The organism is Shewanella sp. ISS20, from assembly GCF_056522965.1.
This window is the reverse complement of sequence record NZ_JAWRZK010000001.1, coordinates 1,325,935-1,383,605: the sequence shown is the minus strand read 5'-3', so window position 1 is coordinate 1,383,605 and position 57,671 is coordinate 1,325,935. Positions and strand designations below refer to the sequence as shown.

The 57,671-nt window shown below is 44.8% G+C and carries 46 protein-coding genes and 6 pseudogenes (2 of these 52 only partly in view); 31 read left to right on the top strand and 21 right to left on the bottom strand.

The window, feature by feature from the left end:
• A protein-coding gene (gene yfcC / locus AC1HDP_RS06290) for a putative basic amino acid antiporter YfcC (protein ID WP_479638079.1) crosses the window boundary here: on the top strand, positions 1-359 show its 3' end. The gene continues 1,180 nt to the left of window position 1, outside the view; the window shows 359 of its 1,539 coding nt (coding positions 1,181-1,539); its start codon lies beyond the left edge, outside the window; the stop codon is at positions 357-359.
• A 50-nt stretch (positions 360-409) separates the two neighbouring features.
• Here yfcC and AC1HDP_RS06285 read toward each other — a convergent pair.
• Positions 410-1,657: pseudogene (locus AC1HDP_RS06285) on the bottom strand (IS4 family transposase).
• Between the two features lie 130 nt (positions 1,658-1,787).
• Positions 1,788-2,750, bottom strand: coding sequence for a TDT family transporter (locus AC1HDP_RS06280; RefSeq protein WP_479638078.1), 963 nt, complete (start codon positions 2,748-2,750; stop codon positions 1,788-1,790).
• A gap of 199 nt (positions 2,751-2,949) precedes the next feature.
• Here AC1HDP_RS06280 and AC1HDP_RS06275 point away from each other — a divergent pair, with 199 nt between their 5' ends.
• Entirely contained in the window at positions 2,950-3,642 is a 693-nt protein-coding gene (locus AC1HDP_RS06275; protein WP_479638077.1) for a TetR/AcrR family transcriptional regulator, read from the top strand.
• 41 nt (positions 3,643-3,683) lie between these two features.
• Here AC1HDP_RS06275 and cysK read toward each other — a convergent pair whose 3' ends face one another.
• On the bottom strand, positions 3,684-4,652 hold the full coding sequence (gene cysK, locus AC1HDP_RS06270; RefSeq protein ID WP_479638076.1) for a cysteine synthase A: 969 nt from the start codon (positions 4,650-4,652) through the stop codon (positions 3,684-3,686).
• A gap of 218 nt (positions 4,653-4,870) precedes the next feature.
• Here cysK and AC1HDP_RS06265 point away from each other — a divergent pair, with 218 nt between their 5' ends.
• On the top strand, positions 4,871-6,022 hold the full coding sequence (locus AC1HDP_RS06265; protein WP_479638075.1) for a beta-ketoacyl-ACP synthase III: 1,152 nt from the start codon (positions 4,871-4,873) through the stop codon (positions 6,020-6,022).
• A gap of 78 nt (positions 6,023-6,100) precedes the next feature.
• Here the strand turns inward: AC1HDP_RS06265 and cysZ are convergent, their stop codons facing one another.
• Entirely contained in the window at positions 6,101-6,853 is a 753-nt protein-coding gene (gene cysZ / locus AC1HDP_RS06260; RefSeq protein WP_479639838.1) for a sulfate transporter CysZ, read from the bottom strand.
• A 193-nt stretch (positions 6,854-7,046) separates the two neighbouring features.
• On the opposite strand from cysZ, the gene smc reads away from it, so the two are divergent.
• The 6 genes from smc (at position 7,047) to AC1HDP_RS06230 (ending at position 16,640) form a co-directional block, all read left to right on the top strand.
• Positions 7,047-10,484: a chromosome segregation protein SMC gene (smc, locus tag AC1HDP_RS06255; protein ID WP_479638074.1), complete on the top strand. Its 3,438-nt coding sequence runs from the start codon at positions 7,047-7,049 to the stop codon at positions 10,482-10,484.
• A gap of 17 nt (positions 10,485-10,501) precedes the next feature.
• The gene (gene zipA / locus AC1HDP_RS06250) at positions 10,502-11,494 is read left to right on the top strand and encodes a cell division protein ZipA (protein ID WP_479638073.1); all 993 of its coding nucleotides are present in this window, start codon (positions 10,502-10,504) and stop codon (positions 11,492-11,494) included.
• A 61-nt stretch (positions 11,495-11,555) separates the two neighbouring features.
• Positions 11,556-13,571, top strand: coding sequence for an NAD-dependent DNA ligase LigA (gene ligA, locus AC1HDP_RS06245; RefSeq protein ID WP_479638072.1), 2,016 nt, complete (start codon positions 11,556-11,558; stop codon positions 13,569-13,571).
• A 146-nt stretch (positions 13,572-13,717) separates the two neighbouring features.
• Positions 13,718-14,194 carry a DUF2919 family protein gene (locus AC1HDP_RS06240; RefSeq protein ID WP_479638071.1) on the top strand — a complete coding sequence of 159 codons (477 nt, stop codon included), beginning with the start codon at positions 13,718-13,720 and terminating at the stop codon, positions 14,192-14,194.
• A gap of 239 nt (positions 14,195-14,433) precedes the next feature.
• Positions 14,434-15,642, top strand: a complete 1,209-nt coding sequence (locus AC1HDP_RS06235; RefSeq protein ID WP_479638070.1) for an HD-GYP domain-containing protein — start codon at positions 14,434-14,436, stop codon at positions 15,640-15,642.
• A gap of 170 nt (positions 15,643-15,812) precedes the next feature.
• On the top strand, positions 15,813-16,640 hold the full coding sequence (locus tag AC1HDP_RS06230; RefSeq protein WP_479638069.1) for an SDR family oxidoreductase: 828 nt from the start codon (positions 15,813-15,815) through the stop codon (positions 16,638-16,640).
• Positions 16,641-16,692: 52 nt separating this feature from the next.
• Here the strand turns inward: AC1HDP_RS06230 and AC1HDP_RS06225 are convergent, their stop codons facing one another.
• Complete coding sequence (locus AC1HDP_RS06225) at positions 16,693-17,517, bottom strand: tRNA (adenine(22)-N(1))-methyltransferase (RefSeq protein ID WP_479638068.1); 825 nt, start codon at positions 17,515-17,517, stop codon at positions 16,693-16,695.
• Positions 17,518-17,740: 223 nt separating this feature from the next.
• On the opposite strand from AC1HDP_RS06225, the gene AC1HDP_RS06220 reads away from it, so the two are divergent.
• Together AC1HDP_RS06220 and AC1HDP_RS06215 are read left to right on the top strand one after the other, a co-directional pair.
• A complete protein-coding gene (locus AC1HDP_RS06220) occupies positions 17,741-18,172 on the top strand; it encodes an MAPEG family protein (protein ID WP_479638067.1) in 432 nt (143 codons plus the stop codon).
• Between the two features lie 141 nt (positions 18,173-18,313).
• Positions 18,314-19,161 (top strand): annotated as a pseudogene (locus tag AC1HDP_RS06215) (isopenicillin N synthase family dioxygenase).
• Between the two features lie 106 nt (positions 19,162-19,267).
• On the opposite strand, the gene AC1HDP_RS06210 reads toward AC1HDP_RS06215, so the two are convergent.
• Complete coding sequence (locus AC1HDP_RS06210; RefSeq protein WP_479638066.1) at positions 19,268-20,443, bottom strand: sugar transporter; 1,176 nt, start codon at positions 20,441-20,443, stop codon at positions 19,268-19,270.
• A gap of 125 nt (positions 20,444-20,568) precedes the next feature.
• Here AC1HDP_RS06210 and AC1HDP_RS06205 point away from each other — a divergent pair, with 125 nt between their 5' ends.
• Positions 20,569-20,958 carry a hypothetical protein gene (locus AC1HDP_RS06205; protein ID WP_479638065.1) on the top strand — a complete coding sequence of 130 codons (390 nt, stop codon included), beginning with the start codon at positions 20,569-20,571 and terminating at the stop codon, positions 20,956-20,958.
• A 237-nt stretch (positions 20,959-21,195) separates the two neighbouring features.
• On the opposite strand, the gene AC1HDP_RS06200 is transcribed toward AC1HDP_RS06205, so the two are convergent.
• Positions 21,196-22,473: an NCS2 family permease gene (locus AC1HDP_RS06200; protein WP_479638064.1), complete on the bottom strand. Its 1,278-nt coding sequence runs from the start codon at positions 22,471-22,473 to the stop codon at positions 21,196-21,198.
• An 844-nt stretch (positions 22,474-23,317) separates the two neighbouring features.
• On the opposite strand from AC1HDP_RS06200, the gene cspE reads away from it, so the two are divergent.
• Together cspE and AC1HDP_RS06190 are read left to right on the top strand one after the other, a co-directional pair.
• Positions 23,318-23,527, top strand: a complete 210-nt coding sequence (gene cspE / locus AC1HDP_RS06195; protein WP_012156476.1) for a transcription antiterminator/RNA stability regulator CspE — start codon at positions 23,318-23,320, stop codon at positions 23,525-23,527.
• A 376-nt stretch (positions 23,528-23,903) separates the two neighbouring features.
• On the top strand, positions 23,904-24,113 hold the full coding sequence (locus tag AC1HDP_RS06190) for a hypothetical protein (RefSeq protein ID WP_479638063.1): 210 nt from the start codon (positions 23,904-23,906) through the stop codon (positions 24,111-24,113).
• Between the two features lie 179 nt (positions 24,114-24,292).
• Here the strand turns inward: AC1HDP_RS06190 and AC1HDP_RS06185 are convergent, their stop codons facing one another.
• On the bottom strand, positions 24,293-26,026 hold the full coding sequence (locus tag AC1HDP_RS06185) for a methyl-accepting chemotaxis protein (protein WP_479639837.1): 1,734 nt from the start codon (positions 26,024-26,026) through the stop codon (positions 24,293-24,295).
• 245 nt (positions 26,027-26,271) lie between these two features.
• Between AC1HDP_RS06185 and AC1HDP_RS06180 the strand changes: the two are divergent.
• Positions 26,272-26,471: pseudogene (locus tag AC1HDP_RS06180) on the top strand (IS5/IS1182 family transposase); the annotation flags it as partial.
• 108 nt (positions 26,472-26,579) lie between these two features.
• On the opposite strand, the gene AC1HDP_RS06175 reads toward AC1HDP_RS06180, so the two are convergent.
• Entirely contained in the window at positions 26,580-28,514 is a 1,935-nt protein-coding gene (locus AC1HDP_RS06175; RefSeq protein WP_479638062.1) for a B12-binding domain-containing radical SAM protein, read from the bottom strand.
• A 227-nt stretch (positions 28,515-28,741) separates the two neighbouring features.
• Positions 28,742-29,683 (bottom strand): annotated as a pseudogene (locus tag AC1HDP_RS06170) (IS30 family transposase).
• A 634-nt stretch (positions 29,684-30,317) separates the two neighbouring features.
• Between AC1HDP_RS06170 and AC1HDP_RS06165 the strand changes: the two are divergent.
• The 6 genes from AC1HDP_RS06165 to AC1HDP_RS06140 all read left to right on the top strand — a co-directional run bounded on the left by AC1HDP_RS06165 (position 30,318) and on the right by AC1HDP_RS06140 (position 35,745).
• The gene (locus tag AC1HDP_RS06165) at positions 30,318-30,779 is read left to right on the top strand and encodes a hypothetical protein (protein ID WP_479638061.1); all 462 of its coding nucleotides are present in this window, start codon (positions 30,318-30,320) and stop codon (positions 30,777-30,779) included.
• A 22-nt stretch (positions 30,780-30,801) separates the two neighbouring features.
• Positions 30,802-31,617 (top strand): GGDEF domain-containing protein, encoded by an 816-nt coding sequence (locus AC1HDP_RS06160; RefSeq protein ID WP_479638060.1) that lies wholly within the window; start codon positions 30,802-30,804, stop codon positions 31,615-31,617.
• 366 nt (positions 31,618-31,983) lie between these two features.
• Entirely contained in the window at positions 31,984-32,847 is an 864-nt protein-coding gene (locus AC1HDP_RS06155) for an amidohydrolase family protein (RefSeq protein ID WP_479638059.1), read from the top strand.
• Positions 32,810-33,070 carry a hypothetical protein gene (locus AC1HDP_RS06150; RefSeq protein WP_479638058.1) on the top strand — a complete coding sequence of 87 codons (261 nt, stop codon included), beginning with the start codon at positions 32,810-32,812 and terminating at the stop codon, positions 33,068-33,070. Before AC1HDP_RS06155 ends, AC1HDP_RS06150 begins: the two co-directional genes overlap by 38 nt.
• Positions 33,040-33,666 (top strand): amidohydrolase family protein, encoded by a 627-nt coding sequence (locus AC1HDP_RS06145; RefSeq protein ID WP_479638057.1) that lies wholly within the window; start codon positions 33,040-33,042, stop codon positions 33,664-33,666. The genes AC1HDP_RS06150 and AC1HDP_RS06145 overlap by 31 nt, the downstream gene beginning before the upstream one ends.
• Positions 33,667-34,209: 543 nt before the next feature.
• Positions 34,210-35,745, top strand: a complete 1,536-nt coding sequence (locus AC1HDP_RS06140; protein ID WP_479638056.1) for a helicase HerA-like domain-containing protein — start codon at positions 34,210-34,212, stop codon at positions 35,743-35,745.
• A 193-nt stretch (positions 35,746-35,938) separates the two neighbouring features.
• Here the strand turns inward: AC1HDP_RS06140 and AC1HDP_RS06135 are convergent, their stop codons facing one another.
• The 5 genes from AC1HDP_RS06135 to AC1HDP_RS06115 all read right to left on the bottom strand — a co-directional run bounded on the left by AC1HDP_RS06135 (position 35,939) and on the right by AC1HDP_RS06115 (position 42,328).
• Positions 35,939-37,210 (bottom strand): NupC/NupG family nucleoside CNT transporter, encoded by a 1,272-nt coding sequence (locus AC1HDP_RS06135; RefSeq protein ID WP_479638055.1) that lies wholly within the window; start codon positions 37,208-37,210, stop codon positions 35,939-35,941.
• A 140-nt stretch (positions 37,211-37,350) separates the two neighbouring features.
• Positions 37,351-38,133, bottom strand: coding sequence for a 5'-methylthioadenosine/S-adenosylhomocysteine nucleosidase (locus AC1HDP_RS06130; protein WP_479638054.1), 783 nt, complete (start codon positions 38,131-38,133; stop codon positions 37,351-37,353).
• A gap of 663 nt (positions 38,134-38,796) precedes the next feature.
• Positions 38,797-40,449: an HAL/PAL/TAL family ammonia-lyase gene (locus AC1HDP_RS06125; RefSeq protein WP_479638053.1), complete on the bottom strand. Its 1,653-nt coding sequence runs from the start codon at positions 40,447-40,449 to the stop codon at positions 38,797-38,799.
• Between the two features lie 26 nt (positions 40,450-40,475).
• Complete coding sequence (locus AC1HDP_RS06120) at positions 40,476-40,826, bottom strand: cytochrome c3 family protein (RefSeq protein WP_479638052.1); 351 nt, start codon at positions 40,824-40,826, stop codon at positions 40,476-40,478.
• Complete coding sequence (locus AC1HDP_RS06115) at positions 40,826-42,328, bottom strand: flavocytochrome c (protein ID WP_479638051.1); 1,503 nt, start codon at positions 42,326-42,328, stop codon at positions 40,826-40,828. Before AC1HDP_RS06115 ends, AC1HDP_RS06120 begins: the two co-directional genes overlap by 1 nt.
• A 258-nt stretch (positions 42,329-42,586) precedes the next feature.
• On the opposite strand from AC1HDP_RS06115, the gene AC1HDP_RS06110 reads away from it, so the two are divergent.
• Positions 42,587-43,429: a LysR family transcriptional regulator gene (locus AC1HDP_RS06110; protein WP_479638050.1), complete on the top strand. Its 843-nt coding sequence runs from the start codon at positions 42,587-42,589 to the stop codon at positions 43,427-43,429.
• A gap of 177 nt (positions 43,430-43,606) precedes the next feature.
• Here AC1HDP_RS06110 and AC1HDP_RS06105 read toward each other — a convergent pair whose 3' ends face one another.
• The 5 genes from AC1HDP_RS06105 to AC1HDP_RS06085 form a co-directional block, all read right to left on the bottom strand.
• Positions 43,607-43,879, bottom strand: a complete 273-nt coding sequence (locus AC1HDP_RS06105) for a DNA polymerase III subunit epsilon (protein ID WP_479638049.1) — start codon at positions 43,877-43,879, stop codon at positions 43,607-43,609.
• Between the two features lie 231 nt (positions 43,880-44,110).
• Positions 44,111-45,139 (bottom strand): DUF2955 domain-containing protein, encoded by a 1,029-nt coding sequence (locus AC1HDP_RS06100; protein WP_479638048.1) that lies wholly within the window; start codon positions 45,137-45,139, stop codon positions 44,111-44,113.
• A gap of 372 nt (positions 45,140-45,511) precedes the next feature.
• Positions 45,512-46,570 carry an HlyD family secretion protein gene (locus AC1HDP_RS06095; protein WP_479638047.1) on the bottom strand — a complete coding sequence of 353 codons (1,059 nt, stop codon included), beginning with the start codon at positions 46,568-46,570 and terminating at the stop codon, positions 45,512-45,514.
• A 7-nt stretch (positions 46,571-46,577) separates the two neighbouring features.
• The gene (gene slyA / locus AC1HDP_RS06090) at positions 46,578-47,054 is read right to left on the bottom strand and encodes a transcriptional regulator SlyA (RefSeq protein ID WP_479638046.1); all 477 of its coding nucleotides are present in this window, start codon (positions 47,052-47,054) and stop codon (positions 46,578-46,580) included.
• A 574-nt stretch (positions 47,055-47,628) separates the two neighbouring features.
• The gene (locus tag AC1HDP_RS06085) at positions 47,629-47,889 is read right to left on the bottom strand and encodes a hypothetical protein (RefSeq protein ID WP_479638045.1); all 261 of its coding nucleotides are present in this window, start codon (positions 47,887-47,889) and stop codon (positions 47,629-47,631) included.
• 74 nt (positions 47,890-47,963) lie between these two features.
• Between AC1HDP_RS06085 and AC1HDP_RS06080 the strand changes: the two genes are divergently transcribed.
• From AC1HDP_RS06080 to AC1HDP_RS06060, 5 genes and pseudogenes are all read left to right on the top strand, one after another.
• Positions 47,964-49,123 (top strand): IS3 family transposase gene (locus AC1HDP_RS06080; protein WP_479638044.1). Its coding sequence is split into 2 segments (ribosomal slippage): positions 47,964-48,213 and positions 48,213-49,123, totalling 1,161 coding nucleotides; the frame shifts between segments, so codons are not numbered across the junction.
• 276 nt (positions 49,124-49,399) lie between these two features.
• Positions 49,400-49,858, top strand: a complete 459-nt coding sequence (locus tag AC1HDP_RS06075; protein ID WP_479638043.1) for a methyltransferase — start codon at positions 49,400-49,402, stop codon at positions 49,856-49,858.
• Entirely contained in the window at positions 49,851-50,513 is a 663-nt protein-coding gene (locus AC1HDP_RS06070) for a hypothetical protein (protein ID WP_479638042.1), read from the top strand. Before AC1HDP_RS06075 ends, AC1HDP_RS06070 begins: the two co-directional genes overlap by 8 nt.
• A 123-nt stretch (positions 50,514-50,636) precedes the next feature.
• Positions 50,637-50,799, top strand: a pseudogene (locus tag AC1HDP_RS06065) (transposase); the annotation flags it as partial.
• A gap of 105 nt (positions 50,800-50,904) precedes the next feature.
• Positions 50,905-51,189 carry a hypothetical protein gene (locus AC1HDP_RS06060; RefSeq protein WP_479638041.1) on the top strand — a complete coding sequence of 95 codons (285 nt, stop codon included), beginning with the start codon at positions 50,905-50,907 and terminating at the stop codon, positions 51,187-51,189.
• Between the two features lie 839 nt (positions 51,190-52,028).
• On the opposite strand, the pseudogene AC1HDP_RS06055 reads toward AC1HDP_RS06060, so the two are convergent.
• A pseudogene (locus AC1HDP_RS06055) lies at positions 52,029-53,178 on the bottom strand (alpha/beta hydrolase family protein); the annotation flags it as partial.
• A gap of 412 nt (positions 53,179-53,590) precedes the next feature.
• On the opposite strand from AC1HDP_RS06055, the gene AC1HDP_RS06050 reads away from it, so the two are divergent.
• The 4 genes from AC1HDP_RS06050 to AC1HDP_RS06035 all read left to right on the top strand — a co-directional run.
• Positions 53,591-53,857 (top strand): DUF4212 domain-containing protein, encoded by a 267-nt coding sequence (locus AC1HDP_RS06050; protein ID WP_479638040.1) that lies wholly within the window; start codon positions 53,591-53,593, stop codon positions 53,855-53,857.
• A gap of 10 nt (positions 53,858-53,867) precedes the next feature.
• A complete protein-coding gene (locus AC1HDP_RS06045; RefSeq protein ID WP_479638039.1) occupies positions 53,868-55,586 on the top strand; it encodes a sodium:solute symporter family protein in 1,719 nt (572 codons plus the stop codon).
• 147 nt (positions 55,587-55,733) lie between these two features.
• Positions 55,734-57,587: a DUF294 nucleotidyltransferase-like domain-containing protein gene (locus AC1HDP_RS06040; protein WP_479638038.1), complete on the top strand. Its 1,854-nt coding sequence runs from the start codon at positions 55,734-55,736 to the stop codon at positions 57,585-57,587.
• A gap of 1 nt (position 57,588) precedes the next feature.
• Positions 57,589-57,671, top strand: the 5' portion of a protein-coding gene (locus AC1HDP_RS06035) for a 3'-5' exonuclease (RefSeq protein ID WP_479638037.1). It continues 628 nt past the right edge of the window; 83 of the gene's 711 nt are visible here — the first part of the coding sequence; its start codon is at positions 57,589-57,591; its stop codon lies beyond the right edge, outside the window.

Genomic DNA, 57,671 nt, shown 5'->3' with positions numbered 1-57,671 from the left:
CTGGCTCAGCTATTGGCCAGCTACCTGATGCGTTATCGGCTTGGTTTATGTTGTTATTCCAATCGGCCTTTAATTTCTTTGTGACTTCAGGTTCTGGTCAAGCGGCACTCACTATGCCTTTGATGGCGCCACTTGCCGACCTTGTAGGCGTTAGCCGTCAAGTGTCAGTATTAGCGTTTCAATTGGGTGATGGTTTTACCAATATTTTAGTTCCAACCTCAGCATCCTTAATGGCAACGTTAGGTGTGTGCCGTGTTGATTGGGGTGATTGGCTTAAGTTCATTTGGCGCTTTATGTTGGCCTTATTAGTGCTTTCAAGCGTGACAGTAGTATTTGGTCACTATATTGGTTTTGCTTAACTAGCGGCAAAACCAATAAATAAAAACACAGCGCAATTGCGTAATGCCGTTCACTTAGTGTGAACGGCATTTTTCTTAGGCTTAATGGGATACTTGTTTTTACTCATTTTTAACGCACGTGGATAGGCTCTATCCCGTTTCCCATCAAGCTTGAACTGCCTCGCATTACGCACTATGTCCAAGACATCTCTCGGGACATTCCCTGGCGTTTGAGATGACAGCTGAGTCAGTTTTAAAATGATATAACTCGACGCATCTCTAAAGCTTAATTGGTTCGGATGTAACGACGGTAAGCTTTTAGCCATCAACACCATCTTGTATCTGATGAGGTTATAGGCCAACAGTACCCCCCACAATTCTTGGATAACCAGCTCTGGCAATTGACTGCGTAACGTAAAGCGACTCTCCAGCAGATGTTGCTTCATCTCCCGATAGCCCACTGCTATCTCCCATCGATGGGCATATAAATCCACTATCTCGGCCCCCGGATAACGTAAGGGGTCAGTTAATGAGGTCAAAATGGAAACCAACTTACCTTTTACCGTCTTCGTCAGTAAGCGAGCTTCAATATTGTCAGGCAATAGGCCACTTCTTTCTGGCTTGAGCTGTGGTGGTTAACTGCACCAGTTGGTCGTGTTTTCCTACAGAGCGTACCACTTCATATTGTGTGCCTTTCTTCAACGGCAGCAGCCAGTGACTGTTAGGTTGAGCCTGTTGCCAGGCGTGCAAAAGCCCCAAGGAATAGAAGCCTCTGTCAAACAGAGTCAGGCTGTTATTGGGTATGCTGGATATCAGTTCGGCGGCTAAATTCATTTCACTGACAGCAACAGAATCAAAGGCACTGTTCAATACCAAGTGGCTGCTTGATTGTTTTGCTCACTATCAGGTGTTCGCCACACGACACCATCGACACCGTAGAGGTTGAGTCCACACCAATGAGGATGCTCTGCTCTCTCATGCCAGGTCTTGGCACTTCGCTTAAACACATCCTGAACAACGTCAGAGCCTAGCCGCTTACGCGCTTGCGTGACAGCGCTGCGAGCCACGTAATCCACTTCTTGAGGTAAGACGATAGCAAGCTTATTGATGAGAGAGCGGACGGACTCGCCTCTGAACAGAGCCATACCAATCACCGCCCAAATCATGGCATCCATAGGTAACTTACGTCGCCGTAAACTGGCAACACCATGTGAATCAAGGCACGACTGAATTAAATCAGGCTCAAGCACATAGGCCAGACAGGTGAATTCGGTATGGCGATTGATATGGGTACGCGCCAAAGCGTCTGAAAGTTGCATAAAAAAATCCGATGACATGGGGTCATCGGATTTTGATCCTTTCAGTGAGATCGTCAAGCAATCTGTCTTAACTGATCGGCATTAGGCAATATGCGCTGTTTTTTATGGAAAATGAAGGAATGTCATTCATTTAAAGCGCATGATCATTCTTAGGGAAATAATGCATGACGTATCTTAGCGCGACATAACTTACCACAGCGGTCGCTATCACTAGCTCAATCACAGCCAAGAAATGCACTGTATGGCTAAGTGGTAGCATAGCATCAAAGTTGGCTAACCAAGCAGAGGTCTTAAATAAGGCCGTGGCGCCAATCACCATAGGGAAAGTAAAAGCTGCGTAACCTGGGCTAAAAGGCAATTTCATTAAGTGGAAAAAGGCCAGATAAATAACGCCAGTCATCAGCAAGGCAATACTAAGCAGTAGGCCGACAATGGCAATTGATGGCTGACTAGTAATAGTTAAGTAACCGGCTAACGACAGACTGGCTGGCGCGGCTAAAATCGCGATAGTAGGCTTGGCTGCATCGGCAATAGGAGTACCAAAAATCAAACGATACAGCATGATAGGCAGCATCACTAAGTAACACAGCATACCAAAAATCACTATGATTTCGGCTAAGGTACCATAGCCTTGTCCAGGAAAAGACACCGCAGCTACTATGATGCCAATAGGCGGTACGAACCAGCTAGGCACCATATGATCTAGTTTAAAATCGATGGCGCGATAGTAAGCAAATGCCGCTAAAAAGACTAAATGAATCGCAATAGCAAACAGCCATAAGCCTAAGCCAATGGTGACAGAAAATATGCCCATCGCTTTTGAAATCACCATTAATGCCATGGCGAAGGTGGGAATAACGCTACCTACGACAGGATGAGATAATTCGTTTTTTAACACTTTAGGGTGCAACAGGAATTTTGCAGTTAATAACAGCAACATGACAGCAGCAATGCCCGCACTCACAATTTGTGCTTGGCTATTTAATTGTGATGACATGGATTCCCAGCACCAGCCAAGACTGGCAATCCCAAGGGCGAGTCCGGCCATAGGGCTAGGTAACGATGCTAATTTTTGATGCCAACTGTGTTGCATGAAAGGACCTCAAGGTCTGATAAGAGAAGCTGACGCTATTATAAGGGAGTTGAGCTCGTCATAATATTTGATTAACCAAACTTAAAGATTAAATAAAATTGAATGAGTGACTGAAAACGTGATTTATCACTAGTTTAGCTTGTGTAGTTTTATTAATTGTTACAGGATTGTTGTTTGTTTGGGGCAGGGAGATGCACGCATGGACAATGACTCATTAGCCACATCAGCCGCACGCAATTGTGACTACCAATTTACCTATCTTGGGCGCCAGACGCGGCGTAAAGATGGCATTGCCACTCGTATGGCGATTCTTGATGCTTGTTTAACCATAGTAGCCAATGAAGGTATTCGTGGTGTGCGCCACCGCGCCGTGGCTGAAGTGGCGCAAGTGTCACTCGCAGCAACAACCTATTATTTTGAAGACATTCAAATGCTTATTCATGACTCGCTAATGCACTTTGCCGAGTTTGCCATGGCGCGTAGTGAAAAAGTGAAACTTGCTGCTTACCAATTATTTGCAAGCGCTCGCCAAACTTGCGAGTCTAAGCCTGTTGAAGCTAAATCATTAGTCGATCACTTATCTTTATTAGTGCTCAACCATATCTATGATAAGGCCGCTGACGTTAATGCCCGCAGAATTGAGCGAATTTTCTATGAAGAGGCCATCAAAAAGCCCTTGCTGGCCAAGGCGATTGTTATGTTGGAAAACATGATACTTGATAGCGTAGGTGGATTTTTTGACGACATAGGGGTAGAGCAAGGGCGGTTACGAGCTCACGGATTAGTGGCGCTCATTCGCCATTTTGAATATTACCTGCTGATTGATGAGCAAGATAAAGCTGACGATGCGAGTAAAAATTTACAATTATTTTTCAATGAGATAATAAAGTAAGGGGCGCTATGCCCCTTATTGTTAGCAATTTTGTGGCTAGATTATTGCTCTGTTTCTAATTCACTAAACTGGCCTTGGAATAAGGCTGAACTTAAGTAACGCTCGGCCGCAGATGGTAAAATCACTACTATGTTTTTACCTTCAAATTCTGGCAGGGCAGCAATGCGATTGGCAGCAACTACCGCGGCGCCAGAAGAAATACCCACTAAAATGCCTTCTTCTTTCATTAAGCGCAGTGCCATGGCGATGGCATCATCATTACTGACGCCTTCGACTCTATCAATTAACGATAGGTCGAGGTTACCAGGGATAAAACCTGCGCCTATGCCTTGAATTTTATGTGGGCCAGGCTTTAGCGGCTCCCCAGCTAAGGCTTGGGATATCACAGGTGAGTCGATAGGTTCTACCGCCACACTAATAATCGCTTTGCCTTGAGTCTGTTTAATGTAGCGGCTTACACCTGTAATTGTGCCGCCTGTACCCACTCCAGCAACAAACACATCTATGGCGCCATCAGTATCGTGCCAAATTTCAGGCCCAGTGGTTTTCTCATGAATTTCTGGGTTGGCTGGGTTATCAAATTGGCCTAGCAGTACATATTTTTCTGGATTAGCAGCGCGAATTTCCTCAGCTTTATCAATCGCGCCTTTCATGCCTTTAGGGCCTTCGGTTAACACTAAATTAGCACCTAAGGCTTTTAATAATTTACGGCGCTCAAGACTCATAGTGCTTGGCATAGTTAACGTCAGAGCATAACCACGTGCGGCCGCTACATAGGCTAATGCAATACCTGTGTTACCTGAGGTCGGTTCAACCAGTTCTTTGCCTGGCGTTAACAAACCTTTTTGCTCAGCGTCCCAAATCATATTGGCACCAATACGACATTTAACGCTAAAACTTGGATTTCTTGCCTCAATCTTAGCCAGTACGCGACCATTGCTCACTCGATTCAAGCGTACCAAAGGTGTATGGCCTATGGTCAGTGAATTGTCTTCAAAAATTTTACTCATGTAACTGACTCCTTCGATTTGATTGAGTTCAGCATAGCTAGGCTGGCGCTAAAGTGAAGTGATTGTTTGCTCTTGTATATTTCTTTTAGTTATAAAATGAATTGCTGTTATTGATAAAACGCTGTCACCACTGGCACGAGGAGCTTGCTTGATGATTTCTGTGTCTTCTTTTGCGCCGTCTTGCTATCGTAATTCAAACTTTTGACAAGGAAAAACCAATGCAAATTGTGATTAGTGGAACGGGTTTGTACACTCCAAGCGATGTGATCACCAATGATGAGTTAGTCGCAAGTTTTAATCAGTATGCCCAAGCCTTTAATGAAGAGCATAAGGAGGCTATTGCCGCCGGCACTGAGCTTGAATTAGCCATGTCGTCGAGTGAATTTATTGAAAAAGCCTCAGGTATTAAGCAGCGCCATGTCATTCAAAGACAGGGCATGTTAGATATCAATGTATTGATGCCGCTCATTGCGCCGCGCCTTGATGATGAACTCAGCCTGCAAGCGCAGATGGGGGCTATTGCCGCGCAAGAGGCGCTTGCTAATGCAGATTGTGATGCCAGTGACATAGATTTAGTGATAGTGGCGTGTGCGTATGCGCAGCGCGCCTATCCAGCCATTGCCATTGAAATTCAGCACCATCTTGGTTGTCAAGGCATGGCTTACGATATGCAGGTGGCATGTTCGTCGGCGACGTTTGCTATCGCCAATGCCCAAGCGGCTATTATCTCCGGCCAAGCCACTAAGGTGCTAGTGATTAACCCTGAGATTTGTACTCCGCAAATCAATCTACGTGATCGTGATAGTCACTTTATCTTTGGTGATGTTGCGACCGCATTGGTCCTTGAGATTTGGCATGGAATTGACAGTGTGAATAAGCCGGCGCCTTCGCATACCAAGCGAGCGCGACCCTTACTGATTGAATCCATTAAACTTGCCACTCAATACTCAAGCAATATCCGCAGTAACTTTGGTTTGATGAATCGCTGCAGCCCTGAGACAGAACACAGCGCCAGTAATTTATTTAGTCAGCAAGGGCGTAAAGTGTTTAAAGAGTTGCTGCCGATGATCTATCAGCATCTTGAACAGCAATTGCAGCAGACTCAACTAAGTGCTTTTGATTTCAAACGTTTTTGGCTGCATCAAGCCAACATCAATATGAATTTGTTTGTCGCCAAAAAGCTACTGGGTGAACAAGTGAGTGCAGATTTATGCCCAGTGGTATTAGATAAGTATGCCAATACGGCGTCTGCGGGTTCTGTTATTGCGCTGCATTTATACCGTGATGATTTAACCGTCGGCGATTTAGGGCTGTTATGTTCATTTGGCGCCGGCTATTCCATTGGCAGCGTGATTTTACGGGTGGTTTAACGGCTCTCAGCCCTTAAGAGATAAGGGCGGAGTTATTGAATAGTGGTTATTAGCACTTGGTGCTGCGGCACTTAACTATCATTCACCGCTGATATTCAGATTGCGATAGGCTGGGCGGTATTTATCAACCCACATCGCGGTAGCGCCGCAAATGGCCACGGGCATCACAATAAAGTTAACAATAGGTATCATGGAAAACAGGGTGACAGTAGCACCAAAACTCATGCTGCTACCTTTGGTTTGGCGCAGGGCAAAACGCATGTCTTGAAACGATACCTTGTGGTTATCAAACGGATAATCACAATATTGCACTGCCATCATCCAAGCGCTGAATATAAACCAAATCACAGGGGCTAAGGTTTGGCCAATCAAGGGCACTAAAAACAGCAGTAACAGCAGTAACGCTCGCGGTAAGTAGTATTTTAATTTTATCCATTCGCGCCCGAGCATGCGCGGCACATCTTTGACTGTATCGATAGCGCCGCCAGTATTCATCGGCTTACCGGTTAATAAGGCTTCAGTCTTTTCGGCCAATAAACCATTAAAAGGGGCTGCGAGCCAGTTCATCACGGCACTAAAGGTAAAGGCCATGATGACCACCAGAGATAACACCGCCAGCGGCCATAAAATCACATTAAGCCAGCTGAGAGACTCAGGTAACCAGGCCGCTAAATCGGCAAACACCACCTTTAAATGCCCAAGGCCAAAATAAAAACCGACCGCAAACAGTAGAATATTGATGAGCAAAGGAATAATGACAAAAGTTCGCAATCCAGGTTGGCGGATTAACTCGAATCCTTGCATAAAATAATTAACGCCACTTTTAGCCATTTGCACACGCACAGGGAAATCTCCATTGATAACACTTGCTTGATTGTGACGGTTAACGCCGCTGTTACGCAAGTTTGTTTGTCATTTCCACCAACAAAAAGCGTTACAAAATGCTGCGCTGTTTGGTAAAGTGATAGGTCGCCTCTTCTTTTTGAAGCTTATTGTCTGTTCTGCCAGCGAAATGACCTAAATCATGAGACTGAATACAATTAAACTGGCTGGATTCAAGTCATTTGTTGATGCCACCAAGATCCCTTTTTTAAAACCACTCACGGCCATTGTTGGCCCGAACGGCTGCGGCAAATCCAATGTGATTGATGCGGTGCGCTGGGTGCTAGGTGAAAGCTCGGCTAAACATTTGCGCGGCGAGTCGATGACAGATGTGATTTTTAATGGCTCAAGTGGTCGCCGGCCAGTATCTGTGGCATCGGTTGAGCTAGTGTTTGATAACCCCGATGGACGTTTAGGCGGACAATACGCCAGCTATCAATCTATTGCCGTTAAGCGTCAAGTCGATAGACAAGGCGAATCGAGCTATTTTCTTAATGGTCAAAAATGTCGCCGTAAAGACATTACTGAGCTGTTTTTAGGCACAGGTTTAGGGGCGCGTAGTTACGCCATTATTGAGCAGGGCACCATTTCACGGCTGATTGAATCTAAGCCGCAAGAATTACGGGTGTTTATTGAAGAAGCTGCCGGCATTTCACGCTATAAAGAACGCCGGCGCGATACCGAAACCCGTATCCGTCACACCCGCGAGAATTTAGACCGTCTTGCCGATATCCGCCATGAGCTTGGCAGTCAGTTAGAAAAGTTGGCCGCGCAGTCTGAGGCTGCACTTAGTTATCGCGAACTTAAACGTCAAGAACGCCAAGGCTTAGCTGAGTTATTGTTAATTCAATACCACAGTCTGCTTGAACAAGCCGAGCAATACCAACAACTGTTACTTGAAAGCCAAACTGAGGTCGCCGCGGCTAAGACTCAATGGCAAGCACTTGAATTGAGCCTGACAGAACTTAATATCACTAAAGGGCAGGTTGAGCGTCAAGAGCAACAACTAGTGGCGGACAATTTTCGGATTGCGACCGAACTTGCGCGCTTAGGCTCTCAACTTGAATTCCAGCAGCGCCAACATTCCCAAGATAAACAGCGTTTAGCTGAGCTGAATGCTAATCGCGATTTATGGCTGCAGCAGTCAAAAGCCGCGCAAACCAGTCATCAAGTATTAATGGCTGAGCAGCAAAGCCTGCATCAATTGAGTGAACAACAGCAAACCCAACTGCTGAGTCTCGAAAAAGACGTTAGCCTTGCTGAAAAAGCCTTGGCAGGCGCCACTCAAACTCAGCAGCAATGGCAGCATTCACTGAGCGAATTGCAATTAAAGCAACAATTAGCGGCCAATAAACGCAGTTATCAAGAGCAGCATCGCCTTGAAAAGCAGCGCGCATTAACGGCCATAATAGAGCAATTAGGCACAAGCCAAAGCCAAACGCTAGCGAGCAGTATTGAAAGCTTGAGCGCAGGGCTCACGTTGCAGCAAGAATTACGCACTGAACTTGCTCAGCAACTTGAAGATGCTGAGTACAAGCAAGGCGCGGCGTTACAGCAGTTAGTCACTGTTAACGGCAAGGTAAGCAGTGAGCAGCAAAAACTTGCGGCCCTGCAAAGCCGTAGCGATTTAATCGCGCAGTTGCTGGCTAAGGCTAAACCTGCGGGTAATGATGTCAGCGTCTGGCAGGTGACACAGGTTGATAGTGGTTGGGAGAAGGCCGCCGAATTAGTGTTGGAGCCAGTGTTGCAGCAAGGCGTGCTTAATGGGCTAGATATCTCGTCTGACGATATTGCGCCTAACACTGATGGTATAGGTTTTCAGTTATCTAAAAACCAAGACTTTGGCATGCTAAGTAGTCAGGTCAATTTAGCGCCTTGGCTCACTAACCTTGAATTTGTCCTCAATAAAGCGGATGCCTTAGCGCGCTTAGCCACTCTTTCTGCCAGCGAGCAACAGCGCCAGCGCTACGTGACGCAAGCGGGCGAGTTAATCGGCCAAGGTTTTTGTCTTAATGCCAAAACTCACAGCCAACCTATGCAGTTAATGGCGCAAGCCCATGAGTTAGATGAGCACATTGCGCAGTGTGAGCAGCAGTTAATCGTCCTTAAACAGCAGCAACAGCACTTTGATGATGCTAAGCGCTTGCAGGATGCGCAAGTAGCGCATTTGCAAGCACAAGTGCAGCAGCAACAATTAGTAGAACAAAAGTTGGCGCAAGATTGTCTGCATGCTCGGAGTCAATTTGATAAAGAGCAAGAACAATGGGCGCAGCAGCAAGGCTTGCAGATGTCATTGCAGCAGGAATTAGCCGAATTAGATAACGAGTTGGCGCGCTTTGATCTTGATGCCAATGCACTCAGTGAGCAGCTTATTTATCAAGATCATCAACTTATGCAAGCGCAGCGCACGTTAGAGCAACACCAGCATTTGTGGCAGCAAAGTAAACTGGCATGGCAACAAGAGCAGCACAGCTCGCAGCAAGCCCATAGTCAAAGTTTGCAGCATCAAACCGCTGTGGCCTTGTCTGAGCAAAGTCAGCAGGCCTTAACTGAGCGCTTAAATGAAGTCAGCGCTGAGATAGCCGCGCTTTATGCAAAATCGGCTAATCAAGACTCGGCATTAAGTCATTTACCGGAATTAGAGCAGCAGCATCAGGCATGTCTGCAACAACAATCACAATTACAGAGTGAAATTGTGGTAGTTAGGGCGCAATTAGCCAGTTTACAGGCCGAGATTGATACAAAACTATTGCAGCAAAAACAAGTCATTGGCAAGATAGAGCAATTAAGCGCACGTTTAAATCAACAGCAATTAAAGCGCGAAGGTATTCAAGGGCAATTGCAAGGGCAGTTAAGCCGATTGCAAGAAGCCGAGATTGCGCTTGATAGTGAGATAACATCGGACATCAGCATCCCGAAACGGCAGCAGCAACTCGATGATATTCGTCAGCAGATTGGGTTACTTGGGGCCATTAACTTAGCCGCCATTGAAGAATATGACCAACAAGCCAAACGTAAGCAGTATCTGGACGAGCAAGATAATGATTTACGTACTGCCATGGCAAGCTTAGAAGAAGCCATTCGCAAAATTGATAAAGAGACCAAGAGTCGCTTTAAAGAGACCTTTGATCAGATTAATGGTGACTTCTCGGGCTTGTTCCCGAAAGTATTTGGCGGCGGCAGTGCTTACTTGGCATTAACTGATGATGACCTGCTGGAAACCGGGGTGTCGATTATGGCGCAACCACCTGGCAAGAAAAACAGTACAATTCACCTGCTTTCGGGTGGTGAAAAGGCGCTAACCGCTTTATCATTGGTTTTTGCAATTTTCAGGCTCAATCCAGCACCTTTTTGTATGCTAGATGAGGTAGATGCGCCATTAGATGATGCAAACGTCGAACGTTTTTGCCGTTTATTGAAAGAAATGTCGCACACAGTGCAATTTATTTATATTAGCCATAACAAAATTACGATGGAAATGGCTGACCAACTTACAGGGGTGACTATGCATGAGCCTGGCGTGTCGCGCATAGTGGCGGTTGATATTGAAGAAGCGGTGGCGATGGCCGACGCCGGATAAAAACAATAGGGTAATACATGGAAAACTTTCAACTAGTCGTGGCAATACTGGGCGCGATAGCCATCATCGCGGTGCTAGTGCATGGTTTATGGTCGATTCGTAAGCAGCGGCCAAGGCCACTGCGCGACAGCCCGACGGCAAAGGTTTATAAAGATAAATCTAATAGTAAAGGGCTTGACCGTGATGGTTTTGATGCCGATGGCATTGGTGAGGTGCGCGTGCGTAAAGTGCACGCTGATGACAGTGATGCAGAATCTACTCCAGCTCGCCCAGCGAAAACACAGGGTCATACCCCAGTGCAACGTATCCGACCTGCTACAGCATCAAGCGATGATGTCAACCTAGCGTCTGAGCCAAGCATCAAAGCCAGTCGTGAGCGCCGCGAACCTAGCATGGGGCAAGATAAAGCTCAATCGCACCAATCTGCTGGAGCAGCCACGCAATTAAGTCACAGTACGCCACCATCTAAGCCGCTCAGTGCTGCGCCAAGTGCCGCTGAGCTTGCCGATGCTTATCAAAACGATCCTTATCAAGATGATTTTGACACCAGCTTTGATGATTTTGATGATGAAATTATTGAAGATGATGCGCCGCTAGGCGATCCGGTTGATGTATTGGTATTGCACTTAGTGGCTAAAGAAGGCCAAGTAATCCACGGCGCCGAATTATTACCTTGCTTGCTGGCTCTGAATTTTAAATATGGCGATATGAACATTTTCCATCGTCATCAAGATAATGCCGGCAATGGCAAGGTGTTATTTTCTATGGCGAACATGCTTAAGCCTGGCATATTTGACCCAGATACCATGGAGCAATTTAGCACCCATGGCGTGGTATTGTTTATGACTCTGCCTTGCCACGGTGATGCCTTAATTAACTTCCAGATCATGCTCAATTCAGCAGAGCAAATGGCTGATGATTTGGATGCTCAAGTGCTCGATGGTAGCCGTCAGCCATGGGATGATTATACTAAGCAAGCTTATATTCAACGCATCCGCCGCCAAATGTAAGTTGAGCACACTCAGTTAACAAAGGCCGCTCGCGCGGCCTTCTTGTTTTATGGATACGACAATGCAAGCGATTAAACAACAAATTGCGGCTTTGACCGCCGAGCTAAACCAACACAACATTCGCTATTATGTGGATGATGCGCCATCAATCCCAGATGCTGAATATGATCGCTTAATGCAAGCGTTAAAAGCCTTAGAGCAAGCCCATCCTGAGTTAGTACTGCCAGATTCCCCGAGCCAACGAGTAGGTGGCGCCGCGCTTGCTAAGTTCACCCAAGTGACTCACCTTAAGCCCATGCTCAGCCTAGATAATGCCTTTGATGAAACGGACTTTACCGGCTTTTATAAACGCTTGACCGATAGAGTCGGTAATGTGCGTTTTTGCTGTGAGCCTAAGCTTGATGGTTTAGCGGTAAGCTTATTGTATCGCGATGGCGTGTTAGAGCGCGCAGCTACTCGCGGCGATGGTAGCGTTGGTGAAGATATTACTGAAAATGTGCGCACCATTCGCTCTATCCCACTGCGCCTTCGCGGTGAAAACTATCCGCAGTTAATGGAAGTGCGCGGCGAAGTGTTTATGCCAAAAGCTGCCTTTGAGAGCTTAAATGTACGGGCGGCAGCGAAAGGTGATAAGACCTTTGTTAATCCACGTAATGCCGCCGCCGGCAGTTTACGTCAGCTTGATAGTAAAATTGCCGCGTCCCGCGCTCTGGATTTTTATGCCTATGCTCTTGGCGTGGTAGAAGATGCCGTTGAGCCTCTGGCCATGACGCATTATCAGCAGTTGCAGCAGTTAAAAACGTGGGGATTCCCTGTCAGCCATGAAGTGAAACTGGCGGATGACCTTGAGCAAGTCTTTGCTTATTATCAAGATGTAATGCAACGCCGTGCAAGCTTAGCCTTTGATATCGATGGCGTAGTATTTAAGGTTGATGATATAGAGCAGCAATTAACCTTAGGCTTTGTGGCTAAGGCGCCGCGCTGGGCCATTGCTTATAAATTTCCCGCACAAGAAGAAATGACCTTACTTGAAGGCGTTGATTTCCAAGTAGGTCGTACGGGCGCGGTAACGCCGGTAGCCCGCTTGCAACCTGTGTTTGTCGGCGGTGTTACTGTATCGAACGCCACCTTGCATAATATGGATGAAATTGCCCGTTTAGGCGTCATGGTGGGCGATACTGTGATTATTCGCCGTGCTGGCGATGTTATCCCGCAAATTGTGGCCGTGGTGGCTGACAAGCGTCCTTCTAATGCTTGCGCCATTGAATTTCCCGAGGCTTGTCCTGTTTGTGGTTCGCTGGTGGAGCGTGTAGAAGGCGAAGCCGTAGCGCGCTGCAGTGGCGGTTTATTCTGTGAAGCCCAACGTAAAGAAGCCATTAAACATTTTGCCTCTCGTAAAGCCCTTGATATCGATGGCATGGGCGATAAAGTGGTCGAGCAGCTAATTGATAAAGAGTTAGTGCATAGTCCAGCGGATTTATTTCACCTTAATGCATCTATGATCACCATGCTTGATCGGATGGGCATGAAGTCTGCGACTAATTTAGTGGCCGCCATTAATGCGGCTAAAAATACCACCTTAGCGAAATTCCTGTATGCCTTAGGTATTCGCGAAGTAGGTGAAGCCACCGCGGCTAATTTGGCGCAGCACTTTCGTCAGTTGTCCTCTGTGCAGCACGCCAATATAGAGCAACTGCTCGCCGTCTCAGATGTGGGCGCGGTAGTAGCGCAGCACATTCATCATTTCTTTGCGCAACCGCATAATATAGAAGTGATTGATAAGCTCATTGCTGCTGGCGTGCAGTGGCCAGAAATTGCTGAAGTTGAAGCAGGTGCCTTGCCACTTGAAGGTCAGACTTGGGTATTAACCGGCACTTTAACTGAACTCAACCGCAATGATGCTAAAGCTAGGTTGCAGGCCTTAGGCGCTAAAGTAGCTGGCAGTGTGTCTAAAAACACGCATTGCGTGGTAGCAGGTGAAGCGGCAGGCTCAAAACTCGCGAAAGCTCAAGAGCTTGGGGTTGAAGTTTGGGACGAAACACAGCTCTTGGCATTCTTTGCCGAGCTTGAAAGATGAACTATGTTAATTAATCATCTTAAAAAAAGCCTGCAATAGCAGGCTTTTTTGCAATTGAGTTATTTCATTAGGTGAATCTTATTTAATAGCCCTTGTGTATGTAGGTCCTATCGCCATATCTTATGTCATGAACAGAGGAGACTGAATTGGATTTACAAACAATCGCCTGGCGTGATGACCATGGCCGAGTGGCGCCGCCATTCTTACTTTATTTATTACTGGCATTTCTAGGTCGTGGTTATGTTATTTGGGTCATATCTTTGACGCAAGCGGCTGATCGCGCAGGGTTAGTGAGAATATTTTATCCATTACAAATGGATTTTATTCAGTCACTGGTGACTGGCCTTGGCGCTGTGCTGTTGTTTGTGCTGGTGTTGGCAGAACGTCGCCGTAAGCCCACTTGGCTCAAAACGCCTTTTTCCTTATTTAAATGGTTATTGATGATGATGCTAGTGCTAGAAGCATGGCAATTAGCCACTCGCATTGATCATACCTTTGTGGTGTTCCATTGGATGACGGCATTAGATGGCTTAGCCTTATTCTGGGGCTCAATTTACTTAGCTAAGTCTAAGCATTTACAAGCTTATTTAGACGAGTGGCCTTCAGAGGTGTTAACGACTTAAATCGTATTTTCATAAAACAGCCAGCTTATATGCTGGCTGTTTTTATTTATGTCGAGCGGTTTGTTTTTATGAACTAGGGCGGCATGGCTTGATTGCGTTTAGCGCGACTATTGCCAAGTTACCCACATAATGCCTGCGCGATTTCAATCAGGCTTAACTATAGTGAATTAGCTAGCTGTGAAGTAGAAAGATCTCAGACTCACGTGATTCAGTCTGAGGTGACAAAGGAGTGTCTTAGATTGGCCAAAGAGCACTTGCCGCAAATCCCCCTGAATAGGTTACAAGTTGGCTTAACCGTCAAATTGCCCTTATCTTGGCAAGATAATCCATTCTGGATAAATCGCATTACTCTGAGCTCTCCGCTGCAGATAGAAATGATCCGCGGCTTAGGCTGCCAATTTGTGTATTTGATTGCCGGAGAGCCGCTGGTTGAACCAGATCATACTGAAGACTCAAACCGCGATAATCATCACTTATCAGGGTCTCATTCCCATAGTCAGCAATTTCAAACACGTAAAGCCATTCGCCTTAGTCAACAGCGTTTTTTGCATGCGGTTAATGATACTCGTATGACTTACCGTCTGTTAGGTCATGATCCTCAAGGTGCCATTAAATTAGCCGAGCAATTAGCCCTTGAAATGATTGATCATTTGCAAGAGTACCCCACGGCTAAATTAGCCTTAGTGGACTTAGGTGATACTCAAATTAGTGTGACTCAGCATTCAAGCTCTGTGGCGGTATTAGCCTTAAGCATTGGCCGCGCCCTAAATTTACCCATTGATGACCTTAAGTGCTTGGCACTTGGGAGTTTATTTCATGATATTGGCCTGTTAACTCTGCCTGACTCCCTGCGCGCCAGCCTATTTAGTTTAAGTGATGACGAGCGCAAACTGATGAAACTGCATACTCGTTTTAGCCACGAGCTAGTCGATAGCCCTGCGCGCTTTGATGAGCGAGTGTGCGATATTGCGTGTCATCATCATGAGTGTATTGACGGCAGTGGTTATCCTGATGGCTTACAGGGTAATGATATTCCGTTACTCACCCAAATAGTGGCCTTGGCTGATGAGTATGATCATCAAATAGGTGGCGATAATATGGGCTCCCCCCAAGGCGCACTTGGGCATTTATCTAACCATAGCGCCGGCAAGCATGCTCATGATCTTATGCAAACCTTAGTGAGTGTGCTTGGTCAATATCCGCCGGGTACCTTAGTGCGTTTATCTGATGGTTCCATAGGTAAGGTATTGATGACGTCAGCGAACGTGGAAACTCCCGCTGTTTGGGGCTGCGAGATTGATGGTACAGACGCTGGGCTTAAATTTCTGGCGAGCGCCAATTTACGCATTGAAGAAGTCATTAAGCTTGAATCCCTCACTGAACATGCCATAAAAGCGCTGAAGGCCGATGCTGCCATCAGTTATTACTTCACCGCTGCCGCTAAGTGAATGTTTGAATGCAAAACTTAACGTCATTGCTAATGTCTGTTAATCCCTCATCCCTCATATTTAATAAATGCTTGCTAATGGTTTAATCTGGTGTCGTCATCATTAGCGACTTGATACTATCTTACTGATAATCATTATTTTTAGTGGCAATTCTCGAGGCGATAATAACTATGAGTAATAACAAAGTGGCAATTATTGCCTGTGGCTGGTTTGGTTTGCCATTAGCTCAAGCATTAACTCAGCAAGGTTGGCAAGTGTCGGGTACGCGCCGAAGCGAGCAAGGCGCGGCGCAGTTACAAGAGCTTGGCATTACAGGTTTTGTGTTGGATTTAGCTCAGCCTGAATCATTAGTAGTAGCCAGTAAGCAAGGTCTACTTGATGCTGACACCATAATAATTAATATTCCACCTGGGCTTCGCGGTGGTCAAAGTAGTGAGGATTACTTAGCGCAGTTACGCAGTTTGCGCCAAGCCATTATCCATAGTGGTAATAAGCGGGTAATTTTTATTAGTACCACAGGTGTGTACCCAGATGCTGACGTGGATGAAACCTGCGCGCCATCGATTGAGGCGAGGGCGCAAGTGTTTGTTGCCGCAGAGCAATTATTTAGTGATTTCCCCAATGCCTGCACAGTGCGCTTTGCTGGGCTCGTTGGCCCTAAACGCCACCCCGGGCGATTTTTTGCGGGTAAAACCGCCGTTACCGATGGTCACTTGGCCGTCAATCTAGTGCATCTTGATGATTGCATTGCTGGGGTTATCTGTTTACTTAAGACGCCTCATTGCAGTGGCATTTATAATCTGTGCGCGCCAGAGCATCTTAATAAACAAACATTTTATCAGTATGCGGCTAAGCATTTAGGCTTAACGCCGCCGGAGTTTTCTACGTTTAGCGCGGCAAGCATCAAGAGTAAACGTGTTAGCGGCGATAAAATCTGTCAGCAGTTAGGCTTTCGCTATCAGCATCCTGAGTTACGGGCCATGCTAGATTTTTGCTAAACGCATCTAAGGCAGCAGTATCTAAGACAAAAGAGCAAACAAACGCGCGCCACTAGCATTGCGCTAGCGGCGCATTTTTATAGGCTGCAATAATATGACCAACATCAGTATCGCTGGCTTGGTTAACGCGCTGATAATGCTTGAGCAAATTATCACGATAGCGCTCAGCTAACTGAGTTTGGTGCTTAGAGGTAAGTTCGATAGTTTGCCACAACTTAGCACCCACAGGGCTAATAGCACTTACAGCCCGATTGTCGCGCGCTGGCGCTAATGCCCCTGTAGATGTTACTGACAAGATTTCATAATAACGCTGATTTTCTTCAAGCAGCACTTCATCATTAAGACTAAAACCTAAGTCAATTAAGCGGCTACGTAAATGAAAGGTCTGATTGGTCGGGCATAACAGCCAGTCAATAGTAAGTTCTGGATGGCGCCCATGAATATCAGCAATAAAGCGCGACATTAACTCGCCGCCAACGCCAGCAATGATCACTAAGGTGTTACCTGGGAAGCTTTCAAGCGGTAATTGACTCACATCTAAACAATGGGTTTGGTAAGCGCGGTTGTCTGGGTAAAAGCGCTGCAGTTTCTCATCCAGTTGCGCCATTAAGCTTGGCACTATATCAACGAAATGAATGTGGGGCGCGGCTTGGCGCGTTAATAGCGCGGCGCCTAAAAATCCATGATCGCAGCAGCAATCCCACACATGCTGATAATCATTGGCGACCATAGCATCGAGTTGATCTAAGCGTTTACTAAGTTTCAATGGCAAGCCTTTGGCGACAAAAAACGCGTATTGTAATGATATTCGCCGTTTCTTGCCATCATAAGGGGCGAAGGTATCACCTAGGCTTAGATTTGTAGGGTGAACGTTCAAACATGTGCCAACATCGGAAAGCTAGGTGAAAACAGAAGAAAGATAGACTCCAATCAATGCATCACAAGGGTATTAGCTGAAACACTCTAATTGCTCTTAACCTAATGCGTTGATATCTTGGATCTAATTTAGGTTATGAACTACGGCTGCGCTTAAGTTTTATATGCTTAAGTTTTATGTGCTTATTGCCGTTAATGCCATCCTCTTTTTTTAAGGAAATAGTATGTTTAGTGCTTACACTTGGGCCTTTTGGGGCATAGTTGTATTGATAGCCACCTTATTGGTGCAAGCCTTAGTTGCCGCCTTTAGTAAGGCATCACAACCTGGTGCCATTCCAGGTAAAATCGATGCGTCTTTAAGTCACGCATCATTTGTGTTTCGCTCAAACCGCACTTTTGCTAACTCACTGGAAAATATCACGCCTATGCTGGGCTGCGCCTTGTTAGCGATATTAGTCGGCGCTAATGCGGCCGCGACTGCCGCGCTGATTTGGGTTATGGCGTTAGCGCGCCTTGTGCATATGTGGCTGTATTACGTGATAGCCACTGAGAAAAATCCCAGCCCGCGTAGTTACTTCTACTTACTGGCAATGCTGGCCAACATAGCGCTATTACTGCTGTGCGTAATCACGCTGGCCACGCAATCCATGGCTTAGCAATATTAGTAATTACTTAGTAACTTCATTGGCTTAGCTCATGTTGATAGTAAGCACTTAACCGCAAGCGCCTAATTGCGCTTGCCTTGTTAGGGTTTAGCTTTACAATCGCCCTCGTTTTAATATTATCAAAGAGCATTTATGACATTGCAAACAGTCGATTATCAAGCTGACAATGCCGCTGAGCTATTCGTGAAATCCTTACATGAAACTGGCTTTGGGGTTCTTAAAAACCATCCTATTCCGCAAGAATTAGTTGAATCTATTTATCAACAGTAGCAAGAGTTTTTTAATTCAGAACGCAAATATCAATTTGAGTTTTCACCAGCAACTCAAGATGTCAAGATGGTTACTTTCCTGCTAGCGTGTCAGAAACCGCTAAAGGCCATAGCGTTAAAGACATTAAAGAGTACTTTCATGTCTATCCGTGGGGCAAGATCCCGCCTGAATTGTTTGAGCAAATTCTTGATTATTATCAGCGCAGCAACGCCTTTGCCGCCGAGTTATTAGCTTGGGTTGAGGCCTATGCGCCAGCAGCAGTGCAGGCCAATTTATCCATGGCGTTATCTGAGATGATTAAAGATAGCCACAAGACCTTACTGCGTATTTTGCATTACCCGCCAATGACAGGTGTGGAAGAGCCTGGCGCTATTCGCGCTGCTGCCCATGAAGACATTAATCTATTAACTATTTTACCGGCGGCCAATGAGCCTGGTTTGCAGGTGCTGGCTAAAAATGGGGAATGGTTAGATGTGCCGTGTGATTTTGGTAACTTGATCATTAATATCGGCGACATGCTGCAAGAAGCCTCAGGTGGATACTTTCCATCGACGACTCACCGAGTGATCAATCCAAGTGGTGAGCGTAGTCAGCATTCACGTTTATCTTTGCCGCTATTTTTACACCCTAAGCCTGAGGTGGTGCTATCTGAGCGCTATACGGCGGACTCTTACTTAATGGAGCGCCTGCGCGAACTAGGGCTGATTTAAGCTATTAATCAGGCTGTGGCAAGTATTTTTTAATACTTGCCACAGCCTGACATTCATTTAAGCCGCATCTCTTTACATAGCATTACATACTAGATTGCATTACACATTACATGGCATGAGCGACTTGCTGGCGTCTTAATTTGATAAAATAACTCAGTGGAATAATAGCGATAAGGATTAAGCCGCTTGCCCAATAACCATTGTTTTGCACCCCATAGTTAATCGCCACTAGGCTGCCAATTAGCGCGCCGCTACCAATCCCGACATTAAATAAGCCAGAATAGATTGCCATAGCGACATCGGTGGCTTCTGGCGCTAATTTCAATGCCTTAGCTTGTAATGATAAACACAATAACATTAAGGCGGTGCCCCAAATAATGCACAAGGGCACAAGTAGCGTGAGATTTTGCGCCGCTGTCGGAAGCATAGCCATGCACGAACCTATGGCGGCTATGGCCCCTATGATTAATGACTGGCCGTGATTGCCATAGAAATGGCTAAATAGCACGCTAGCGATTAAGCCCGCCGCGCCAAATATCAGCAACACTAAGGTAGTAATGCCAGCAGAATAGCCAAAGTGTTCTTGCAAGAGCGGCTCTAAATAGGTGTAAACGCTGTAGTGAGCCGTCACTAAACACACGGTTAATACAAACAAGCTTATCAGTGCTTTATTTTTGATTAAGCTTGGTAAACTGCGCCAGTTGCCGCCATGGGTTGCAGGTAATTTAGGTAGGCCGCGCCACAGCAGTAACATCATGATAAAGGTAAATAGCCCGATTAAGGCAAAGATGCTGCGCCAGCCAATCAACTGACCTATCACGCGCCCGAGTGGAATGCCTAGCACTAGCGCCAATACGCCGCCAGTAGCAAAAATACTTAAGGCTTTAGCGCCTTGATTATTCGGGGCGAGACGCACCACAAGCGCTGGCGCTATGGCCCAAAATAACGCATGGGTAAAGGCTATGCCGATACGGCCGGATAATAAGACGTCATAACTTGGCGCAAACACGCAAATGGCGTGGCTAACTACAAAGATGGCCATTAATCCCAGCAATAACTTTTTACGCTCGAAACGGGCAAACAGCAGCACAGCTGGCAAGGAGGCGAGGGCGACAACGCTTGCGTAAACCGTTAGCATTGGGCCGACATCCACCGCACTCATGCCAAAACTCTGCCCCAACGCCGCTAAAATGCCCACAGGCACAAATTCAGTCGAGACAAACACAAAAGCGGTTAGTGCCAGTAAAATGATCGGCGCCCACGCGCTGAGACCTTGTTTCATTAAGCCATTCATCCATTTGAGAAAAGTCGGCCAGTGTAGGCGCAAATAATCATCAAGGCGAGAGCAAGCGCGCATTAATCTTGATTGTGTGAGCGAGTGAAAAGTTTTTAGCTTTTGATTTCTTATTGGTTACGAAATATTGGATTCGTAGTGGCATTAAAAATTGTTGGGCTTTTTTATTCATTTTGACTATTGGGTTTATGATTTATCTTGGCTTGGATGCAGTTTCAATTTCAACCCAAGGATCACAGTATTTGTATGATTTAGGCAAACGGTTAATGGTCTTTGGTCCATTGATATGGCTTGCCCTTTTTGCTAGCAAGCAACAAGCGCAAAATAAGCGCCTTGAACAAGAATACGCACATAAAGAAGCTGTAACTAAAACCTTTGTTGGTCATCAGCGACAAATAGAAAAACTTGCTGAAAGTGATAAAAAAGACTCACTTCTTGTGCAGTTAGCAAAAACTACGATCAACACAATCGAATTCAATCCAAGCTCAACATTGGAAAAGTAAAATCCAAAGAAAGACTTACCAGCATCTGAACTATTAGATTTAGCAAAGAAAGCTGTAGATAAAGTCGGTAAATAATTGCTTAAAACTAAATAAGGATAGGCGGCGTGTAGTCGCGACCAAGTCCAAGAGTTGTACCATTAGGCTACCAACCAAAGAAGCCATACATTTACCGACAAATACAACCATGCCGCTGGCATTAAGGCCTGCGGCGTGGTTGTATGCAGTTAAAGCAAACTGTTAATGGCCATCGATAAAGATGAACTTAATCAAGAACAATATTGCAACCACGACGACGCAAGGGTGAATGTCACGCCATCTTCCGCAGCCAGCTTTGATGACGCAGTAGCTGATAAAGCCGGCAGCAATACCTTCGGTAATCGAGAAGGTAAATGGCATCATCACTGCAGTGATAAAAGCGGGAGCCGCTTCGCTCAGATCGTTCCATTTTACCTTGGTCAGGCCGGCGGTCATCATCACGCCAACGTAGATAAGTGCTCCGGCTACGGCATAGGCAGGTACCATCGCTGCCAGTGGCGACAAGAAGATCACCCCAAGGAACAGTAAACCCACCACGACTGAGGTTAAGCCTGTACGGCCGCCCACGGCAACACCAGAGGAGCTTTCAATATAGGCAGTGACACTGGAGGTGCCCATATAGGCGCCGGCCACACTGTTGAGTGAGTCTACTTGCAGCGCTTTGCCCATATTAGGGAAGCGGCCCTTGTCATCGTTGATGCCGCAGCGCTCGGTCACAGCAATCATGGTGCCTGAGCTATCAAACATGCTCACTAGTGCGAAGGAGAAGATCACCCCAGCTAGGCCAATATCCAAAATGGCACTCAGATCCAGTTGACCAAAGACATGACCGATGGCCGGTGGCATAGAGACGATACCGCTAAACTGTACATCACCGCACAAAGCCGCCAACAGGGTGACCACTAGGGTTGAAATAAGCACAGCTGAATTGACGCCACGGTAGGCCAGGATAATGATGATAAAGAAGCCTAAAGAGCCCAGCACCACAGGCAATGAGGTTAATTCACCCACTTTTACCAAAGTATTAGGATCGGCCACCACCAACCCACTGTTCTTAAAGCCGAGCAGCGCAATCAGCAAGCCAATACCGGCTGGGATCCCGGTTCTTAGACCCGCAGGAATATTCTCCAGTAGCCATTGACGTAACCCAACAACTGACACTAGGGCAAAAATTACGGCGCCCCAGAATACCGAGCCCATAGCAACCTGCCAGCTGACGCCCATGCCGAGGGTGACTGAGAACGCAAAGAAGGCATTCAGACCCATGGCCGGCGCCAAGGCAATCGGCAAATTAGCAATCAGACCCATAGAGATACTGCCTAGCGCTGCCGCTAAACAAGTGATCACAAACACCGCTTTGGTGTCCATGCCCGCGGCCCCTAGAATTTGCGGGTTAACGAATACTATGTACACCATGGTCATAAAAGTTGTGAAACCGGCGACCACTTCGGTTGATGGCGAGGTGCGATTTGCGCTCAAGGCGAATATACGGTTCAGTAATTGGCCAAATCTAGACGTAGGTTGGTAATTTATGTCTGGTGCGTTCTTAACGGAGGAACTTTGCGGAAGTTGCATGAAGGGTTAGCTCGGTTTAAAAAAAAAACCATCGACAATAAGCCAGTGGATCTTAGCTAATTAAACCTCAAGTGGATGTAAAATTCGATCATGGTGACTTAATGCGTGAGCAATATCACTGTTTCTTATCAAAATAGCCCGCTAGCCAGTTGAAGCTAATTGTAAAGCTGTATTAAAAGAGAACGGGTACGTAAAAAACCGTTACTGTAATATGACTGATTTTAAAAAAGTGGAGCAAAGTCACTTTTTATCCCAAATTTGTAATAAAAGTACCGAATTGGGATGGTGTATATGGGATTAGAACGCCTTTTCACAATTGGGGATCTGGTAACGAATTGCTTTGGTATGAAGCATACAGCAGTACGAAGCATAATAGGCACGATAACTTTTGTAACGCCAATTTAGACAATTGCACTGTCTATAGTCCCAGTACCCAGTAATAGTATCTGGCGGTGACAACCCTATGTCAGAACTTGTGTTTTGGGGTTGTCGCAGAGCAGTCACTTAGCCACGATTATGCTTAACACTAAAAATATATGTGGACAAAAATAAATTATCGAGTAATATTTGCCTCGCTATGCTATTGAGAGTGATTAATGAAACATAAGTAAAAAGTAAAACCTCAGAATTCCTTCGTTATTGTTGTTATCCTCAGTTTTCCCTTATCTTCATCATCACATTAAATAATTCAATTTTTCAGTGCATCGCATTTTGCGAAATTTTTTTAATTAAATATAAGGGACACATAATGTCTAATACAACTGGTATCGTAAAGTGGTTTAACGAAGAGAAAGGTTTTGGTTTTATTACTCAAGACAATGGCGGTGCTGACGTATTCGTTCACTTCCGTGCAATCACTTCTGACGGCTTCAAAACTTTGGCTGAAGGCCAGAAAGTATCTTTCGAAGTAGAGCAAGGTCAAAAAGGCCTGCAAGCAGCTAACGTAATCGCGCTGTAATTTCGTAAGTAGACGTAAATGGTATATGCCATTTACGTCACTCAAAAAGCATGCAAAACACTAACGTTTAAGACCAGAGTTAATAAAGTAATCGATAATTCATCTACCTTAACAATCAACTGCAACAATAAAACGTTAATCCACATTTATATTTTATCTGCGAAAATATTAACATTCCCTTATCTGCCTGTTGTATATATCAATACGCTTTCTAATTGTTCGCTATATTTTGATAATTAACACTTAAAATAAGTTTATGACTGATGTTAAGTATTAATTATTATTCTGCATCATTAACGATATCTCATCTCTTTGGTTTAAAACGACTGTCGTTCAACCATCAAAACTGTATAAACTAAAAAACAAAAGGTAATAAATGCGAGTAAGTTTTAATATTTTTAAAAATAACATCTCTTGGGATGCACTAATCCATCAACTCAATGGTGATGTACTTTTGCGTCATGTGCTAGTGAAAGGTAATGTCGAAGACAGAGATATAGACTTTATCTATTGTGATGAAACCTGCCAAGGTCAGATAATCAATGGTAATAACGAGCTTATCGGTCACTTTTCGGCTACTCATTAGTAAAGCAACTTGGGTTAGCCCCTATCATTAACGCCCGTCTTTTTGACAACAAAGTGACAACCCAGCCTTTCACTATAAAACAATAAGAACATGCGCTCTTGAATCGCTTGCTGCCATTAGGCATTCATCACTTATCTCACTGCCAGTAAGGAGATGTCAGCTAAACCATCTCGCTAGCGCTAATATTGACTGGCGTTTCGACTTAAGCTATTGGCTTGGCTTTCCAATTCATTGAAGGCCGCATCAATCTTGTCGATGATGGCTGACACTTGTTGAGAATGATTTCCCACCAGCTTCATGCTCGTACTGATCTCTTTAGATACTTGGGTTTGCGCCTCAATGGATACCGCAATTTCACTGTTTAAGTTATGAATAGCATCGGTGGAGTCATTAATGTCATCAAATACCGCTGAAATACGTTTCATTTCAGCGCCAGCATTTTGCATCATGCCCGCGGCTTGGGAAACAGATCTAGACACTTGATTCGTGCGATTAAGTAAACTGTCGACAATGCCATCAATCTCTAACGTTGAGTCTTGGGTTCTTTGTGCTAATGAGCGCACTTCATCGGCAACGACCGCAAAACCGCGCCCTTGCTCACCAGCCCGCGCCGCTTCAATTGCCGCATTTAACGCCAACAGATTCGTCTGCTGAGCAATGGATTTAATCACCCCTAACACCTTAGTCACTTGGCTGCTTTCATCGACCAAGTGCTCCATAGCCTGTTCGGTTTGCGAGAACTCTTTATCTAATACCAACATGGCGTCAATAGCATGCTTTAAGGTGGATTGACCCTCGACAACCTTATGTTGATTTTCGGTCGCACGTTGCTTGGCATTGAGTGTGAAGTGATTGACGCCAGCCATGGTTTGCGTCATGTCGCCTACGGCTATCCTACTCGTGTCCACTTCTTTGGCCACCAGTGAGGAACTCCGCTGCGACTCTACAATCGATTGCTTAGTTTCTTTGGCCAACAAAGCAATTGATTTGGCTGCCAGCTCTGTTGTCGATAACGAATTAGCCAGTGAACTAATGAAGATATTGATTTGGGTAATAATCTCTCCGACTTCCCCTTCGGTAGCGACTGTGATCCGTTGGTTTAAATTTTTAGATTCTTGAATATCATGCAGTTGCTTGCTGGTGGCGACTAGTGGCGCAACCACGCGTCGATTGATCAATAGGTAGCCCATAATGGCAATGACGAACATCATAGCTAACACCGATTGAGCCAAGTATAACGCCCATTGTAACCCACTAAAATTATTAGTAAATTGTTCGGAAGTTCGGTTATCCAACGCGGTAAAAAAATCATCTATGGGGGCCATGATTTTCGCTTTTTCAACATGGTATTGATTGCTGTGTAATAGGTCTTTCGCCATCACTAAATCAGGTGCACCTTGAATGCTATAGGTTTGACTGCTGGGATCTTGAAAAATACCTTTGACCGCGTTCATCGCCTTAACCTCGAGCGCCACTAAGGCATCAGAATTGGCTTGCGCCTGTTCAAGTAGCGCAAACTCAGTGTCCGAGAACCCTAATTTTTTCATTTCTTGTTTAATCGCCACTGGACTGCCATCGGCTTTAGGCTTGTCGCCATGATTAAGTACAAGATCCCAATAGATTTGATGATATTGCTGCGGTCTTGGTATTTCGCCATTACGGATAGCCAGAATATCCATATACATTTTTTCGTATTTTTCATCGCCGGTAAGAGCGTAGGTGCGCGCTAAGCGCGTGAGATCATCTGAGGATTGACGCAGTTCGTCGGCAATTTGATAAGACTGGTAGCGGATATTAGCCACCTTGCCAAAGTCCTCAATTTTTTGGTTTACATTAATACTGAGGCCACCAGTTATCAATGCTGCTGTGGCGATCGCCACGAATACCACAGTCATTATTGTTTTTGTATTCATCATTGCTCATCCATGGGCTGCTATGGATTAAGCGTAGTGGACAAATGCTAACTGTAATAGTTTTAATTAACTCATTTAAAATGAAAACAAAATTTTTGATATCAGAGCGTGGCAGCAGCGTTCGATGTCAAAAAAACGACTCCATGAGCCGTTTTGAGGATATTAACGGCTTGTCGCGTCAATCGAAGGAACCATCTGTTAACACAGTGATTTGTTGCTGTAAGCATTAATACGAGAAAGACTGCGTGGGGGGATCGCTGCGCAAAATAACTCACAGGCACCAGAACAGCCAAGCATTAGTGAACCGAGGTGATTACAGGTTCACTAATGCTTGGCATTGCAAAGAACATTACTGTGTTGTAGTCGAGGCTTGCAGTTCAGTCATACCACCATTGAAACGGCTCTAATGCTCAAAGGGCTCATTACGTTGTCACTCGGTGCAACCTAAGGCTTTATTCATTTGCGGTTTCAACTGATGGATGTGGCATTAACTCACCTGTTCACCCCTGTTTATTAGCACTCACGGCAATTAACAATCGCTCATGGCTATTGATTACTGCTCATTGCTGTCGATTAGATTAGTAATCGCCCTGGCGATGAAATCTTTTTTCATTTGCGTGCGCGGGACTTTGTTATCAAACCAAAAATTCATAGGTTGATCAAAGCCAATACCATGCATGTAGTTATAAATGGCCTTTCTGAGGCCATCGCCAAGCATGTCATGATCTGTGCCTGTGGGGTCGTAAAATTCCACGTCATTTTCAGCAAATAAAATCTCAGGGCGCGGCGCTAAGGTAATGCCAAATTGCTCGGGGTTTTTACCAATAGGGCTGTGAACCGTGGCCACAAACCTATGCCAGTAAGCCGATTGGAAACAGCCTTGCTGCATCATTTGGCGCACCATTTCAAGCGCATCAACGGTTTCTTGCTCGGTTTGAGTTGGAAAACCATACATGAGATAGGCATGCACTAAGATGCCGGCATCACTAAAGGCTTTAGTGACCTGCGCTACGCGCTCGACACTCACGCCCTTTTTCATCAGCTTTAATAGTCTATCTGACGCGACTTCAAGGCCACCGCTCACGGCAATACAGCCAGAATCTGCCAGCAACTGACAACGCGCTGGGCTAAAGGTACGTTCAAAGCGAATATTGCCCCACCAACTGATCACAACTTTGCGCTCAATTAGACGTTTAGCAAAGGCAAACAATAGCTTAGGTGGCAGCGCCTCATCGACGAAATGAAAACCGGTTTCGCCAGTTTCTTCAATTAATTGCTCAATTCTATCAACCAGCATATCGGCGCCTGCGGCATCGTAACGGCCAATATAATCAAGGCTGACATCGCAAAAGCTGCATTTACGCCAGTAGCAGCCATGGGCTATGGTCAGTTTATTCCAGCGGCCATCGCTCCAAATGCGGTGCATGGGATTTAGCATTTCGCATAAGGATAAGTAATCGCCTAGGGGCAGGCCATCGTAAATCGGGGCACCAACTTCGGTTTGCGCAATATCGCTAAGCTCTGGATTTTCATTGAAATGCACATACGCTTGGCCATTGTCATCAGCCGCGAGGAAGTAGGTACGCACTAAATCATCAATCTCACGCTCGCCAGCAAAGTATTCAAGCAAGGTTAGAAAAGGGCGTTCGCCATCATCTAGACAAATAAAATCAACAAATTCAAATACGCGCGGATCTTTAAGGGCTCTAAGCTCAGTATTAATAAAGCCGCCGCCCATGACAATTGGGATCTCAGGATTAATGGCCTTACAGGTTTGCGCTATTCTAAGTGCGCCTAGCATATTGCCAGGGAAGGGCACAGTTAAGGCGATGACACTTGGCTGGGTATCTTCAAGATACATTTCAACCAGTTGCTCTAGAATTTCAGCGCTAAAGCTTGGCTCTTCCATCAAGGTATCATAGAGATTATCAAAACTAGGATTCGCCGCGGCGAGCTGCTCACCATAACGGCTGACCTCAAAGTGCGGATCCACGCCTTGAGTAATCACAGCCGATAAATCATTAATAAATAAGGTGGCCAGATACTTAGCTTTATCTTGAACCCCAAGATTACCAAAGGCTGCTTGCAGCACATCACCAGAGACAGCTTCCATTTGCGCAATAGTGTCAAATGCTGGGCCTTCGGGTAAAAAACGGCGCGAATTAATCCGCAGCGCCAAGCTTGGGTCTTTGCCTTGTAAAAAACGAATGGCAGGCTCTACCGCGACTTGATAGCGGTCAAACTCGCGTAGAAACTGGGCGATTACCGCTGGCAATTCATCATCTTCAAAATGCTCAAAATTTTGCTCAACATGCTGGCGCATAATTTCCAACGCTGGCGCTGTCATCATTTCGAGAAATAGCTCAATCGCCGGATCTCGCTGCTCCGCCTCATAACCTTGAGTGCGTAAAAAACCCGTCAAATACGCAGTCGCCGGATAAGGCGTATTGAGCTGAGTCATTGGGGGAGTCATTAGAAGAACGGTCATAGCCTGCCTTTAAATAGTAAAACTTGTATACCCAGTACGAGCTGAGTGTGGCAATCGATACGCTTGCCAAAAAGATGAGGGGGGATTCTAGCAAATCCGCCTTAGGGCGACTACTTCAAAGTGGTGAGTGACGGTTGTCCGCTATTGTTGTGCGAAGGCGCATTAGCTGTTAAGCCGCATTGTGCGGTTAAGTCCCGAATTCAACTCCGAAGTGCAACACTCAACAATTAAGCAGCTAATTGGTGAAACATCACCGCGGGCTGCTTAAACTTCAAACACTTTTTGGGTCGATAGTTAATTCTATTCTGAGCAAATTCGATCAATTCATCACTCACTAGCCTCAAATCAACGCCTTTTTTGACATACTGCCGGAGTAATCCATTGGCGTTTTCATTCGCACCACGTTCACACGAACGATAAGGGTGCGCAAAATACACTTGGGTATCTAGCGCCTCTGCTATCTCTTGGTGGTTAGCAAATTCGCGTCCATTATCTGCCGTTATCGTTAGCACATGCGCCTTATAGGGCATCAGCAACTCAATCGTCGCTTTCGTTACATCTGCCGCTGACTTCGAATTGACTTTCTTTATCAAATAAAACCGAGTCTTACGCTCTAATAGGGTCACAATTGCTCCCGTTCCATGTAGACCCAATACAGTATCGATTTCCCAGTCTCCGAATCGCTCTCGACTATCGACAATCGCAGGTCTGTCGTCAATGGATACGGCGTTTTTTATGGTAGGAGCTTGCTCTACTTTACCGCGCCGATAACGCTTATGTCCTTGGCGTAAATGACGATAAAGTTTACCACCCCGGCGTTTGTCGCGTGCAATATAGCGCTAAATCCACTCGTGACTGACGGGTTCCTTCACTAGGCGCAACACCTGCGAGATTTGCTCAGGGCTCCAATCCAATTCCAGCAAAAGTATGATGCTCTCTATTCGCTGCGAGGGTATCGCATATTTACTCGACTGACGCCTTATTGTGACAGCCTGCTCGTGTGCAATATCAGGCTGATAGCGTGATTGCCCTTGGCATCGTTTCACTTCCCGATAAACACTAGAGCGATGGCAATGAATGCATTTAGCTATATGTGCTATCGAAAAGCCCTGTTCTAAAAGCACGGAAATCTGGTATCGTCTTGCTTCAGTCAACTGTTGATAATTCATAGTGATACTCTTTTACTTTGGCGAGATAAAGCGTACCACTTTCAGCAGTTGGCTTCTTCTACACCTCAATTAGAGTGTCGCAGTTATTATCTGAATTCTGGGTTAACCTGAATATTGAACAGCCTTTGACATAGAGCGTTGCACTTATTATCTGAATTCAGGTTTATCTCTTTAATCATTTGTTAGATGAATTAAATAAATAGTTTTACTTATTAGGGGAAGTAATGCCTAAAGTTCAGCGATAAGTGTCTCTAAAGTAACTAGGCGTTACTGGAATATCACCACCGCAGGTTCACGTTAGGCAATAGGTCATTAATTTGCGGATAGGCGATGGTTACTAGCCAATAATAGTTATAAACATCTACGTCAATATTGCTTACAGATATAGACTCATGCTGTAGCATTTCTGATTACGTGATTACGTGATTACGTGATTACGTGATTACGTGATTACCTGCTTACAAAGCTGTGTTATAATTTTTGTTTTTGCGAATATTCATTCTTTATTTAATTGAAGCCAGCACATTCATAACTAAAGTTAACATAGCTTGTAACAAATGTAGCGATAGTGACTTATTGTCACGGCTCTAGGCTCATACTTAATTTGTATAATTATTTTAGGACAGTTGGTATCATGAAAAAAATAAATGTCATTGGCATTGTATTATCATTTGCGGTATCCCTTGTTACTGTCCATCTGCTTGAGTCAATTAACAAAGATAAGCTAAATAGTAAGTTTATCACTAACATTCTTTTTATTAGTGACGCAATATATAGATACAACATAAACAGTCTTAACACTGAGCTCATTGTAGTTGCCAGTACCAACCACGATTGCTGCGTTATGGTTCATGGGACCGAGGAGCGACAGGTTAGAGATCTATCTGACTCGCTTGATAATTTATCAAACGAGTTGCAAAGCAATCCGATCATAGCAGATAACTTATGGACGGTTGCGAGTGTGTATCCTGAATACATCATCCCCAAACCCTTTAGGCATGAATATGTCGATCTATATGAGCGCTATTCAACTGCTGGTGATTATCTTAAGCATATTTTGACGTTGGAAAAGATTGATAAAACTATTAAAAAATAGTGCCCTAACTATTTTTTAAACCATGAGTGTTTTCGGGCCTTATGTTGAAGTAGGAACGAATGAAGAGCTATTTTCAATTTATTATCCATTGTATTTGGATCGTGAAGTCTTTTCGGTATTAGTTATTGATGTCAAAAGTGATTTTATCGATGACTTTGTCACAAAATTTAATGATGAAAAAATGACTTGGTTTGAATTATCTAGTGATAGAAATGACATAAGTGAAATTGTTGAGCGCGCGTTAGCGCTTACAAGTGAAAGCGGAAATGTCAGCTTACCTGTAAAATCTTCTTTACCTTATACTGGCATCGCCATTTTGCTATGCACTATCATTTTGTATAGTATTTTTTTGTTTGCTAAATATTTAAGAGCGTTTTATATCGAAAGCCGAATCGATAAATTGTCTGGGTTTTATCGTAAAGATGGTTTTATCAATAATAAGCTCTTGGTATCGTCTATCTGTTTGATTGATATTGATCATTTTAAGAAAATCAATGATATCTATGGCCATGCTGTCGGAGATGTAGTGATTACCGAAGTTGCTAATAGATTGAAATTATCAATGCGAGCCTCTGATCTTGCTATCCGCTGGGGTGGCGAAGAGTTTGTCATTATCTTTAATGGTAAACTTACGTTTGAGCAATTTAATCTCAAAGCCAATCAATTATTAAGCGTAATAAATAGTGAAAAGATAAACCATATCGAAGTGACAATATCCATTGGTGCGCTTCACTCTGAGTCACAAATGCCGTTGAAGGAAGCGTTTCATACGGCTGATAAGGCTCTTTATCAGTCTAAGAATTCAGGGCGCAACCAAGTCACTATTTATCAGCTTTAATGCTTGGATTGCCTTAGAGGCATAGTGGTTTTGCTGCAAGCTCAATCCATGCCTCTCATGCTCATTTTTGTTAGGGTCGCAACACAGTAAGCTTTATCATTTTTATTAGAAAATCCTGAGCATAGCTGCGATTAGTTAATCGTGGCTAACACCCAAGTTTATCCCTGCCTAACTTCCCCCTGCGAACCTAGACAAACTCTTGCCATTCATGACTCGTTAACGTCTAATGCTAGTGGTGTTACTGAATGGCTACTCCTCGTTAACAATTCGCCTCATTAATTCATGCCGGCAGTGGCTCATTTAGATAATCCTGGGAGCTGAATTTACGCTTGGCCACGATTTTGACCTTAAGCTGTTTAATTACAGATGATGAAAGGATGCATACATGCAGCAAATAATACCTTCGTTAAATTATCACTCGCCGTTGCCGCGGGCCTGTTGGCGGGGTGCAGCAAACCTGCCACCGAGCATCAAGTTAATGCTTCTGCCATTGAAGCTCCTAAGGCCATAGCTAATCCTTATGAGTTACAGCAAACCTTATATTTCGGCGGCGATATCATCGCTATGGCTGGTGATACTCCTGTCTATGCCGAAGCGTTGGTGCAGCGCGAAGGCAAAATTATTTTTGTGGGTAGTAAAGCGGATGCCTTAGCTACCTATGGCGGTAAGGCTCAAGAGGTTGATCTTAAGGGCAAGACGTTATTACCTAGCTTTATTGATTCTCATAGCCACTACATTAATGCCTTGTCGGTGGCCAGTCAGGTAAAGTTGTACGCGCCGCCCGCAGGCCCAGGTAAAGATGTGCCCACCATCATCAGCGAAATCCAACAATTCGTGAAGCGCAATAACATCCCCGAAGGCGTGATGATTATGGGCTACGGTTATGATGATACTGTTATGCCAGAGGGTCGTCTTTTGAATTGTGACGATTTAGATGCTGCCTTCCCGAGCAACCCGGTGCGCATTGATCACGTGTCTATGCATGGCGCTGTGATGAATAGCCTAGCATTAAAGCAGTTTGGCATTGATACTAATACCAAAACGCCTGCAGGTGGCATTATTGTGCGTAAGCCTGGCACCAATGAACCTTGGGGCCTCATCATGGAAACCGCTTTCTTACCCGTGTTTGAAAACGCGGCGCCACTAACGCTTGAGCAAGAAATTACCGGCACTAAGGCCGCGCAGTTATTGTATGCCTCAGAAGATTACGACTGCGCAAGAAGGCGCTAGCCATTTTCCGCAACTACAAACGATTCAACGTGCCACTGATGCTGGTGTCAATCTGATTGATGTCGTCGCTTTCCCTTTTATTACCGATCTTGATAAGACGTTAGTTGCTTATCCGGTTGAATCTTGGGGTAAATATAACAGCGACTTTAAAATTGGTGGCGTTAAAATATCCATTGATGGCTCACCGCAAGGGTGCACAGCCGCCTTTACTACGCTTATTTAACCGGTGGCCCTAGTGGTGAAGAGAACTGGAAGGGTGAACTGTTTGCTCCACAAGACACCATTAATCAGGGACTGAAAAAAGTGTACGCGCTTGATGTGCCCGTGCTGTTTCACGTTACTGGGGATGCCGCCATTGACTCCTTAATCACGGCTCATGAATTTGCGGCCAGCGATGACTTAGCCAAGCCGCGTAATGTTACGGCTATTCATGCGCAGTTTACTCGTAAAGATCAGATAGCTAAGTTTGTTCAGTACGGTATTAGGCCATCATTTTATAGCTTACATACTTATTATTTTGCTGAGACGCACATAAAGAATCGCGGTCAAGAGCAAGCCATGTATATCAGCCCGATGCGTGATGCTATTGATGCGGGATTACACCCAACCAACCATACAGATTTTGTGGTCACGCCATTAAATCAAATGTTTATGTTGTGGACTGCTGTGAATCGTATTTCGCGCGCTGGCGCTGAAATACGCATAGATCAAAGTGTGACGCCTTATGAAGGACTCAAGACCATGACCTTATGGGCGGCTGAGCAATTAGCAGCGCAAGACTCAAAAGGCACGCTGGAAGTTGGCAAGCTTGCTGACTAAGTGATTTTGGATGCTAATCCGCTCAAGGTTGATAAAACTGCGATTAAAGATATTAAGATGGTGGAAACCATTAAAGCGGGTAAATCTATCTATCAAGCTCAATAAGCCTAAGAAAATTACGGCTTGGTATAGTGTTTGTTTCGTCAGTGCGTAATCAATATCTTAAAAATCCGCTATTTTAGCGGTTTTTTATTGTCTGGCGAATGCTATTTCTAGGCGTCTTCATCCCGCAAGTTGACAGGCTTTAGACTAAGACTAACACTCAAGATTAATCAATATTGACAGTGACTTTGCGATAAATAGCACGGTTAAGGTTATAATAAATAACGCAATAAGCAATAACGCAATAAACAGTGTCATAGATTAGATAACAGCAGTGCTAAGCCTGCAATGCCAACATCAGAGCCAACACAGCACCAGCGCCGCTTAACTCAAGTTTTAGCCGTGCGTTGGGAGTTACTGCCCAATCCCGTCTAGGCTGTAAGTAGCTAAGGGCGCTAAGCCTGGGTTTTACTCTTAAGCATCAATCAATAAGGAATGCCCGTGAATACGCTATTAATTGGAAAAGGTGACCAAACTGTGTACTTAACCCTTAAGTATGCTAATCGTCATGGGTTAATTGCTGGCGCCACGGGCACAGGCAAAACAGTATCCTTGATGAGCCTAGTGGAAGGTTTTTCGCGCCAAGGTGTACCGGTTTTTATCACAGATGTAAAAGGCGATATTTCAGGGCTTGCGGTGGCGGGTACTGCTAATGACAAACTGCTTCAGAGAGTTGCCGATATTGGGGTTGAGAATTATCACAATGAAGCCAATCCCGTGGTGGTATGGGATTTAGCGGGGCAACAAGGGCATCCACTGCGCACCACCATTAGCGACATGGGGCCGACGTTACTCAGTCGCATGTTAGAGCTTAACGACACTCAAAGTGGGGTGTTGGATATAGTGTTTCAATTGGCTGACGATCAAGGATTGTTGCTGCTCGACTTAGATGATTTGCGTGCCTTGCTGACTTTTGTCGCCGATGATCGCAAGCAAATCTCGGCCAAATATGGCTTGGTTAGCGCGCAAACATTGGCGGCTATTCAGCGCGAAGTTTTGGGGTTAGAGCGCGATGGCGGTAAGGACTTTTTCGGTGAGCCGGCATTAGTGCTAGAAGATTTAATGCGAACTAATTTGCAGGGGCGGGGCGTGATTAACTTACTCGCCGCCAATAAATTGATTTTAACGCCACGATTGTATTCGAGTTTTTTACTTTGGATCTTGTCTGAATTATTTGAGAATCTGCCAGAAGTCGGCGACATGGATAAACCCAAATTAGTGTTTGTTATTGATGAAGCTCATTTACTGTTTGAAGGCTGCCCACCGAGTTTATTAAAGCGGGTGGAGCAAATTATGCGGCTTATCCGCTCTAAAGGCGTAGGCGTTTATTTTTGCTCACAATTTCCTGATGATGTTCCCAGCGAAATTCTAGGCCAATTAGGTAATCGCATTCAACATGCCTTGCGTGCTTATACGCCGCGGGATCAAAAAGCGGTTAAGACCGCCGCCGAAACCTTTGTGCCCAATCCTAAACTTGTCGTCAGTGAGGTGATATCGCAGCTTGGTGTGGGTGAAGCCCTAGTGTCTATGTTGGCGGATAAAGGCGTACCCACTATGGTTGAGCGCGCGATCATAGCCCCGCCACGCTGCCGCATGGGGGCCGCGACGGCTGCAGAGTTACAACAAATTCGTAGTCAAAGTCCGATTGGCAGCAAATACGATAATGCCATTAACCGTGAATCGGCTTACGAATTACTTAATCGGCGTGCAGATAATGCTCTCTCTAGCGCCAGCGCTAATAATCCTGCCAATGCTAGTATTGCAACCGCTCAACGCTCGCCATCAACGACTGACTCAGCGGCATCAACTAAAGATGAGCCTGGTTGGTTTAGTGAGCTTATTTTTGGCAATAGTCGCCGTCAAGGCTTAGCCGAAACCTTAACTAAACAGGCAGCGCGCACTGTGGGCAGTCAGTTAGGTAAACAAATTTTACGCGGCATTTTAGGCGGAATTTTAGGTAAAACGGGTAAACGCTAGCGCTTGATTTGTATAAATAGATGGAATGAGTGCTTGAATGCTTATGTGAAATGACTAGTGGAATGGCTGTTTGATTTGACTCAAGGGACTTGGTTTAACGCTCAGCTTGGTATTCATCCAAGCTGAGCGTTAAGTGCTACTGCTAAATGTCAATGCTACATAGGTAATGCCGCATTATTAGTGCTAAAGCAAGTTAGCTTAAGCTCATAAACAAACCAGCAATGGTAGCTGCCATCAGGTTTGACAATACACCCGCCGCTAACGCTTTAAAACCAAGAGTGGCAATTTCAGAGCGGCGCTCAGGCACTAAGCCGCCAATGCCGGCAATGGCAATCGCCACAGTACCGAAGTTAGCAAAACCGCACAGGGCAAAGGATAAAATCACCTGAGTACGCTCAGACATCGGCATGCCAGTCGCGGCCACTATGGCATCACCGCTTAAATATGGGGCTAAGTTGATATAGGCAAAGAATTCATTAATAACGATTTTCTGGCCGATAAATGAACCCGCAAGCATGGCTTCATCCCAAGAGACACCCATCAAGAGCGCAATTGGCGCAAACAGATAGCCTAGAATTTGCTGCAGAGTTAAGTTATCAATACCAAACCAGCCGCCAATACCGCCAAGCATACCGTTTAGCAGTGCCACTAAGCTCACAAACGAAAACAGCATAGCGCCAACGGCAAGAGCAAGGGATAAGCCATTCATGGTGCCTGAGGTGGCTGCATCGATAATATTGCGTGGCTGCTCATCTTGCTCAGTCAGTTGCAGCGGTTCATCGTTAAAGGGCTCTGTGTGTGGGATAAGCAGTTTGGCAAATAATAACCCGCCTGGCGCTGCCATCAGGGATGCTGCCAACAGATATTCCATCTTAATACCCAGCTGCGCATAACCTGCCAACATAGTGCCGGCAATTGAGGCTAAACCGCCGCACATCACTGCAAATAATTCAGAGCGAGTCATCTTAGGGATATAAGGTTTGATCAATAATGGCGCTTCTGTGACCCCTAAAAAGATATTGGCACTGGCTGACATAGATTCAGCTTTACTGGTGTTTAATAATTTTTGTAAGGCGCCACCAACGATAGCGACAACTTTTTGCATTATGCCAAGGTAATAGAGTACGGCTGATAACGCCGCAAAAAATACCATAATTGGTAATACTCTAAAGGCAATAACAAAACCACCGGCACCAAAGAGTTCAAACATTTTATCGCTGACTAAGCCGCCAAACATAAATGACATACCATCATTGCTGTAACCTATGACAGTAGATACGGCGCTCGCCATGGAAAATAGCACTGACTGACCCACAGAGGAATAAATGACAAATCCGCCAAGGATAAACTGCAATAAAAAAGCAATACCAACCGTGCGGTAGTTAATCGCTTTACGGTTTTCTGAGGCAATAAAAGCCACAGCCAGCAAAGTAATGATGCCAACAATACTAATTAAAATATGCATTTAATTTATCTACAATTAAAAGTGAAACCAAAGGGGGGCAATCCCTGAATAAATGCCTTAGCTGAATTCAGCGCATGGTAATTAATCATGGATTGCCGATGTAATGGGATGACTAAGTATGACGTAAATGAGTCACGCTATTAATTAGCGGTAATTACCGCATCAATCACATTCAGAATAAAGTGCTGACAATCTATCGCCGTTTGTGGCTCAAAATCTTGATCATGCTGATCGGTATTAGATAATACTCGAATACTGACAAACGGAATTTTGTAGGCTTCGGCCACCATAGCGGCTGCTGATGTTTCCATTTCTTCAACGGCGGTGCCAAAGGTATTATGGAACCAATTGATTCTATCTAACTCGCGATTCCATTCATCTCCAGTACCAATAATTCCCGTCACTACTTTGCCCTTGGTGTAAGTTGGGGCAAGTGATTGCGCCAGTGCCACTAATGCAGGGTCGGCGTTAAAGTGATTATGTTTCACCACATCACCGTTCTCACGCAGGTACATGGTCATATCAAAATTGTGCCAGCGGGTAGGGTGAATACCTTCGCCAGGTTTAGTGAAGTCAGTTTTATACGAACCCATATTAAAGCTGCGTTCACCAATCACTATATCGCCACGGAATAACTGAGGATCATGGCCGCCAGCCGTGCCTTGGTTAATGATGCACTTAGGGCGAAAATGCTCTATCGCTAAAGTGGTTGCCGCGGCGGCATTAGCTAAACCAATTTCTGTGCGGGAAACGATGACAGGATATTGATTAATTTCGCCTTGCCAAAACGTCCATGAGCCAAAGGTGGTGACTGTCACCTTATCTAGGGCTGCAATCAAGGTATCCACTTCGATATCCATCGCCCCTTGGATCAAAATCGGTGGCAATTGATTATCGGATAACAGTTGTTCAGTAGTAGGCATGAGGATATATATATTCAACATGGAAAGTGCGTGGATCTTAACAATCGTTAACCTTAGCGACAACCTATACAGTAGTTATCTAATTGGGGGGGCTTGTTAATAATAGCGATCGATTAATCACTATGACTTAGACGGTTATCGCTAATAGTCTTGTTTACTAATGACATTGGTGGCGTTGATTAAATGTTTGAAATAACACTGAGGTTACAACCTTGTTATTTGAGAACACAGTTTCCAATATTAGCGACTAATCATGTAGTAAAGGTGTATTGTTAGTGTTCGATTGCCGTATGCTAATTGTGCAATAAAAATGCGCCCAACAAGATTAAATACTGTCATTCAGTGTAAGCGTGATAATGAATGTTGAAGATAGGTAAATTAGAATGAGTGGTGGTTTATTATACATCTAACCGCTGGTTTTAGTTGTAAGCGTAAGTGCGAATTTAAGTGTGAGTTTAGGTACAAATCTAAGCGTGGTTGATAGCGCCAATTTAAAGGTGAATTGAGGTGGAAATAGAAGTATCAATAACAGCCGTGGAAACTTTTTGATGAGTGGATTAGCTAATTTATCTTCAATAATAAGCGACCTTAAATAAGGCCGCTTATTATATTCATATCAAGAGCTATGGGCTCGTGTTAAGCCTTATGCTTAATCAGCTTGGGTTATTGACCGAAAGAATAGGTCTTTAAGAACTGAATGCCGTTATTAATATCCGGGGTGAAAATTCGATCTCTTTCCACAAATGGTACAACCTTACGGTACTGCTCCATTAATTGACCAGTGCCTTGCCCAAGCTCTTTATCATGATCACGCACGCGCATTTCCATGGCTTGAGTGGTATGCAGCACTTCGTAGGCATAAATTTCATAACCAATATTTGCCATCTTCTCTACGCGATTAGCGATTAAGTTAACGTTGCTAAAGGTCTCTTCAATACCAATTGAAGTCGGAATGCCATACAGAGTAGCGCTATTGGTCAAGGTCATGGCTTCGGCATAAATTCCTGACATAGATTGCGCTATGTTAGCAAAACCATCTCCGCCGACGTTTTCTTTTGCTACCAGATAAGTCGGTAAATGGGTACGGTGGCCATCATCTAACTGAGTGGTACGCCATGCCGAAATATGAATGACTTGCGCAAGAGCGCGCCCAAGCGATTCCATTTGAATGGCTAATTGAGTGTTGTCAAAATTGGCCCCTGAATTAACGAATACATTGTCATCACCTACGCGCAAAGCATTGACCGCTGGCATATCACTGTACCATAAATCGTCACGCGCCAGCGTATTCACAATCGGGTTATCTGTGGTGTGGTTGATGGCGGTATTGAGTAACTCTTTGGCTTGACGCAATTCTTCCATCGCGGCCGCTAAGATATAACCCGATGAACGGAATGACAGCGGATCTTGCAGGCCTCGTTCGCTATCCAGTTGCCATAAATACGAGCCTTTGAGTGCGTTTAAAATTGCTTCGCTGGCTTCGTGGCCTTGTGGCCAGCCTTTTGTATCAACGGTATGCCACAAGAAAGGGGAAATATTACCATTCAATGCCTCAAGAGATGAAGCAATGACTATTGGGGTCAGATCCAGTAAATGCTCGACTTTTTTCAGCGCTGCAATATTTTGCGCTTCAGCGACGTTACCGTTAGATAAGATTGAAATGCCATCTAAACCAAAAGGTCGATACGGCTTAAGTTTTAGTTCGCTGCGCACTTCTGCCGATGGGCGACGTTGCCCTTGATACATTACGTCCCATTCACCCATTAAGGCTAAGCCGATATGCGTGGCAAGACTTAAATCATTGGCACCAGATGAACCGCGCCCCGGAATGAGCGGGGTGACATCGGCGTTAATGTAATCCATAAACGCCTGTGCGCCTTCCGCGCTCATAGCCGTATAACCCGCAGCCATTTGATTGAGACGAATAACCATGGCCATTTTCGATTCACGTTCAGTTAAAAATGGCTCAACACCTGCCGCTTGAATACGCATTTGGCGCTCATTAAACTCTAACGAAGCGGTGCGATTAGGCTCATCTTCCACTGACGAACCCGCGACGCGTTGACCTTTAAGAGCGCCATAGTTGACGGTTAAGCCATAAATAGATCGCCCATCGGCCGCGGCTTGAATTGGCGCCTTATAAGAGGCATCAATCCTCTGCCACCCCTCTTTAGAAATGGTAACATCTTCACCTGGTTGGGATATTTCCCACAGTTTATCAACGCTCAATGAGCGCCCATCCAAGGTATGAGTGGCCGCATTCACGGATAAAGGTAAACTCGCAGCAATCAGTAATGCCAATAGTTTTTTGTTCATGGTTAATTCTCAAATGGCTGGAATATTTATTTCAGATTGTTAAATTCGACTTTATGGCAGTCAGAGCAAATGTCTTTTGACGGTTTATGTTCTGAGTGACACACAGTGCATTCCAGTAAGTCCTCATAATGATGAGAATTGTGGGGATTCTTATCAAAACGATTAGGCAGAGTAGGGATGTCATGCATGCCGCCATGACAATCAATACAAGCTTGAGCACTTGGGCGTTCAAATGCGCCTTTAGTGGTATGGCAAGTGCGACAATTCATCTCGCTGCCAAGGGCTTGAATGTGATGATCTTTAATCGTCGGCTTAGCGGCAAACGCGCTGCAAGATAACAAGGTTGCTAATAAGGCAACGGCAAAAGAAGTTTTCATTATGAGTTCGCCTTATAGTTCGCGGCGCTTCTGCCGGCAATTTGACCAAACACTAAACCATCGACGGACGAACAGCCGCCTAATCTATCCATACCGTGAGTACCGCCAGCGACTTCGCCTGCTGCAAATAGACCTTTAATTGGTTCACACGTCGTGGCATCGATCACTTCTGCGTTCGGGGTAATACCGACGCCGCCCATGCAATAATGCAATTTCGGTGACAAACGCAGTGAATAGAAAGGCGCAACTAATTCAGTGCGTCTATCCAGTGGTTTATTAAATGGATCCGGCTTGCCAGCTACAATTTCGTTCCAATCAGCAATCGATGCTGTTAATGCCGCTTCATCGACGCCATGACGCTTGGCCAGTTCAGCCACAGAGTCTGATTTAAACACGGCGCCATCGCGATAAGCACCCGCAAAACCTTCGGCGCGTTTGGTTGTAGCCTCACTACAAAAAGTAAACGGATAGTTAGGTTGCTCTGCCGTGCCTTTTTCTAACACGACTAACTGAGCTTCTGCGCGGGTGCGGCGGTCAGCCAATTCATTCATAAAGCGCTTGCCGGTTTTAGGATCGATGGCTATGCCTTCACTAAAGGCATAATCGGCAAAGAAGGAGGCAGGTCCAGCGCCGCGCTCATCCGGTGTGGCCCATGGGCCTAATTGATACATATCTAGCATGATAGGCAGCGAGCCGACTTCGAGCAGTGATTTAATCATGCCTGCAGTGGCGCCAGGGTGCGCAGTTGCTTCTAAATGGGCATAAATTGGCATAGTGGTTTTAACAAATTTCTTATCTTGGCCCCAACCACCGGTAGCGACGACTACGCCATGGCGTGACTTATAGGTCTTTTCGCCTTTAAATTTTCCGGCGTAAAAATCAAATTTTTCTTGAACTGCAACACCTGTCATCGCCTTGTTATCATCACGCAGCAGTTTGGTGACTTGAGTGCGGTTTTGAAACTGCACACCTTTATCACGCAAATACTTATGCATAGGCACAACGATACCGCCGCCAGAAGCATTGGCTGGAATATGCGCTCTTGGCGCGCTATGCCCACCTAAGCGAATAATTTTATCTTTAAACTCAACGCCGCAACCAATCAGCATGTCATAGACGGTATGTGCTTCATTAGCCATGGTTTTACATAATTCTGGATGATTAAAACCGCGACCGGCTTTCATCATGTCTTGGATCATTAACTCTGGAGAGTCTTCAATACCGAGTTGTTTCTGTAATTTGGTATTGGGCATACACGCAAGGCCGCCACAAATGGCTGAGTTTCCGCCCCAGGTTTCCATTTTTTCTAACACTAAAATATTCTTTAACCCAGCTTGGTTGGCAGAATAGGCCGCGGCTAAACCGGCGAAACCACTACCGACAATAATTAAATCGTACTCGCGATCCCAATTATCTGCGGCTGTTACTGCCGATGACGAAAATGGTATGGCAATTGCTGCGCTGAACCCTAGGCTTTTGGCGAGAAACGCTCTTCTTTTCATTATTATCTCACTAAATAAGTTAATTTCAGTTTTCAACAGGATAATATTCATCAAGCAGTGCTTAGTTTGTGATATTGGTCTGATATATCTCGGTATATTAATTTACAATACCTGCTATTGTGGCTATGTTTTCGCGATGAATGCGCTGATATGGCGCTAATTAATCCGAGTTATTTAGTTCGCGAAATAAAGGCAAAAATTCATAGCTTTGAATGTAATCTCAAAATTATATAAATATTGACGCAGAGCACAAAAACCATGCTTAAGAATACCTGTATCCATCATTTCTATTACGCGGCTAAATTTTCATCTTTCTCTAAAGCCGCTAGCTTTTTAAAAACCACTCAACCCAGTATTAGCTCAAGTATTATTTCGCTTGAAAAACAAATAGGCACAAAATTATTTGAGCGCCAAAGCCATGGTGTCAGATTAACGCAAGCGGGCAGTGACATTTTTGCTAAGGCTGAAAGTGTGGTGTTATCTATTAATGAGATGAATGCCGCATTATCGCAATCCGATAGACAAGCTGTAGTAAAAATAGCCACTCAGCCGAGATTGTATGAAAAATATTTATCCGCCAAATTAACCTCAGAATTTATTGAAGAGTTTTTTATTCAAATCCATACCGGTGAATTAGCAACGTTAAAAGAATGGATGGATGCTGGCGAGGTAGATGTAATTATTACTGAAGGTATATTTAACCATCATCCAATATTTGAACCCGTGGCTGAATTAGATAATCTTAAATTTTTTTGGGCAAAAAAAAGAGGTATGGAATTTAGCTCACCTATTCCTACCTTTGTGCACTCTGAAGTCTGGAATCATTGGCATGACTTAGCAGCATGCATGTATAACAATCCTGACTTTCGCAAAGTGATGGTGATAGATACACCAGATTTTTCGTGTAAATTAATTGAACGCGGTATGGGAATTGGCTTATTGCCAGAAGCGATTATTTTTTCACATGAGATGTTAGAAAAATGCACCGGGCCGACCCCTGGTAATATTGATGGCCCGATTGCCTGTTATGTTAACCGCGAGCGTAAACACGAGTTACATAATATTGGGCTGATAGATAGAATAGTTTCAAAAATTAGTTAGCGTGTTTTGCTTATTGGCTCGCTATAAACAATGGCAATTTGCTTGCCGTACCCTTAGTTATGGATAAGGTAGAGGTACACTTGGGCTTAATTATGGCCAAGCTAAACCTGAACCGATAAGCCATCAATCATATCGCTGGCATACTTATTTATATGATTGACGGCGCGTTAGATAAAGTTACTCAGCGCTAAATGCGGCTTCGGCTTTTTCTAATTCTTGCTCGATCTTAAGTTGAGCATACTGCTCTTTTTTCAGCTTGGCTTCTTCAGCAAGCGTGATTTCTCTTTCTTTAAAACTGTGTTTCTCAGTCTTAGTCAGAAACTTATACGCAAGCTTGTTGCCAAGTACGTAGGCAACGACATCTTCGCCTTTCACTCGGCGCTCATCGACGCGTTGTGAAAAACGGGCGTTATCGCGGGCTTTACGTTCAGCGGCGTTTAATTTACTCATAATTTTTCTCCTCATTAGTTAATCACGGTAGTATTTCACTACGCTCAGTTAAACAAATGAGTTGTGTTGCACATTCATAAAGCTGATGGGGGATTCTACCATAAGCTTGCCCTAAATAAGCGGCAAATACCCAGCAGTGCTCGCAACACTCAGATTTAATGCCATAGCGCACTTAAGTGAACTTTTAAGGCTAATGAGTAAAACCCTAGATTTTAAACACACTGAGCCCACTCAATAACCAAAGCGCGTTGCTTCAAAACGGTTCAATAACTTATGGATTAGGTAGCACAGGAGTAGCGTGGCAACTATGGCGATGAGTACGCTGCTGACTCGATATAAGGCACTGAAGATCAAGTCGTTGCCAGGGGTCAGGTATTGGCCAAAGAGAATGCCTAACGTCGTCATGGCACCAAAGCCCACGCCTGAACCATTGGCTTCTTTAACATGTGCCTGGCTAAAGATCATCAAGCCAATCCACAACAGGGGCGCGACTAAGATTAATAATCCTGACCAGTCATAGAGTACCAACTGCACCACGATGCCAAACGATACGCCAAGCAAAGTGCCGATGGCACGTTTGCGCGCATAATCGAGCGCGCCATTCCAATGCATAGGAAACAACAGCAACAAGGTGGTTGCTTGCGCCGACATTGAATCGCGCAAGTCTAATATCTGGAATACCAAAAACGATGCCGTGGCTATTGTTGCGCCCAGTAATGCTTCATGGCGCATTCTATGCGGTGCCTTAGGCCCAGGCTTGTATGCCGTTCTTGGCTCGACATCTGGCCAGAGTGCTGTCATGGCATAAGCGATAATAATTGACAGTACTGTTGCCCAAAAGCTACTGAAAATTAAGTCGTTTAAGTTAGTGCTGGGATAGCTGGCAAAGTGCAACATGATACTGAGGCTTAACACACCGTTGGCGCCAAATAGGAATAAACTGCCACGGGACATGGCTGCAAATCGGTATAGAAAGAGTAAGAATACTAGGGGCGTCATCATGCCGGGATTGCCGCCGAAAAGTCCCGCTAGCAAGCCGACTTCTATACCCGCCATGGCAGATGAAGCCAATAACTGGCGCATGGCGTGCGCGTTCATCACTGGCATCAGCCCGAGTAACAGCATGGGAGTGACAGTGAAAAAGACCCCATAGCTCAAGTCAAACATTTTACACAGAGTAAAACCTAAGGTCGCCCCGGTGGCAATCCGTAAACACTGGCGTAAATCGTTAGCCGTCAATGGGCTATGGCGTAATAACATGCAGGTTGCCTTGTTCTTTGGTGGTATTGATACCAAGGTTTAGGATGTTTAGCGGGCTTAGGCTAGGTTAACACTCGTCGTGCGCTCTATTGCTTGGCATCACTTAAGTACTTACGCGCCGCATAGCGGGCAAATAACTTACAGGCGGCGATGTGCAGCGCGTTAATAAGTGAGTGGCAGTAGCAGTTAATATGCGCCTATCGAGTGCATTAGATATGGCATTAGCCATGTGAATCCTATTTATTTAGACAAGCGATTTAGACAAGCGATTTAGACAAGTCATTTAAGCGAGCCATTAGCTATGCCACTGATTAGGGACTCGCCGTGCTCATCCATTGGTAGTTAGCCGCTAATAGACGTTGCAGTTTACGGCTAATAAACATAGTGCAGCAGACTGATGGCTTTAATCTGCATTTGCGCTAGCAAATTAAATACGCCATTTTCTGGCAGCAATTGCACAGTTGCGCGCGCGCCGGCAGCTAAGCTTGGCATAGCTACGCCCTCTAATTGCAGGTGAATTCTTAAGCGCTGCGCATCACGCACCCAACGATCAGATTCTTGCGGCGCGGCTAAGCGGCCATTAGCATCAAATTGGCCAGCGCTCACGCCGGCATCCACGCTACTTACCTTTGCCAAATATAAATGACCAGGATCACCATCAAACGCAATCAAAGCGCTCGATTCCTCATTGACGCCACGCAGACTCTTTTCACGAAAATCAGCAATAATATCAATCTTTTCGGATACCAAGGCCAACAAAGGTTGGCCGACAGTGGCAAAGCTGCCTACGCCTAACTGCAAGTTAGTCACAATCCCATCTTGATCGGCGCGGATTTGGGTGTAAGACAGATTAAGCTCGGCTTGAGCGAGGTGATTTTGCGCCTGACGCACCTTAAGATTATCTTCGCCATAATTGCCGCGGCTCACTTTAAGTTTTTTTAAACGTGCCTCGGCGGCGAGTAAATTGGCCTGCGCTGTGGCTGCATCACTATCGGCCTGATCCCTTTGCTGCTGCGATACGCCATGGGTGGCATACAAGGTATCTAAGCGTGTCGCCTCGCTGCGCTTTTGGTGAGCGTTAGTTTGATTGGCATTCACGTCCGCTTTAGCCGCCAAGAGTGACGCATCTAATTCGGCATTGTCTTGACGCGCTTGCTCTAAGGCCAATCTGGCTTGTGATACTGCTAACTCATAGGGCGCAGCATCGATTTGAAACAATAAATCGCCCTTAGCCACCGTTTGGTTATTGGTCACGGCTATGGTCTCAATTTTACCGCTAATTTGCGGCGTCACTTTAGTCACGACACGGGTCGCCATGGCTTGCGGCGTCAATGGCATCATGGTATCGGCTAACATGAAGTAGCCAAAAACCATGACAAAGCCAAACATGGATAATTTTACTAAACGGGCAAATTGTTGATCGGGTGACATGTTGTTCTCACTCTCTGATATCTATCGGCTTAGCCAATTTGGCGATGGCATTGTCACTGATAAGGTTAATAATGCGTTCAAACTCACTGAGTTCGTTGGCACTAATGCCAAGCAGTAACTCGCGGCGCACTTGCATTATCCGCACTTCCATTTGCTTTAATACCTCTAAGCCTTCAGGTGTTAAACACACAATCTTGGCCCGTTTATCCTTGTCGCAGCAATGGCGCGCGACTAACCCTTGCTGTTCTAATTGCCCCAAGGTGCGCATTAGTGATGCCAATTCAATCTCTAAGCCATCGGCCAGCGCTTTTTGACTGACCTTGTCACCAAGGCGCAGCAGTTTCCACAATACCGTCCAGCGCGCATGGGTTAATCCCAGCGGCGCCAGCTCGATATCCGCCACGTTGCGCCACAATCTATGCAAACGGCCAAACTGTTCTGCCAGTGATAATTCTTTTAATCGCTCTAATTCATTGGTTTGCATCTTGCTGACTCATTTAGTTAGCGTGCTAAGCATTGTACTTAGTTAGCAGGCTAAGTAAATGCCAGCACAGGCGATAGCGGATTAACAATGGTTTATGTTGACCGTGCAAGTTGATAGGAGTAGGGGGAATAAAAAACCAAATAGCGGTTGGAATAGCAGGGTAAGCTTCATTGCGGCCGCGCTCCAACCAAAGGTATTTAGTCGGTAATCAATGCAATAACCAGCCCAATAGCATTGTGTGGGCACGCAGCCAAAACTCACTCATCACTGTGAGCATTTAGAGACACAACATCGACATTTTGCGTCTTGTTGTAAGCACTTCAACACAGGCTGACTTCCCGCCTATTTCATCGATAGTAGCTTTCAAGTTATTCAAGGAGGCAATGGGTTGGTGACTATTGTTAAAAATCATAATTTTCAGTCAAATAGCCATCCACCTTCACCGCCATCATCGGTTTGTTGCAGCCTTGCTAATCTTTTTGTGGCTAAGTCACTTTTGGTTACTCCAGTGCCAACTGAAAGTGCTGTATGTGGTTGTTTTACAATCAACGGCTGTTTTTTGCTCTACTCACATTTAAACTTTAATATCACAATAAGCTATAAAAGCGCTATAACTTTCTTTACGTTTTTTATGTTCTGAAATAGGAGAAAATATAAAAAAATATGGATTAAAATTCACCTTATCAGTTCGTAAATCACCATTCCAATTTATAAAAGAAGTACTTCTAACTAAAATGTCAGAAAACAATTTATCATTAAGCTCTTTAACTAATGTATTGCATACTGTTGCAGCTTCTTGAATAACAGAGAAATCTAGTTTAATAGGTTTTTCCAAGAAAGAGTGTTCTGGTCTAATTCCATCGGACACTTAATTTTGAGACAGTATGGTCAATAAATTAAGAGGTCGATATGAGTTTAAAAAAATCACATAAAAGTTATCCGCAGACATTCAAAGACGAAGCCGTCTTAATGGTGCTAGAACAGGGCTATAGTATTGCTGAGGCAGCAAAGTCTCTTGGGATTAGCACAAGCCTGCTTTATAACTGGAAGGAAAAACACCAAGCATTGCAACAGGGTATCGCCCTACAAGAATCTGAACGTGATGAGTTAAAGAGATTACGTAGAGAAAACAAAGAACTACGCATGGAGAAAGAAATTCTAAAAAAGGCAAGCGCCTTCTTTGCGAGAGAAATGAAGTAAAATTTCGCTTCATTAAACAGTTATCTAACCAGTTTCCTACTGCGCTGTTATGCCGAGTAATGAGTGTCAGTAAGTCAGGCTATTACGATTGGCATAAACGCCCTGCAAACGTGATAAGTCTTGAAACACTGAAGCTTTATCGCCTTGTTCGAAAGCTATTTAAGCAAAGTCGAGGCAGCTTAGGTAATCGTGAAATGGTGAAGAAATTGCGCAAGGAAGGCTACCAGGTTGGTCGCTATCTCGTTCGTAAAATTATGCACCGCCTTCGACTCAAAGCAACCCAGCGACGGGCTTATAAGGTGACGACACAGCGCAAACACTCTGATGCCGTGGCTAATAACCTGCTAAACATGAACTTTAACCCAGTATCTGTTAATCAGGTTTGGGCAGGTGACGTGACCTATTTAAAGACAGGTGAAGGCTGGATGTATTTGGCGGTGGTGATGGATTTATATTCACGCCGGATTGTGGGGTGGCACATAGACAAACGCATGACCACGGATTTGATATCTAAGGCATTAATGAAAGCTTACAACCTGCGCCGACCGGCAAGAGGGTTGGTATTTCACAGTGACCGAGGCTCGCAATATACCAGTAAGCAATTCGGTAGGCTGCTCTCGAGTTATGGTATCCGAGCCAACATGGGTGATGTTGGCGCGTGTTGGGATAATGCCGTTGTTGAGCGTTTCTTTGGTAGCTTAAAACACGATTGGATTTTTAAGGTTAGTCAACCAACAAATGAGTTTATGAAGTCGGATGTGGCCGCTTATATGAGGTATTACAACTTAGAGCGCCTTCATTCAGCTAATAATGATTTATCACCAGTAGAGTTTGAAAATTCTCAACTAAAAGTGTCCAGTTTGAGTTGACCAGTACACATTTCATCTGATGAGTCTTACCAGTACCTCTAGGGCCTACAATTAACTTTGCCCCCACCTGTATTAGTTTTCTTTGGATATTGTTAAAATGTGAGCTTGTTGCAGTCCATTCTTCGAGCTCGTCATCACTTAAGTAGTCAGCCCGCTCCTCATACTCACCGCTATCCAGAAAAGACAGTATATTGTCTTGATCATCCATATTGAACTAGTCCTTTACCTTTTAGATACTAAGCTGTAAAATTTGCGATTTTGAGATTAGCATATAAAGTGTCTGAGTTAAATCAATACTATACGTCTAAACCGATAAGTGACTTACTAGCATCACTTATCGATTTGAAAAATGTCAAAACATGCATCGAACTCAGCGCAGGTGAAGGCGCTCTAGTAGACGCCATACTGGCAAATAGCTGTGATATTGACTTTTTCACAGTTGATATTGACCCCAAAAATGTTCAATACTTAAAACTGAAGTATCCAAGATTTACGCACATTTGCGCTGACGCATTAAGTTTAAGCACTGAAATCAAAAATAAAAAATTTGACTTAGCTGTCTGCAACCCCCCATTTGCACAAGTTAACATAAATGAAAGAATAAAATCTTTGTTTGATGATGAGCTATCTAAAATATTTTCCAATCAAAAAACGATTAGAATGGAAATTGTTTTTTTTGTTGTTAAATTTAAGGATATTAAAGTGTGGAGCAACACTGTCAATAATTGTGCCTGATGTGATCGTCAACTCCGACAGACTGGCAAAATTTAGAAGTTATATTTTTTCAAAATTCACACTAATTAGCTTAGTCGAGTGCAAGCATAGAAGCTTCAAGAAAACAGAAGCTAAAACTTTTATAGTAAATATAAAAAACTCGAAACCAAAAGCTGAAAAGTATTCTTATATTCACTACTATTTTTTAGATAGTAAAATACATGAAGATAAAAGTGAGATTGAGGGTTTATATGAAAACTCTATGCCAACAAAAAGTATAAGGTTTAAAATATTTAGAGGGAAAAACTCAAGTAAAGAATGCCGAGGTTTAGATGAAAGTTTTTACCACACATCAGTTAAAATAAAAGATTTTTCAATTTTGAGTTTCGACGAAAGCATCAATGAATCAAACAAACATTTCTACGCAATAGCAGGTGATATATTAATAAGTCGAGTAGGTAGGGATGTCGGTAAAACCACTTACTTCAACTCGGGTAGAATAATAATTAGTGACTGTATCATTGCGATAAGGTTTAGTAACAACATTGATAGCAATACGTTTATGACAATGTGGAAGCGTAAAAAAGAACAGTGGTTAGTTAAAAACTCAAAAGGGACTTGTGCTAGGCACATATCAATAAAGAACATTTCAAAATTTATTGATGAAAATCTGTAGCAACTATAGATTAAAGCAAACAAGGGTATCCAAGATTAACTAATGTGATTTGGCATCCTCTATTAGTCTGAATGACAATGTCGCTGTTGGGGCTTTGTTATGCCGCGTCCCAGAAGAACGTAAATTAGTGTTGCAGACACACCTTTCTACCATTGCTGTAGTTGTGTCGTTAGCCGCGCCTTTCTTTGCGATATTGATACATCTATTCTAGGAAAACTATGACCATAGTCGTAGTTGGGTTGAGTTACTGCTGTTTGAACTCGACGCTGTATTTGTTATTGGTGTGGATATTTCAGTTTTTACATAAACAACATTATTACTAAAGGCGGCGACAACGGACTTACTGCTGAAGGTGGTGATAGTTTTTTTAATTACATAACGCGGGATTGAGATGATTATTGGACTCTTGATGTTGCTGGTACCCGTCATTATTTACTTGGCGACATTACGCCGCTCTTTCCGATTAAAACCCGTACTGGGCCTAGTGTATCGAGCCGGAGGCGCAATACTTGTGGTTCTTGGTGGGGCAATGTCTTGCTACTTTGCCGCCTTCGGCGGAGATCAAGGTGGCATTACTGCCTTCTTTGTGCAAATGGGCGTCATAGTGCTTTATGGCGCGCTGGCGCTTGTTTTGGTCATCACCAATTACTTAATGCAAACACGCGAGCAAGCCTAAGTTCACAAACGGCTATGATGTCACTAGATTTACGTAATTACTGATGGTGGCAGCGAATGGATTAATTGGCTCTGGTAACGCTGGCACTTTTTGACTGAACTTCAGGCGTTGCCTGTACCTTTGGCTGTACATTGAAGCGCTTACTTTGAACACCTTTACGAATATCGCTATCTAATGGTTTGGTTTTGGCTCGGGTGACTTTGGTGGTGCCATTTCGGCGGCGCTGTCAGTTTTCGGCACTGCATCTGTTTCTGTTTCTGCTTCTGTTTCTGTTTCAATATCTACAGCAGTTTTTGGCACAGGTTTCAATTGTAACCTTTGTTGTAAATGCAGTTTAAGCTCGGTGGCTAATTGCGCGTTGGTTCCGGTTGTGGGCTTAGTTTCTGATTGCGTAGCAGGCTTAGTTTCTGCCTTATCTACCTGCTCACTATCTAGTCGTTCACTAGCTACCCGCTCACTGTGTTGTTCGCTTACCGGCTGAGTTGCCTGTTCACTGACTGGCAGATTTTCCTGCTTGTTGATGGGTATTTTGGCAGGGGTTGCCACCTCTTTTGCTGTGTCGATGATATCGCTAGCTTGGGATTGCATGACTGGCGTTTGTACGGCTTCAATCTCAATATCTGTTTGAGGCGCGCTTGCGGGCGCAAGCGACGGCTCGGCAATGGGCGTGGTCTCTGTCGTTAAATCTTTCGTTACTGTTGGCGCCAGTTCCGTTGCCTCGGTTGTTAGCTCGATGGCCTTGTTTGTTAGCGTGCTAGTGGCTGCATCATCAGTGGTTTCAAGAGGCTCGGCCACGGCTTCTATAGCAGCATCCACTGCGGTATGCAGTTCAGTGGTGATAGCATCGGCTGGCAATTCATTATTATATAAATCAATCATATTCATGACTTCGGCTAAGGCATTGGAGTGATCTTGAGTCAAAATACCATTGTGGCCCGAGACAATCTCATCAGATACCGCCAGCACCCATACGGCTTGTTTGTTGGCATCTGGGCAGGTTTGCACTGTGCGCCGCGCTTGCAGGCGCGCGCGAATCTTCCAGCCAGATTGCGGCAAAATCATCATGCAGCCTGGTATTTGATCATGAGCCAGTAGGGCCGACGGCATTGAGATAGGTTTATCGCAATTGCCGCCCGAACACTTATCAATATCATGAGTAATAGCCCACGAATTACCTAAGGCGCGCTCGCCATCTTTAATGTAATTAAAGGCTTCTTTCACGGCAAAATCGCCTTTGGATTGCAGTACCACCATGCTAGGTTTTTGGCCGTCTACGCTTAATAAGGTGTCTAATGGCCGATAGTCTTTGGCGGCCACGGCTGGGTTTAATAGTAAGAATAAATTAGGGTTATCTTGCTGATTATCAATGGCCGTTTTAATCCTGTCTTTACTGGCATGCAGCACCATAGCGCCGCCTAAACTGTGGCCAATAACGCTATAGCGGCGCAATGTATTGGCGGCCACTAACGCATCAAGCTTGTCTAATAACTGTGATAACCCTTGTTTACCTATGAGTTTGGCCACGCCTTTGCGCTGCAATATGGTGGGAAAATCCAATGGCTCAATCCAGCTAGTAGCATCGGTGGAACCATCCAGCCAAAATGGGTCAACTGAATCGCCGCGCCAGCCTATGTATACACCGATTAAGTTGCGCTTAGGGTCGGCGGCAACCATTTGCTGATAAAACTGCTCAAAGGCCACAAAATTATCATCATTAGGCTCGGCGCTATGATGCCAGCCATGGACAAATATCAATAACTCAGGCGGCGCACTCGGATTAGGGGCGGCGATACGCGCCGCTAGCCCTTGCCACTGGTTATCATCATGGGCTTGGCCTTGGTCATTAAATTCAATGACATGAAAGTTTTGTTTGGCAATATCAGGCGCGGGGAGGTGGTAAGCCTTATCTGGGATCACCGGAAAAAACATACAAAGCAACAATAAGAGTACGACTAGCAACTTGTACTGGGTAAATTTTTTCAGGCTCATCTAAGTCTACATCATTTATGGCCACGCTCGGCCAACGGCAGGGCTGCTAGGCAGCCAAAGTGGCCAAATTATACGCGAACCCCACCAGCCCAGCTAGAGGCTAATTCTCTGATAATTTAACATTTTTAAAATTAACTACTTACAAGTGTAAAGCGCCTTTTATGCGTCACATATAGGCCTAACCCTTGGTGACATAGCATTTCAAGTCCTAATGGCCTTCGACATTAGTCTAAGTTGGCTTAGGAGTAAGTGAATTAATTTACGTTAAAAATGATACTAATTCATTAGAAAACATAACATTAGTTGAAACTGCTTGTTTGGCGCAACCAACTCATAGACTAAGGTCTTGATTGAGGCATGTTGCTCACTTGTTAGATTGGAGATGAACTTTGAATACAACAAGGGAGTCACTATGGCTTTTGAAAATAATGATAGGGCAAAAGGCTACTGGAATGAGAATCTCAAACTAGTGCTAAGTTTGCTGGCGATTTGGTTCGTGGTGTCCTACGTGTTCGGCATCATGTTAGTCGATACCTTAAATCAAGTGCAGTTCATGGGCTTTAAGTTAGGCTTCTGGTTTGCACAGCAAGGCGCCATGTACGTGTTTGTCGTGCTGATTTTTGTGTACGCAGCCATGGCCAATAACCTCGATAAAAAATATAACGTGCAAGAAGACTGAGGACGACACCATGGATTTAAAAACCTTAACTTATCTGATTGTCGGCGGCTCGTTTGCGCTGTATATCGCGATTGCGATTTGGGCGCGGGCTGGCTCAACCAAAGAGTTTTACGTGGCGGGTGGCGGCGTGCATCCGATTATGAATGGTGCCGCTACTGCGGCTGACTGGATGTCAGCGGCCTCTTTTATTTCACTCGCGGGTATCGTTTCGTTTGCCGGTTATGACGGCAGTGTGTATCTCATGGGGTGGACTGGTGGTTATGTATTACTGGCCTTGTGTATGGCGCCGTATTTACGCAAGTTTGGTAAATTTACTGTGCCAGATTTCCTCGGTGAGCGTTATTACTCGCAAGCCGCGCGAACTGTGGCTGTGGTTTGTGCCATCTTTATCTGCTTTACCTATATTGCCGGCCAAATGCGCGGCGTCGGGGTCGTGTTCTCGCGCTTCTTAGAAGTTGAAATTGATACCGGTGTCTATATAGGCATGGCGGTGGTGTTCTTTTATGCAGTATTAGGCGGCATGAAAGGCATTACTTATACCCAAGTCGCTCAATATTGCGTAATGATTTTTGCTTATATGGTACCAGCCATTTACATCTCTATTATGATGACTGGCCATGTGTTCCCACAAGTTGGTTTAGGCGCTGAACTTGTCGATGCGGCAGGTAATAGCACTGGCGTGTATTTGCTGGATAAGCTTGATGGTTTATCAGCAGAATTAGGCTTTAACCAATACACTGAGGGTACTAAGTCAACGATTGACGTGATTGCTATCACTGCAGCCTTGATGGTAGGTACTGCAGGTTTACCTCACGTCATTGTCCGCTTTTTCACAGTGCCTAAAGTTAAAGATGCGCGTTCATCAGCGGGCTGGGCGTTACTGATGATAGCTATCATGTACACCACAATTCCAGCATTAGCAGCTTTCTCTCGCGTTAATATGATTGAGACCATTAATGGTCCAGATCAAGCGGGTGTTGTGCATAGCGAAGCGCCAGCGTGGATTAAAAACTGGGAAAAGACAGGTCTTATTTCTTGGGATGATAAAAACGCTGATGGCAAGATGTTCTATGCCAATGGTGAACGTAATGAGATGAAAATCGATAACGACATCATAGTATTAGCTACGCCAGAAATTGCATCACTGCCAGCATGGGTGATTGCACTGGTGGCCGCGGGTGGTATGGCGGCAGCGTTATCAACTTCTGCAGGTTTATTGTTGGTGATTTCAACCTCAGTATCCCATGACTTGTTAAAGAAAAACTTAGCGCCGAATATGTCCGATAAACAAGAGCTGAGGTATGCCCGTATTGCTTCTGCTGTCGGCATTGTGGTGGCAGGCTACTTTGGGGTCAATCCGCCGGGATTTGTCGCGGCGGTCGTAGCGCTCGCCTTCGGTTTAGCGGCTTCGAGTCTGTTCCCTGCAATTATCATGGGTATCTTCTCTAAGACCATGAACAAAGAAGGGGCTATTGCAGGTATGGTGACAGGTCTGACATTTACCTCAGGCTATATCGCTTACTTTAAGTTTATGAACCCAACTCTGAATAATGCTGAACACTGGTTCCTTGGTATTTCGCCAGAGGGCATAGGTATTCTCGGTATGGTAGTTAACTTTACTGTGGCGTTAGTGGTGATGAAAATGACAGCTAAAGTTCCTGCTGAAATTGGTGAGATGATTGAATCTATCCGTTTCCCTAAAGGTGCAGGTGAAGCGCAAGATCACTAATCACAAACTTAAGCACGCAACTTAAGTGTTAGTTTCCAATCGGCGCCTACGGGCGCCTTTTTTTATGCCAATTTGCACTTAAGTCTTATATAAGTGAATTAATGACTTATTTATAGTGAACACACGAGTTATTTACTTGAGTCGCCCATGCCGCTAAATGCCAGTGAATTACAGCCTATCGTCCAGTTTCTTCATGGCTTAGTCCCCTTTGATGGTTTATCCCGTGAATTATGCGAGCAAGTAGCGCGGCGCTTACAAATTCGCTATTACAGCGTTAATCTACGCCATGTGATTTTATCCCCTGACTGCTTAAATCTGCATATAGTTCGCAGCGGCGCCTTTGAAGTGAAAGATGTCCAAGGCGAGTTACTTGATAGGTTAGGTGAGGGCGATTACTTTGGTTTCCCCGCGCTATTATCGGGGGAGCTCAGTGATAACCATGTGGCGATTTTAGAAGATAGCCTAGTGTATGAGCTTGATGGCGATACTTTTAATCAGCTGCAATCTGATAACCGCGATTTCGCTAAGTTTTTCACCCGCGCTTATGCCAAGCGTCTACGCAATCAAGCCAGATTCAAGGCTAAAGATCAAAGTACAACTAGCCGCATTGGCGCCTTAATGGCGCGTCCGGCATTAACCATAGCGCTGCATAGCCAAGTGACGGACGCCGCTAAAGCTATGAGTCAGGCGCGAGTATCCTCTGTGGTGATTACCGATAACGACGCGCTGGTGGGCATAGTCACTGATCGTGATCTGCGTAATCGGGTCTTAGCTCAAGGCTTAGATGGTCGTGTGCCGCTCGCTCTCATCATGACGCCTGCGCCTATTACTATCTCGCCCAATACCTTAGTGTTTGAAGCTATGAGTATTATGAGTGAGCAGCACTTGCATCATTTGCCTGTGGTGGAGCAAGGGCAAGTGGTTGGCATGTTAACTAGTTCAGACATTATTCGCTCGCAAGGCTCACAGCCTTTGCTGTTAATTGGTGAAATAAATCGCCAAACCGCCATAGATAAGCTGATTGTGATAAGTCGGCGCATTCCTGAATTATTGCAAAAATTAATCAGTGCCGATGCCAGAGCCGATGAGATAGGGCGAGTATTAACCTCAGTCACAGATGCGCTGACGCGCCGCTTAATTGAACTTAATTGTGAATTATTAGGCACGCCGCCCATGGCATTTTGCTGGTTAGCTTTTGGATCTCAAGGGCGGCAAGACCAAGTGGCGTGTTCTGATCAAGACAATGCCTTGCTGTTAAGTGATGAACCCGATGCTGCTGCCGCTGAGTATTTCAAAACCTTAAGCGTCAATGTGTGCCGCAGTTTAGATGCCTGTGGTTTTGTGTATTGCCCGGGCGACATTATGGCGCAAAACCCTAAGTGGCGAATGTCACTTAAGTCTTGGCAAGCCCATTTTCGGCAATGGGTCATTAGTCCGCAGCCTAAAGCATTAATGCACGCCAGTATTTTTTTTGATATGCGCTCAGTATATGGACCCGCTGAGCTGTTTAATGAATTGCAAACCAAGGTGCTGGCAGTCACCAAAGGCAATGATATTTTCATAGCGGGTATGGCTGGCAATGCCATACAAACGCGCCCGCCATTAGGTTTCTTTCGTAAATTTGTGCTGGAGCGTGATGGCTCGGAAGTTAAAGGCATGGATTTAAAGCACAGAGGCAATGCTCTCGTGACAGATATTGCTCGGGTGTACGCCTTAAGTGTGGGCTGCACTGAAGTTAATACGGCGAAACGCTTGCAAGCGCTGATGAATCAAGGCGTTATATCACGCCGTTTAGCCCTAGATTTAGCCGATGCCCAAGAGTTTATTGCCCATTTGCGCTTAGCCAATCAAGGTCAGCAATATGCTAAGCAGCAGAGTCTCTCCAATTTTTTAAAACCTGGGGATATTTCAAGCTTAATGCGCCATCAACTGCAAGATGCCTTTAAAGTGGTGGATGATGCGCAAGCTGGCCTGCGCTTAGCGTTTTTACGGAGCTTATAACATGGCATGGTTTCACCAGTGGTTATCCATGGGCTCACCTTGGCAGCGGCGCTATGCCAATACCTTAGAGCGGGCAGCGGCGAG

Bases quoted from the DNA above. Each gene is read 5' to 3' on its own strand.
- AC1HDP_RS06280 (WP_479638078.1), bottom strand. From the start codon at position 2,750: ATGCAACACAGTTGGCATCAAAAATTAGCATCGTTACCTAGCCCTATG.
- AC1HDP_RS06275 (WP_479638077.1), top strand. From the start codon at position 2,950: ATGGACAATGACTCATTAGCCACATCAGCCGCACGCAATTGTGACTAC.
- cysK (WP_479638076.1), bottom strand. From the start codon at position 4,652: ATGAGTAAAATTTTTGAAGACAATTCACTGACCATAGGCCATACACCT.
- AC1HDP_RS06265 (WP_479638075.1), top strand. From the start codon at position 4,871: ATGCAAATTGTGATTAGTGGAACGGGTTTGTACACTCCAAGCGATGTG.
- cysZ (WP_479639838.1), bottom strand. From the start codon at position 6,853: ATGGCTAAAAGTGGCGTTAATTATTTTATGCAAGGATTCGAGTTAATC.
- smc (WP_479638074.1), top strand. From the start codon at position 7,047: ATGAGACTGAATACAATTAAACTGGCTGGATTCAAGTCATTTGTTGAT.
- zipA (WP_479638073.1), top strand. From the start codon at position 10,502: ATGGAAAACTTTCAACTAGTCGTGGCAATACTGGGCGCGATAGCCATC.
- ligA (WP_479638072.1), top strand. From the start codon at position 11,556: ATGCAAGCGATTAAACAACAAATTGCGGCTTTGACCGCCGAGCTAAAC.
- AC1HDP_RS06230 (WP_479638069.1), top strand. From the start codon at position 15,813: ATGAGTAATAACAAAGTGGCAATTATTGCCTGTGGCTGGTTTGGTTTG.
- AC1HDP_RS06220 (WP_479638067.1), top strand. From the start codon at position 17,741: ATGTTTAGTGCTTACACTTGGGCCTTTTGGGGCATAGTTGTATTGATA.
- AC1HDP_RS06210 (WP_479638066.1), bottom strand. From the start codon at position 20,443: ATGAAACAAGGTCTCAGCGCGTGGGCGCCGATCATTTTACTGGCACTA.
- cspE (WP_012156476.1), top strand. From the start codon at position 23,318: ATGTCTAATACAACTGGTATCGTAAAGTGGTTTAACGAAGAGAAAGGT.
- AC1HDP_RS06190 (WP_479638063.1), top strand. From the start codon at position 23,904: ATGCGAGTAAGTTTTAATATTTTTAAAAATAACATCTCTTGGGATGCA.
- AC1HDP_RS06185 (WP_479639837.1), bottom strand. From the start codon at position 26,026: ATGAATACAAAAACAATAATGACTGTGGTATTCGTGGCGATCGCCACA.
- AC1HDP_RS06175 (WP_479638062.1), bottom strand. From the start codon at position 28,514: ATGACCGTTCTTCTAATGACTCCCCCAATGACTCAGCTCAATACGCCT.
- AC1HDP_RS06165 (WP_479638061.1), top strand. From the start codon at position 30,318: ATGAAAAAAATAAATGTCATTGGCATTGTATTATCATTTGCGGTATCC.
- AC1HDP_RS06160 (WP_479638060.1), top strand. From the start codon at position 30,802: ATGAGTGTTTTCGGGCCTTATGTTGAAGTAGGAACGAATGAAGAGCTA.
- AC1HDP_RS06155 (WP_479638059.1), top strand. From the start codon at position 31,984: ATGATGAAAGGATGCATACATGCAGCAAATAATACCTTCGTTAAATTA.
- AC1HDP_RS06150 (WP_479638058.1), top strand. From the start codon at position 32,810: ATGCCTCAGAAGATTACGACTGCGCAAGAAGGCGCTAGCCATTTTCCG.
- AC1HDP_RS06135 (WP_479638055.1), bottom strand. From the start codon at position 37,210: ATGCATATTTTAATTAGTATTGTTGGCATCATTACTTTGCTGGCTGTG.
- AC1HDP_RS06130 (WP_479638054.1), bottom strand. From the start codon at position 38,133: ATGCCTACTACTGAACAACTGTTATCCGATAATCAATTGCCACCGATT.
- AC1HDP_RS06125 (WP_479638053.1), bottom strand. From the start codon at position 40,449: ATGAACAAAAAACTATTGGCATTACTGATTGCTGCGAGTTTACCTTTA.
- AC1HDP_RS06120 (WP_479638052.1), bottom strand. From the start codon at position 40,826: ATGAAAACTTCTTTTGCCGTTGCCTTATTAGCAACCTTGTTATCTTGC.
- AC1HDP_RS06115 (WP_479638051.1), bottom strand. From the start codon at position 42,328: ATGAAAAGAAGAGCGTTTCTCGCCAAAAGCCTAGGGTTCAGCGCAGCA.
- AC1HDP_RS06110 (WP_479638050.1), top strand. From the start codon at position 42,587: ATGCTTAAGAATACCTGTATCCATCATTTCTATTACGCGGCTAAATTT.
- AC1HDP_RS06105 (WP_479638049.1), bottom strand. From the start codon at position 43,879: ATGAGTAAATTAAACGCCGCTGAACGTAAAGCCCGCGATAACGCCCGT.
- AC1HDP_RS06100 (WP_479638048.1), bottom strand. From the start codon at position 45,139: ATGTTATTACGCCATAGCCCATTGACGGCTAACGATTTACGCCAGTGT.
- AC1HDP_RS06095 (WP_479638047.1), bottom strand. From the start codon at position 46,570: ATGTCACCCGATCAACAATTTGCCCGTTTAGTAAAATTATCCATGTTT.
- slyA (WP_479638046.1), bottom strand. From the start codon at position 47,054: ATGCAAACCAATGAATTAGAGCGATTAAAAGAATTATCACTGGCAGAA.
- AC1HDP_RS06060 (WP_479638041.1), top strand. From the start codon at position 50,905: ATGATTATTGGACTCTTGATGTTGCTGGTACCCGTCATTATTTACTTG.
- AC1HDP_RS06050 (WP_479638040.1), top strand. From the start codon at position 53,591: ATGGCTTTTGAAAATAATGATAGGGCAAAAGGCTACTGGAATGAGAAT.
- AC1HDP_RS06045 (WP_479638039.1), top strand. From the start codon at position 53,868: ATGGATTTAAAAACCTTAACTTATCTGATTGTCGGCGGCTCGTTTGCG.
- AC1HDP_RS06040 (WP_479638038.1), top strand. From the start codon at position 55,734: ATGCCGCTAAATGCCAGTGAATTACAGCCTATCGTCCAGTTTCTTCAT.